Origin of the sequence: Aminobacter sp. HY435 (assembly GCF_027568395.1) — a bacterium.
Classification (GTDB): domain Bacteria; phylum Pseudomonadota; class Alphaproteobacteria; order Rhizobiales; family Rhizobiaceae; genus Aminobacter.
Genome location: NZ_JANKZL010000009.1, coordinates 1 through 54,907 on the forward strand (window position 1 = coordinate 1; position 54,907 = coordinate 54,907).

Annotated in this window: 56 protein-coding genes (1 of these 56 cut by a window edge); 38 read left to right on the plus strand and 18 right to left on the minus strand. The window is 64.6% G+C overall.

Annotated elements, in window-relative coordinates; translation table 11 throughout:
• Positions 1-128 precede the first annotated feature (128 nt).
• Entirely contained in the window at positions 129-518 is a 390-nt protein-coding gene (locus PCJ21_RS14120) for a hypothetical protein (RefSeq protein ID WP_269932055.1), read from the minus strand.
• 24 nt (positions 519-542) lie between these two features.
• Positions 543-713, minus strand: coding sequence for a hypothetical protein (locus PCJ21_RS14125; RefSeq protein ID WP_269932056.1), 171 nt, complete (start codon positions 711-713; stop codon positions 543-545).
• A gap of 213 nt (positions 714-926) precedes the next feature.
• Between PCJ21_RS14125 and hisS the strand changes: the two genes are divergently transcribed.
• The 6 genes from hisS (at position 927) to PCJ21_RS14155 (ending at position 7,320) form a co-directional block, all read left to right on the plus strand.
• On the plus strand, positions 927-2,444 hold the full coding sequence (gene hisS / locus PCJ21_RS14130) for a histidine--tRNA ligase (RefSeq protein ID WP_269932057.1): 1,518 nt from the start codon (positions 927-929) through the stop codon (positions 2,442-2,444).
• Positions 2,445-2,612: 168 nt separating this feature from the next.
• Positions 2,613-3,731 (plus strand): ATP phosphoribosyltransferase regulatory subunit, encoded by a 1,119-nt coding sequence (locus PCJ21_RS14135; RefSeq protein ID WP_269932058.1) that lies wholly within the window; start codon positions 2,613-2,615, stop codon positions 3,729-3,731.
• The gene (gene hisG, locus PCJ21_RS14140; protein ID WP_269932059.1) at positions 3,731-4,435 is read left to right on the plus strand and encodes an ATP phosphoribosyltransferase; all 705 of its coding nucleotides are present in this window, start codon (positions 3,731-3,733) and stop codon (positions 4,433-4,435) included. The genes PCJ21_RS14135 and hisG overlap by 1 nt, the downstream gene beginning before the upstream one ends.
• Before the next feature lie 211 nt (positions 4,436-4,646).
• The gene (locus PCJ21_RS14145) at positions 4,647-5,933 is read left to right on the plus strand and encodes an RsmB/NOP family class I SAM-dependent RNA methyltransferase (protein ID WP_269932060.1); all 1,287 of its coding nucleotides are present in this window, start codon (positions 4,647-4,649) and stop codon (positions 5,931-5,933) included.
• Between the two features lie 286 nt (positions 5,934-6,219).
• Entirely contained in the window at positions 6,220-6,678 is a 459-nt protein-coding gene (locus PCJ21_RS14150; protein WP_269932061.1) for a PaaI family thioesterase, read from the plus strand.
• 6 nt (positions 6,679-6,684) lie between these two features.
• Positions 6,685-7,320 carry a 5'-methylthioadenosine/S-adenosylhomocysteine nucleosidase gene (locus PCJ21_RS14155; protein WP_269932062.1) on the plus strand — a complete coding sequence of 212 codons (636 nt, stop codon included), beginning with the start codon at positions 6,685-6,687 and terminating at the stop codon, positions 7,318-7,320.
• On the opposite strand, the gene PCJ21_RS14160 is transcribed toward PCJ21_RS14155, so the two are convergent.
• On the minus strand, positions 7,317-7,643 hold the full coding sequence (locus PCJ21_RS14160) for a hypothetical protein (protein ID WP_269932063.1): 327 nt from the start codon (positions 7,641-7,643) through the stop codon (positions 7,317-7,319). The two genes, PCJ21_RS14155 and PCJ21_RS14160, sit on opposite strands and share 4 nt — an antisense overlap.
• A gap of 60 nt (positions 7,644-7,703) precedes the next feature.
• Between PCJ21_RS14160 and PCJ21_RS14165 the strand changes: the two genes are divergently transcribed.
• On the plus strand, positions 7,704-8,162 hold the full coding sequence (locus PCJ21_RS14165) for a MarR family winged helix-turn-helix transcriptional regulator (RefSeq protein ID WP_269932064.1): 459 nt from the start codon (positions 7,704-7,706) through the stop codon (positions 8,160-8,162).
• Between the two features lie 88 nt (positions 8,163-8,250).
• Complete coding sequence (gene guaA, locus PCJ21_RS14170; protein WP_269932065.1) at positions 8,251-9,813, plus strand: glutamine-hydrolyzing GMP synthase; 1,563 nt, start codon at positions 8,251-8,253, stop codon at positions 9,811-9,813.
• A gap of 72 nt (positions 9,814-9,885) precedes the next feature.
• On the opposite strand, the gene PCJ21_RS14175 is transcribed toward guaA, so the two are convergent.
• Positions 9,886-10,323 (minus strand): Lrp/AsnC family transcriptional regulator, encoded by a 438-nt coding sequence (locus PCJ21_RS14175; RefSeq protein WP_269932066.1) that lies wholly within the window; start codon positions 10,321-10,323, stop codon positions 9,886-9,888.
• A 128-nt stretch (positions 10,324-10,451) separates the two neighbouring features.
• On the opposite strand from PCJ21_RS14175, the gene PCJ21_RS14180 reads away from it, so the two are divergent.
• The 11 genes from PCJ21_RS14180 to sbmA all read left to right on the plus strand — a co-directional run bounded on the left by PCJ21_RS14180 (position 10,452) and on the right by sbmA (position 23,289).
• The gene (locus PCJ21_RS14180) at positions 10,452-13,505 is read left to right on the plus strand and encodes an aminotransferase class III-fold pyridoxal phosphate-dependent enzyme (RefSeq protein WP_269932067.1); all 3,054 of its coding nucleotides are present in this window, start codon (positions 10,452-10,454) and stop codon (positions 13,503-13,505) included.
• Between the two features lie 104 nt (positions 13,506-13,609).
• Positions 13,610-14,620 carry an amino acid ABC transporter substrate-binding protein gene (locus tag PCJ21_RS14185; RefSeq protein ID WP_269932068.1) on the plus strand — a complete coding sequence of 337 codons (1,011 nt, stop codon included), beginning with the start codon at positions 13,610-13,612 and terminating at the stop codon, positions 14,618-14,620.
• A 90-nt stretch (positions 14,621-14,710) separates the two neighbouring features.
• On the plus strand, positions 14,711-15,295 hold the full coding sequence (locus PCJ21_RS14190) for an NUDIX domain-containing protein (protein ID WP_269932069.1): 585 nt from the start codon (positions 14,711-14,713) through the stop codon (positions 15,293-15,295).
• A 6-nt stretch (positions 15,296-15,301) separates the two neighbouring features.
• Positions 15,302-16,336: a DmpA family aminopeptidase gene (locus PCJ21_RS14195; protein WP_269932070.1), complete on the plus strand. Its 1,035-nt coding sequence runs from the start codon at positions 15,302-15,304 to the stop codon at positions 16,334-16,336.
• Between the two features lie 141 nt (positions 16,337-16,477).
• A complete protein-coding gene (locus PCJ21_RS14200; RefSeq protein ID WP_269932071.1) occupies positions 16,478-17,416 on the plus strand; it encodes a LysR family transcriptional regulator in 939 nt (312 codons plus the stop codon).
• 126 nt (positions 17,417-17,542) lie between these two features.
• Positions 17,543-18,814, plus strand: a complete 1,272-nt coding sequence (locus tag PCJ21_RS14205) for a Coenzyme F420 hydrogenase/dehydrogenase, beta subunit C-terminal domain (RefSeq protein ID WP_269932072.1) — start codon at positions 17,543-17,545, stop codon at positions 18,812-18,814.
• Between the two features lie 23 nt (positions 18,815-18,837).
• Positions 18,838-20,058: an aminotransferase-like domain-containing protein gene (locus tag PCJ21_RS14210; RefSeq protein ID WP_269932073.1), complete on the plus strand. Its 1,221-nt coding sequence runs from the start codon at positions 18,838-18,840 to the stop codon at positions 20,056-20,058.
• The gene (locus tag PCJ21_RS14215) at positions 20,055-20,906 is read left to right on the plus strand and encodes an SMP-30/gluconolactonase/LRE family protein (protein WP_269932074.1); all 852 of its coding nucleotides are present in this window, start codon (positions 20,055-20,057) and stop codon (positions 20,904-20,906) included. The genes PCJ21_RS14210 and PCJ21_RS14215 overlap by 4 nt, the downstream gene beginning before the upstream one ends.
• Complete coding sequence (locus PCJ21_RS14220; protein ID WP_269932075.1) at positions 20,903-21,304, plus strand: RidA family protein; 402 nt, start codon at positions 20,903-20,905, stop codon at positions 21,302-21,304. The genes PCJ21_RS14215 and PCJ21_RS14220 overlap by 4 nt, the downstream gene beginning before the upstream one ends.
• Before the next feature lie 69 nt (positions 21,305-21,373).
• The gene (locus PCJ21_RS14225) at positions 21,374-21,724 is read left to right on the plus strand and encodes an ArsC family reductase (RefSeq protein ID WP_269932076.1); all 351 of its coding nucleotides are present in this window, start codon (positions 21,374-21,376) and stop codon (positions 21,722-21,724) included.
• 287 nt (positions 21,725-22,011) lie between these two features.
• Entirely contained in the window at positions 22,012-23,289 is a 1,278-nt protein-coding gene (gene sbmA, locus PCJ21_RS14230) for a peptide antibiotic transporter SbmA (RefSeq protein ID WP_269932077.1), read from the plus strand.
• 91 nt (positions 23,290-23,380) lie between these two features.
• Here the strand turns inward: sbmA and PCJ21_RS14235 are convergent, their stop codons facing one another.
• Complete coding sequence (locus tag PCJ21_RS14235; RefSeq protein ID WP_269932078.1) at positions 23,381-24,379, minus strand: polysaccharide deacetylase family protein; 999 nt, start codon at positions 24,377-24,379, stop codon at positions 23,381-23,383.
• 222 nt (positions 24,380-24,601) lie between these two features.
• On the opposite strand from PCJ21_RS14235, the gene PCJ21_RS14240 reads away from it, so the two are divergent.
• The 8 genes from PCJ21_RS14240 to PCJ21_RS14275 all read left to right on the plus strand — a co-directional run bounded on the left by PCJ21_RS14240 (position 24,602) and on the right by PCJ21_RS14275 (position 30,900).
• Positions 24,602-25,267, plus strand: a complete 666-nt coding sequence (locus tag PCJ21_RS14240) for a tetratricopeptide repeat protein (RefSeq protein ID WP_269932079.1) — start codon at positions 24,602-24,604, stop codon at positions 25,265-25,267.
• Positions 25,268-25,277: 10 nt separating this feature from the next.
• Positions 25,278-26,714 (plus strand): ribosome biogenesis GTPase Der, encoded by a 1,437-nt coding sequence (gene der, locus PCJ21_RS14245; RefSeq protein ID WP_269932080.1) that lies wholly within the window; start codon positions 25,278-25,280, stop codon positions 26,712-26,714.
• Between the two features lie 123 nt (positions 26,715-26,837).
• Positions 26,838-28,025 (plus strand): cell wall hydrolase, encoded by a 1,188-nt coding sequence (locus PCJ21_RS14250; protein WP_269932081.1) that lies wholly within the window; start codon positions 26,838-26,840, stop codon positions 28,023-28,025.
• 241 nt (positions 28,026-28,266) lie between these two features.
• Complete coding sequence (locus tag PCJ21_RS14255) at positions 28,267-28,677, plus strand: AtpZ/AtpI family protein (RefSeq protein WP_269932082.1); 411 nt, start codon at positions 28,267-28,269, stop codon at positions 28,675-28,677.
• A 40-nt stretch (positions 28,678-28,717) separates the two neighbouring features.
• Positions 28,718-29,467 carry a F0F1 ATP synthase subunit A gene (locus PCJ21_RS14260; RefSeq protein WP_269932083.1) on the plus strand — a complete coding sequence of 250 codons (750 nt, stop codon included), beginning with the start codon at positions 28,718-28,720 and terminating at the stop codon, positions 29,465-29,467.
• Positions 29,468-29,529: 62 nt separating this feature from the next.
• A complete protein-coding gene (locus PCJ21_RS14265) occupies positions 29,530-29,754 on the plus strand; it encodes a F0F1 ATP synthase subunit C (protein WP_269932084.1) in 225 nt (74 codons plus the stop codon).
• Positions 29,755-29,816: 62 nt separating this feature from the next.
• Positions 29,817-30,410, plus strand: a complete 594-nt coding sequence (locus PCJ21_RS14270) for a F0F1 ATP synthase subunit B (RefSeq protein WP_269932085.1) — start codon at positions 29,817-29,819, stop codon at positions 30,408-30,410.
• A gap of 10 nt (positions 30,411-30,420) precedes the next feature.
• Positions 30,421-30,900, plus strand: coding sequence for a F0F1 ATP synthase subunit B (locus tag PCJ21_RS14275; protein ID WP_269932086.1), 480 nt, complete (start codon positions 30,421-30,423; stop codon positions 30,898-30,900).
• 174 nt (positions 30,901-31,074) lie between these two features.
• Here PCJ21_RS14275 and PCJ21_RS14280 read toward each other — a convergent pair whose 3' ends face one another.
• Together PCJ21_RS14280 and PCJ21_RS14285 are read right to left on the minus strand one after the other, a co-directional pair.
• Positions 31,075-31,725 carry a ribonuclease HII gene (locus tag PCJ21_RS14280; RefSeq protein WP_269932087.1) on the minus strand — a complete coding sequence of 217 codons (651 nt, stop codon included), beginning with the start codon at positions 31,723-31,725 and terminating at the stop codon, positions 31,075-31,077.
• 136 nt (positions 31,726-31,861) lie between these two features.
• A complete protein-coding gene (locus PCJ21_RS14285) occupies positions 31,862-33,016 on the minus strand; it encodes a PA0069 family radical SAM protein (RefSeq protein ID WP_269932088.1) in 1,155 nt (384 codons plus the stop codon).
• A gap of 146 nt (positions 33,017-33,162) precedes the next feature.
• On the opposite strand from PCJ21_RS14285, the gene PCJ21_RS14290 reads away from it, so the two are divergent.
• Positions 33,163-33,672, plus strand: a complete 510-nt coding sequence (locus PCJ21_RS14290; RefSeq protein WP_269932089.1) for a glycosyltransferase — start codon at positions 33,163-33,165, stop codon at positions 33,670-33,672.
• A 1-nt stretch (position 33,673) separates the two neighbouring features.
• Here PCJ21_RS14290 and moaB read toward each other — a convergent pair whose 3' ends face one another.
• From moaB to PCJ21_RS14320, 6 genes are all read right to left on the minus strand, one after another.
• A complete protein-coding gene (gene moaB / locus PCJ21_RS14295) occupies positions 33,674-34,222 on the minus strand; it encodes a molybdenum cofactor biosynthesis protein B (protein ID WP_269932090.1) in 549 nt (182 codons plus the stop codon).
• A 2-nt stretch (positions 34,223-34,224) separates the two neighbouring features.
• The gene (locus tag PCJ21_RS14300; RefSeq protein WP_269932091.1) at positions 34,225-35,091 is read right to left on the minus strand and encodes a 4-(cytidine 5'-diphospho)-2-C-methyl-D-erythritol kinase; all 867 of its coding nucleotides are present in this window, start codon (positions 35,089-35,091) and stop codon (positions 34,225-34,227) included.
• Positions 35,092-35,101: 10 nt separating this feature from the next.
• Complete coding sequence (locus tag PCJ21_RS14305) at positions 35,102-35,287, minus strand: hypothetical protein (protein ID WP_269932092.1); 186 nt, start codon at positions 35,285-35,287, stop codon at positions 35,102-35,104.
• An 81-nt stretch (positions 35,288-35,368) separates the two neighbouring features.
• Complete coding sequence (locus tag PCJ21_RS14310) at positions 35,369-36,238, minus strand: S49 family peptidase (RefSeq protein WP_269932093.1); 870 nt, start codon at positions 36,236-36,238, stop codon at positions 35,369-35,371.
• A 72-nt stretch (positions 36,239-36,310) separates the two neighbouring features.
• The gene (locus tag PCJ21_RS14315; protein WP_269932297.1) at positions 36,311-37,084 is read right to left on the minus strand and encodes a tRNA1(Val) (adenine(37)-N6)-methyltransferase; all 774 of its coding nucleotides are present in this window, start codon (positions 37,082-37,084) and stop codon (positions 36,311-36,313) included.
• A 23-nt stretch (positions 37,085-37,107) separates the two neighbouring features.
• Positions 37,108-37,332 (minus strand): putative signal transducing protein, encoded by a 225-nt coding sequence (locus PCJ21_RS14320; RefSeq protein WP_269932094.1) that lies wholly within the window; start codon positions 37,330-37,332, stop codon positions 37,108-37,110.
• 164 nt (positions 37,333-37,496) lie between these two features.
• Between PCJ21_RS14320 and PCJ21_RS14325 the strand changes: the two genes are divergently transcribed.
• The 4 genes from PCJ21_RS14325 (at position 37,497) to PCJ21_RS14340 (ending at position 42,196) form a co-directional block, all read left to right on the plus strand.
• Positions 37,497-38,513, plus strand: coding sequence for a polyprenyl synthetase family protein (locus PCJ21_RS14325; RefSeq protein ID WP_269932095.1), 1,017 nt, complete (start codon positions 37,497-37,499; stop codon positions 38,511-38,513).
• A 165-nt stretch (positions 38,514-38,678) separates the two neighbouring features.
• Entirely contained in the window at positions 38,679-40,679 is a 2,001-nt protein-coding gene (locus PCJ21_RS14330; protein WP_269932096.1) for a tetratricopeptide repeat protein, read from the plus strand.
• A gap of 116 nt (positions 40,680-40,795) precedes the next feature.
• Positions 40,796-41,740, plus strand: coding sequence for a glycine--tRNA ligase subunit alpha (locus tag PCJ21_RS14335; protein ID WP_269932097.1), 945 nt, complete (start codon positions 40,796-40,798; stop codon positions 41,738-41,740).
• Between the two features lie 72 nt (positions 41,741-41,812).
• Positions 41,813-42,196 (plus strand): endonuclease domain-containing protein, encoded by a 384-nt coding sequence (locus tag PCJ21_RS14340; protein ID WP_269932098.1) that lies wholly within the window; start codon positions 41,813-41,815, stop codon positions 42,194-42,196.
• A gap of 117 nt (positions 42,197-42,313) precedes the next feature.
• Here the strand turns inward: PCJ21_RS14340 and PCJ21_RS14345 are convergent, their stop codons facing one another.
• Positions 42,314-42,487 (minus strand): hypothetical protein, encoded by a 174-nt coding sequence (locus PCJ21_RS14345; protein WP_269932099.1) that lies wholly within the window; start codon positions 42,485-42,487, stop codon positions 42,314-42,316.
• Positions 42,488-42,690: 203 nt separating this feature from the next.
• On the opposite strand from PCJ21_RS14345, the gene glyS reads away from it, so the two are divergent.
• Positions 42,691-44,982 (plus strand): glycine--tRNA ligase subunit beta, encoded by a 2,292-nt coding sequence (gene glyS / locus PCJ21_RS14350; protein WP_269932100.1) that lies wholly within the window; start codon positions 42,691-42,693, stop codon positions 44,980-44,982.
• A gap of 33 nt (positions 44,983-45,015) precedes the next feature.
• On the opposite strand, the gene PCJ21_RS14355 is transcribed toward glyS, so the two are convergent.
• Together PCJ21_RS14355 and PCJ21_RS14360 are read right to left on the minus strand one after the other, a co-directional pair.
• Positions 45,016-45,399 carry a hypothetical protein gene (locus tag PCJ21_RS14355; RefSeq protein WP_269932101.1) on the minus strand — a complete coding sequence of 128 codons (384 nt, stop codon included), beginning with the start codon at positions 45,397-45,399 and terminating at the stop codon, positions 45,016-45,018.
• Between the two features lie 64 nt (positions 45,400-45,463).
• Positions 45,464-45,814: a hypothetical protein gene (locus PCJ21_RS14360; protein ID WP_269932102.1), complete on the minus strand. Its 351-nt coding sequence runs from the start codon at positions 45,812-45,814 to the stop codon at positions 45,464-45,466.
• Between the two features lie 166 nt (positions 45,815-45,980).
• On the opposite strand from PCJ21_RS14360, the gene PCJ21_RS14365 reads away from it, so the two are divergent.
• The 3 genes from PCJ21_RS14365 (at position 45,981) to PCJ21_RS14375 (ending at position 49,131) form a co-directional block, all read left to right on the plus strand.
• Positions 45,981-46,949, plus strand: a complete 969-nt coding sequence (locus PCJ21_RS14365; protein ID WP_269932103.1) for an L-threonylcarbamoyladenylate synthase — start codon at positions 45,981-45,983, stop codon at positions 46,947-46,949.
• A gap of 15 nt (positions 46,950-46,964) precedes the next feature.
• Complete coding sequence (locus PCJ21_RS14370; protein WP_269932104.1) at positions 46,965-48,395, plus strand: FAD-binding oxidoreductase; 1,431 nt, start codon at positions 46,965-46,967, stop codon at positions 48,393-48,395.
• A 169-nt stretch (positions 48,396-48,564) separates the two neighbouring features.
• Positions 48,565-49,131 (plus strand): DUF6101 family protein, encoded by a 567-nt coding sequence (locus tag PCJ21_RS14375; protein WP_269932105.1) that lies wholly within the window; start codon positions 48,565-48,567, stop codon positions 49,129-49,131.
• Between the two features lie 12 nt (positions 49,132-49,143).
• Here PCJ21_RS14375 and ubiA read toward each other — a convergent pair whose 3' ends face one another.
• On the minus strand, positions 49,144-50,127 hold the full coding sequence (ubiA, locus tag PCJ21_RS14380) for a 4-hydroxybenzoate octaprenyltransferase (protein WP_269932298.1): 984 nt from the start codon (positions 50,125-50,127) through the stop codon (positions 49,144-49,146).
• A 207-nt stretch (positions 50,128-50,334) separates the two neighbouring features.
• Here ubiA and purD point away from each other — a divergent pair, with 207 nt between their 5' ends.
• Positions 50,335-51,609: a phosphoribosylamine--glycine ligase gene (purD, locus tag PCJ21_RS14385; protein ID WP_269932106.1), complete on the plus strand. Its 1,275-nt coding sequence runs from the start codon at positions 50,335-50,337 to the stop codon at positions 51,607-51,609.
• A 2-nt stretch (positions 51,610-51,611) separates the two neighbouring features.
• Here purD and PCJ21_RS14390 read toward each other — a convergent pair whose 3' ends face one another.
• Entirely contained in the window at positions 51,612-52,706 is a 1,095-nt protein-coding gene (locus PCJ21_RS14390; RefSeq protein WP_269932107.1) for a glycoside hydrolase family 25 protein, read from the minus strand.
• 550 nt (positions 52,707-53,256) lie between these two features.
• Between PCJ21_RS14390 and PCJ21_RS14395 the strand changes: the two genes are divergently transcribed.
• Positions 53,257-54,907 carry the 5' portion of an acyl-CoA dehydrogenase gene (locus PCJ21_RS14395; RefSeq protein WP_269932108.1) on the plus strand. Its footprint extends 128 nt past the window's final position, so 1,651 of the gene's 1,779 nt are visible here — the first part of the coding sequence; the start codon lies at positions 53,257-53,259; its stop codon lies off the right edge, out of view.

The window sequence follows — 54,907 nt, forward strand, 5'->3', positions numbered from 1 at the left end:
TCTCGACGCAGCGGCGTGAGGCGGGCATTCTTGTGGATGTTCATTCGGACCCTCCGGAGAGTGCTGTAGCTTGGTAACTCCAGTCTCCTCGGTCCGGTCCGAATGGACAACCTCCTGAAAGCTCACATCTAGCGCTCATACCGACCCTTGTGCCCGCTGCCGCCGATGTCCCACACCAGGCTCCGGCCCGACACCGTCAGCACCAGTCCGCCGAAGCCGCGGTCGTCAGGCGTGTGCCTACGCGAGGCCGCACGCCGCCCGGCCGGGATCACCTCGACGGTCGAGCCGCGTTTGACCCAACAGCCTTTGCCGTACTGGTCGTTGGCGCCATAGGCGAGCATGAATTCGAAGCTGCCGTCGGGTCTGAGCAGGAGTTCGGAGCCGACCTCCATGACGCCGTTGAGATAGTAGTGGCCGGCGAGGCGCTTGTCGCCGGGTGAACAGGCGTTGGCGACGCCGCTCAGGCAGACAAGGATCGTCGCGCCAAGGGCCGCAAGCAGCAATCGTTTGGTTGGCATGGCAGTGCCTATCTGGCGGCGTTGTCAGACGCCGGCGTTGGCGAACATCAGTCCGGCGGCAATGACGCCGACGGCACCGAGGGCGGGATAAAGCACGAGCAGGACGGTCAGCAGCGTGTCGCGCAGGGGCAGGGCGTTGCGCCGCGCAGCGGCATCGTTCGTCTGGTGCGCTTCAGGTTCATCGACCGTGGTCATGGTGCCTTTTCCGAAGGGATCAGTTGGTCAGGCGCGGCTTTTCTGCCTGTCGCGTATCGGCACGATGCCGTGCAGACGGTACATTTGTTTCCGCAAACTGGCGCTGCCACTGATCCATGGGCGTCAAACGCTTGCCGCTCCACCCCATTTCGGTTACGACACGCCGCGCCGTGATCGCGGCCAAAACATCTGGAAAAAGTGCGGAATTCGACCATGGCCGACAAATCGGAAAAGATGAAAGCGCGACTGCCGCGCGGCTTCGTCGACCGCAGCGCGGACGACATCCGGATCGTCGAGAAGATGATGGCGAAGATCCGTGAGGTCTACGAACTCTACGGTTTCGAACCCGTCGACCAGCCACTGATCGAATACACCGACGCGCTGGGAAAATTCCTGCCCGACCAGGACCGTCCCAACGAGGGCGTCTTCTCCTTCCAGGATGACGACGAGCAGTGGCTGTCGCTGCGCTATGACCTGACCGCGCCGATGGCGCGCTTCGTTGCCGAAAACTACGAGAAGCTGCCCAAGCCCTACCGCAGCTACCGTTCCGGCTGGGTGTTCCGCAACGAGAAGCCTGGCCCCGGCCGCTTCCGACAGTTCATGCAGTTCGACGCCGACACAGTCGGCACGCCCGGTGTCGCGGCCGATGCCGAGATGACCATGATGATGGCCGACGTGATGGAAGCTCTCGGCATCAAGCGCGGCGACTATGTCATCCGCGTCAACAACCGCAAGGTGCTCGACGGCGTCCTCGAGGCCATCGGCCTCGGCGGCGACGAGAACGCCAATCGCCGGCTGATCGTGCTGCGCGCCATCGACAAGCTCGACAAGTTCGGTGTCGAGGGCGTCAGGCTGTTGCTCGGCAAGGGGCGCTGGGACGGTGGTGCGGAAGGCGAGGGCGACTTCACCAAGGGTGCGGGGCTCGACGCTGCGGCGATCGATACCGTAATTGCCTTCACCGAAGCTGGCGCAGCCGAGACGAGCAAGACGGCGGAAATCCTCAAGGCGATCGTCGCCGGCAATGTCAGGGGTAGCGAGGGTGTCGACGAACTGGCACAGATCGGCTCGCTGGTTGCCGCTGCCGGCTACGATGACGGCCGCGTCAAGATCGACCCATCGGTCGTGCGTGGTCTTGAATACTATACCGGCCCGGTCTTCGAAGCTGAGTTGTTGGCCGAGATCCCCAACGAGGACGGCCAGATCGTCCGCTTCGGCTCGGTCGGCGGCGGCGGCCGCTACGATGGCCTCGTCTCGCGCTTCCGCGGCGAGCCGGTGCCGGCGACCGGCTTCTCCATCGGCGTGTCGCGCTTGATGACGGCGCTCAAGAACCTCGGCAAGCTCGACACCTCCGATGTTGTCGCACCCGTCGTCGTGCTGGTCATGGACAAGGACACGGAAAGCCTCGGCCGCTACCAGAAGATGGTCGCCGAGCTGCGCGCGGCAAAAATCCGCGCCGAAATGTATCTCGGTGGCGCCGGCATGAAGGCGCAGATCAAATATGCCGACCGTCGCGGCTCCGGCGTCGTCATCATCCAGGGAGGCGATGAGCGCGCCCGTGGCGAAATCCAGATCAAGGACCTGATCGAGGGTGCGCGTTTGTCGGCCGAGATCACCGACAACGCCGAGTGGCGCGCCGCCCGTCCGGCACAGATCACGGTGCCTGAGGCCGATCTCGTCGCCGAGGTGAAGAAGGTCCTGGCCGCACAGGCGGAAGATCGCAGCCGTGGCTAGCCAATGCATGCAGCTGTTTGCGCTGCCCCTCATGCCCCTGCCGGGACCTTCTCCCCGTGGAACGGGAAGAAGGAGGATGGCCGCAACGCTGACGCCCTCCTCGCCCCGTTTGCGGGGAGAGGGTAAGGGTGAAGGGCAGCGCCTCGCTTGCGTGGAGGTGTGCAGGCAATGAATACGCGCTACCCCGCCATTGCGTCCGATATCCTGAAGCTGTTCGCCGCGCGCGGCGCCGATGCCGTCGACGTGCCGGTGCTGCAGCCGGCCGACCCGTTCCTCGACATGGCTGGCGAGGACTTGCGTCGCCGCATCTTCCTGACCGAGAGCGAGACCGGTGCTGCGCTGTGCCTGCGCCCGGAGTTCACCATTCCGGTCTGCCTCGACCACATCCACACGCAATCCGGCACACCGCGCCGCTATTCTTATCTCGGCGAGGTGTTTCGCCAGCGCCGCGAAGGCGGCAATGAATTCTTCCAGGCCGGCGTCGAGGATCTTGGCGATCCCGACATCGCGGCCGCCGATGCGCGCTCGGTTGCCGATGCGCATGCCTTGCTGTCGCTGTGCCTGCCGGGCCGCGACCTGGCGGTCACGCTCGGCGACCAGGCCATCTTCGAGGCGGTGCTCGCGGCGCTTGGCTTGCCGCGTGGCTGGCGCATGCGTCTTGCCCGCGCCTTCGGTTCGGCGGAACTGCTGGCTGCGGCCCTTGAAGACCTGGCTGCGCCGACGCGCAGTTCGGCCTTGGCCGAGCCCGTCGCCTCGCTTGTTGCCGATGGTGACGTCGAGGCGCTCTCAGCCCATATCGCCGCCGGCATGGAGCAGGCCGGGCTGTCGGCGTCCGCCGGGCGCACGCCCACCGGCATCGCGCGCCGGCTCATCGAAAAGGCCGAACTGCGCAGCGTTCGCCTGTCCAGCGATGCCTTCGAGGCGCTGGAGCGGTTTTTGGCTATCCACGTGCCGCTCGATCAAGCGCCTGAGGCGCTCAGGGATTTCGCTGCGGGAGCGGGGCTTTCGCTTGGCGCCGCGCTCGACAATTTTGCCGCCCGCGCTACAGCCATAGCCGGCCATGGCCTGGCCGTCGGCACGGTGCGCTACGATGCCGCCTTCGGTCGTCCGCTCGACTATTACACCGGGCTGGTCTTCGAGATTTCCGGACCTGACGGCGAGCGCCCCTTGGCCGGTGGCGGTCGTTACGACCGGCTGCTAACCCTGCTCGGCGCCGGCAAGCCGATTCCCGGGGTGGGCTTTTCCGTCTGGCTCGACCGTATCGAAGCCCTGAGGGAGGCGCGCTGATGACCATCTCGATCGCGCTCCCGTCGAAGGGCCGCTTGAAGGAGCAGGCGCTTGAGGTGCTGGCCAAGGCCGGCTTCACCGTCAACCTGCCCGAGGACGAGCGCCGCTACCGCGCCACAATCGAGGGGCGGCCGGATATCGAGATCGCCTTCCTTTCGGCTTCCGAAATCTCCGGCGAGATCGGCCAGGGCAATGTCGATCTGGGCATCACCGGCGAAGACCTGGTCCGCGAAAACCTTGCCGACTGGGAGAGCAAGGCCGAGATCGTCGCGCGCCTGGGCTTCGGCTATGCCGATGTCGTCGTCGCAGTTCCCGAAATCTGGCTCGACGTCGACACCATGGCCGACCTCGACGACGTCGCCGCCGATTTCCGCCAACGCCACGGCCGTCGCCTGCGCATCGCCACCAAATACTGGCGGCTGACGCAGCAGTTCTTCTCCCAGATGCACGGCATCCAGGTCTACCGCATCGTCGAGAGCCTGGGCGCCACAGAAGGCGCGCCGGCGGCAGGTTCGGCCGACGTCATCGTCGACATCACCTCGACCGGTTCGACGCTGCGCGCCAACCACCTGAAAATCCTGTCCGATGGTGTGATCCTGCGCTCGCAGGCTTGCCTTGTTCAGTCACGCAAGACCCGCACGCCAGCTGACGAAGCGGTGCTTGCGCAGTTCAACACCGCAATAGCGGCGGCCGTCGCCGGATAGGCTTGTAGTTGGCGTTGCCAACGCGGTCGCGTCGTTGCTTGGCAAGTCGGCTGGCCGCAGGACAGGCGTGGAACGATCCGCGCCTGTTTCGTCTTCCGGGGTGCTGTTGTCAGGGAAATATTTGCTGCGCTGTCGCCCGGCGGCGCTTGTGCATTCCGGTGCCGCTGTTTAGCTAGACCTGAAACGGGTCAACCGAAAACGGATCACCGATATGCGACTTGGCGGAAGACTGGCTGCGGCCATTGAAGTTCTCGACGATATGGAGCGCCGTCACCGGCCTGCTGCCGATGCGCTCAAGGACTGGGGATTGTCCCATCGTTTTGCCGGCGCTGGCGACCGCGCCGCGATCGGCAACATCGTCTACGACGCGCTGCGCCGCAAGCGCTCCGCCGGGTGGTTGCTCGGCAGTGAAAATTCCCGCGCGCTGGGCTTCGGCGCACTTCTTCTCGAATGGAACCAGTCGGCCGCGGCACTCAATCAGAGCCTCGACGGCGACAAGTTCGCGCCGGAGCCGCTCAGCGAAGCCGAATTGAAGGCAATCGCCGAGCGCAGCCTTGCCGAGGCGCCCGATGTCATCCGCGCCGACAGCCCCGACTGGTGCGCACCCCTGTTGCAGCGTGCTTTTGGTGCAGACTGGGTGGACGAGGGCGCTGCCCTGGCCGCCCGTCCTCCGCTCGACATCAGGGTCAATACGCTGAAAGCCGACCGCATTCGCGTCATTGCCGAGCTCGAAGGCACCCAGGCCACTGCCACCGCGCTTGCGCCGCATGGCGTGCGCATTCCGCCCATCGACGGCAGCGGCCGTCACCCCAATGTCCAGGCCGAACCGGCCTTCCAGAAGGGCTGGTTCGAAATCCAGGACGAAGGCTCGCAGCTTGCGGCCGAACTCTCCGGCGCTCTGCCCGGAATGCAGGTTCTGGACTATTGCGCAGGCGCCGGCGGCAAGACCCTGGCGCTGTCGGCGGCAATGGAAAACCGCGGCCAGATTTTCGCCCACGATTCGGAAAAATCGCGCCTCGCGCCGATGTTCGATCGCCTGCGCCGTTCCGACAACCGCAATGTGCAGGTCGTCGCCAAGCCCGCGGAACTGGCCGGCCTGACAGGCGGCATGGACCTTGTGCTGATTGACGCGCCTTGCACCGGCAGCGGCACCTGGCGGCGCAGGCCGGACGCCAAATGGCGTCTGACCGAGCGCCAGCTCGACGTGCGCAAGGCCGAGCAGTCGGCGATCCTCGATGCCGCCAAAGCCTACGTCAAGCCGGGCGGGCTGATGGTCTACATCACCTGTTCGGTCTTCGAGGAGGAAAACGCCGATCAGGTCGCGGCCTTCCTCGGTCGCGACAAATCGTTCTCGGCGCTCGACCATCAGGCGCTTTGGACAAGCCGTTTCCCTGGCAAGGAGGATGCCGTTCGCCACAGCCGCCAGGGACTGTCGCTCACCCCCGCGAGAAGCGGCACTGACGGCTTCTATTTCGCTGCGATGCGCCGCGCCGGCTGACAGCAAGATATTCGGTCCGCTTGCCCAGGGATGAAGCGGACATGCAACCAGTCGTCACCAGTGCCGTTTCGGTTCGGGTTGGAAGATCCTCGCCTTCATCGCCGCCGCCCGACCGATGGACCGGGTCGCTGCCTGGCTGTTGCGCCCTATGCCGCCTTGGTCGGCTTCGCCACCTTGCTCAATTTTTCGACCCGGTGGCTCAATTGAAGGCGTGCTGCATCGCACCATTTTTGGTTGCCTGCGTTTGCCGGCTTTGTCATAAGCAGGCTGCATCAGGACATTGGAAATGGCCGCGAAGATTGTACCTGCCCCGGATTTCGAAGAGCGTGTAAGGTCTTCCTTCGCGCGCCAAAGCGTCATGCGCACCATTGGAGCCGAATTGACGTTCGTCGCCCCCGGCACGGTCGAGATCGAGATGCCTTATTCGGAAGCGCTGACCCAGCAACACGGGTTCCTCCACGCCGGCGTTATTTCGACCGCGCTCGATTCCGCTTGCGGCTATGCGGCCTATTCCCTGATGCCGGAAAACTCCGGTGTCCTGTCGATCGAGTTCAAGGTCAACCTGCTGGCCCCGGGCAGGGGCGAGCGCTTCGTCTTCCGCGGCTCGGTCACGAAACCCGGCCGGACCATCGTCGTGGCCGATGGCCAGGCCTATGCCTTTGCCGCCGATGGCGAGGCCAAGCTGATCGCGACCATGACCGGCACCATGATGGTGGTGGTCGGGCGCGAAGGCATCGAGGGCTGACGCGCGATGGTCGCGATCACGCAGATCCATGGCCGCAACGTCTTGTTTGTCATGGCGGCGGACGCTGAGTATGGCCCGCATCTGCAAAAGCTTTTCGTGCCGCTGATGACCGGGATAGGGCCTGTCGAGTCCGGCGTGGTGGTGGGCGCAGAGCTTGCCCGCTGTGCCGTTGCCAACGCTCTGCCCGACCTCTTGGTCTGCCTCGGCTCCGCCGGAAGTCGCCGCCTGGAGCAGACGGAAGTCTATCAGGCGGTGTCGGTGTGTTTCCGCGACATGGACGCTTCGGCGCTCGGCTTCGAGAAGGGCAGGACGCCGTTCCTCGATCTTCCTGCCACGCTGCCACTGCCGCTGCGCATTCCCGGCGTTCCGGAGGCGCGCCTGTCGACGGGCAGCACCATCATATCTGGCAAGGCCTATGACGCCATTCCCGAAGACATGGTCGACATGGAAACCTTCGCCGTGCTGCGCGCCTGCCAGATGTTCGGCGTGCCGCTGATCGGCCTGCGCGGCATATCGGACGGTGCTTCCGACATCAGCCATGTCGATGACTGGACTGAATACCTGCACGTCGTCGACGAAAAGCTGGCCCACGCCGTGCAGCTTCTGGCGCAGGCGATCGGCAACGGCGCAATCCGGCTCTAGGCGGCCGCCCGCGGCAGGCTCTTGGCGTTGCCGAACAAAACCCCGAGCAGCCTCACCCTGACGTCGCGGTCGAGGTTGACATAGGTTATCGCTCCGGCCTGGTGGTCGAGAGTCCAGCGTCCAACGGAGCCGTTGTCCCAGTCGACGCTGTAGCCGCCGTCGACGAGTTTCCAGGCGCCTTTGCGTACTTCGCCGTCTTCGAGCAGCATGTGGGCGGCATCGCCGGTTTCGAAATAGACGTAGGCCTCCTTGCCGTTGCGGTCGAGCACGTGGGTGGTGCCGGGAATAAGCACCGACAAAACAGACTGGTCGAGACTTGCCATCTTCAGTTCCTTTCGCAAACCTTGTAGTCAAGAAGCTTGACGTTATATCCGGGAATGAAGATGGTCAAGAGACTTGACGAAAATGCAGGGGCAGCGCTTCCGGACCACGTCGGCTGGCGGCTGTGGCAGGCGAGCCGCGCCTGGCAGGCGGAATTTGCCGAGGCGATGCGAAGGGCTGGGCATGTCTGGTTCAGCGAAAGCCGCGCCGGGCTGCTGGGCCATATTCCCCGGCGAGGCCTGCGCCAGGGAGCGTTGATCGACCGCGCGGGCATTTCCAAACAGGCGGTGCAACAGCTGCTCGATGGGCTCGAAGCCGAAGGCGTTATCGAGCGGGCAGCCGATCCGGATGACAAGCGCGGCAAGCTGGTGCGCTACACAGAGCGCGGGCTGGCAGCCCTGGGCGATGCCGACCGGATCAAGCTCGACATCGAGCGCGGCTACCGTGAACGTTTGGGCGAGGCGGGTTTCGACGCCTTGATGACGGCGCTTCGCCTGCTGGCAGCTGCGCCAAGGGATTAGGCGCATGCCTGCGGCTTTGCGTCTGCCGAGGGCCAGCCATGCAATCCAGCCCATTGCACAGAACTGATTCTTTCTTTAAACGCCCGCCATGAAGAACTCCGAGCACCCCGAAACCGTCCTCATCATCGACTTCGGCAGCCAGGTGACGCAGCTTATCGCGCGTCGCGTTCGCGAAGCCGGGGTCTATTCCGAAATCGTTCCTTTCCAGTCGGCCGACGAAGCCTTCAAGCGGATCAGCCCCAAGGCGGTGATCCTCTCGGGCAGCCCGCACTCGACTGTCGACATTGGCAGCCCGCGCGCTCCGGAGGCCATTTTCGCGGCCGGCATCCCGGTGCTCGGCATCTGCTACGGCGAGCAGACCATGTGTGCCCAGCTTGGCGGCAAGGTCGAGGCCGGCCATCACCGCGAGTTCGGCCGCGCCTATCTCGATATCCAGGACGACAGCCCGCTGTTCGAGGGCGTCTGGGCCAAGGGCACCCGCCATCAGGTGTGGATGAGCCATGGCGACCGCGTCACCGAAATCCCTGCCGGCTTCCGCGTCATCGGCACCTCCACCGGCGCGCCGTTCGCGGCCATCGCCGACGAGAGCCGCAATTTCTACGCTGTGCAGTTCCACCCCGAGGTGGTTCACACGCCCGATGGCGCCAAGCTCCTGCGCAATTTCGTCCACAAGATCGCCGGCATCGAGAGCGACTGGACCATGCGCGCCTATCGCGAGCATGCCGTCGAGGCGATCCGCAAGCAGGTCGGCGACAAGAAGGTCATCTGCGCGCTTTCGGGCGGCGTCGACTCTTCGGTCGCAGCGCTTCTGATCCACGAAGCCGTCGGCGACCAGCTGACCTGCATCCTCGTCGACCACGGACTGATGCGCAAGAACGAGGCGGCCGACGTGGTCGCCATGTTCCGCGAGCACTACAACCTGCCGCTGATCCTCGTCGACGCCTCCGACCGCTTCATCTCGGCGCTCGAAGGCGAGTCCGACCCGGAGAAGAAGCGCAAGACCATCGGCCGGCTGTTCATCGAGGTGTTCGAGGAAGAGGCCAAGAAGCTCGGCGGCGCAGACTTCCTCGCCCAGGGCACGCTCTATCCCGACGTCATCGAAAGCGTCTCCTTCACTGGGGGGCCCTCGGTCACCATCAAGTCGCACCACAATGTCGGCGGTCTTCCCGACCGCATGAACATGAAGCTGGTCGAGCCGCTGCGCGAATTGTTCAAGGACGAGGTCCGCGTGCTCGGCAAGGAACTGGGCCTGCCCGACAGCTTCATCGGCCGCCATCCGTTCCCCGGACCCGGCCTCGCCATCCGCTGCCCGGGCGGCATCACCCGTGAGAAGCTCGAGATCCTGCGCGAGGCCGATGCGATCTACCTCGACGAGATCCGCAAGGCAGGCCTCTACGACGCCATCTGGCAGGCTTTCGCCGTGCTTCTGCCGGTCCAGACCGTCGGCGTCATGGGCGACGGCCGCACCTACGAATTCGTCTGCGCCCTGCGTGCGGTGACCTCGGTCGACGGCATGACCGCCGACTTCTACCACTACGACATGAACTTCCTCGGCCAGGCCGCCACCCGCATCATTAACGAGGTGCGCGGCATCAACCGTGTCGTCTATGACGTCACCTCGAAGCCGCCTGGCACCATCGAGTGGGAATGATCTGACAAAGGCCCCCGGTGAACCCCGGGGGTCTTTTTTTTGGGAGGCGTCGCCGGGCCAGCCTGACAGCGCCTAGCCGGTCCGTTCGATGTCGTGACGCAAGACGATCAGCGTCGTCAGGTCCTCGACGCTCGGGTGGCTGGCGATCAGGTCGCGAAGCGTGTTCAGCCTGTCTATCGATGGCACTTCGATCTCGACGACGAGGTCGAGCTGGCCGCTGACCGATGACACCCGCCGGATCTCGGCATGGCGCGCCAGCTGGTCGAGCACGCCGATCGATGGCGTGCGGGTCAGCGTCACCATCAGGAAGGCTGAAACCAGCCCCTTGTCCATCTGGCCGATATCGGCGCGATAGCCGCGGATGACGCCGCTCTTTTCCAGCATCGCGACGCGCTCGGTGGTCGCGCTTCGCGATAGTCCGATGCGCGCCGCCAGCGTCTTCATCGGGATGCGTGCCTCCTTCGACAGGATGCCGAGAATGTCCCTGTCCTTGGCGTCGAGTTCCTTCATTGTCCGCTTCCGTCGCCCGCCGTGAATGTGCCGGTCAATGCACGCGAAGTGCCGGTGTAACCGTCACATTGCCGGATGCCCGATTTTTGCGCCCGTGCCAAGCTTCGGCATCAGAAAATGGAATGGCGATGACCGACGTAACCCACCCCGCGCCGCAGTTTTCCCGTGAAGAGGCGGCAGCTCTCGCCGCCAGCCATTTCGGGGTTGGCGGCATAGCAAGCCCGCTCGACAGCGAGCGCGACCAGAATTTCAAGCTGATGTCGGCCGACGGTGACTGGATTTTCAAGATCGTCAACGCCTCCGAACCGCGTCCCGAAAGCGAATTCCAGGCGGCGCTGCTCGATCATCTCGCCCGCGCTGGCGCCGGTGTCGCGGTCCCCGGCCTGAGAAAGACGCCCCGAGGCGCGGTGCTCGCCCATGCGCCGTCGGCGGATGGCGGTGAGCATGCGCTGCGGCTCGTCTCCTGGCTGCCCGGCCTGCCGCTGGCCGAGGTTGCCCGCACGCCTCAGGTGTTCGCCGGCCTCGGTGCAGCGCTCGGCCGGCTCGACCGCGCCCTCCAGGGCTTCATCCATCCCGGCGCGCTCAGGAGCTTCGACTGGGACATCCGCCAGGCCGGCGCCGCCCGCAGCCGCCTTGGCCATGTCACGGACGATGCCGACCGCGCCCTGCTCGGGCGCTTCCTCGACCGGTTTGACGCGGAGGTGGCGCCGAAGCTTCCGTCGCTGCGCGCCCAGGTCATCCACAACGACGCCAACGACTGGAACGTGCTGGTCGACGACAACGACCACGACCGCATCGCCGGCATCATCGATTTCGGCGATGCTCTCTACTCGCCCCTCATTGCCGAGGTGGCCGTCGCCTGCGCCTATTCGATCCTCGATGTCGAGGATCCCATCGGTGCTGCCGCGACGCTCGCCGCCGGCTTTCACGCCGAATATCGGCTGCGCGAGGAAGAGGTCGACCTGCTGTTCGACCTCATTGTCGCGCGGCTGGTCATCTCGGTTTCGCTGTCGGCGGTGCGCAAGGCACAGCTCGGCGACAATCCGTATCTCGCCATCTCCGAAGCGCCGGCCTGGCGATTGCTCCGCCGCCTTGACGCCATGAACCGGCGTTTCGCCACCGCGATCCTGCGTCATGCCTGCGGCTTCGACGCAGCGCCCGGCGCCAAGGCCGTCACGACCTGGATCGAGGCCAACAGGAAGAGTTTCGCGCCGGTCCTCGACCGCCATCCGGCGACGCTTGCCAAGGCGGTGGTGCCGTATGGCGATCCGGCCCATCCGATGACCGTCACCTCGGCGGGCCAAAGGCCCGAAGAGGCTACGGCCTGGTGGGATGCATTTTGCGCCGAACAGGGCATCGCGCTGGGCATCGGCCCATGGGGCGAGAAGCGCACCATCTACACGTCCGACATCTTCTGGTCGCGCTTCGTCGAAGGCGCGCGCCGCATCCACCATCTCGGCCTAGACCTGTTCATGCCGGCGGGCACACGTGTCTACACCCCGCTCGCCGCAACGGTCAAAAGCGTCGAGATCGAGGAGGATCCGCTTGGCTACGGCTGCCTGGTGGCCCTCGAACACGCACCGGAGGGCTGTCCGCCTTTCGTTACGCTGTGGGGCCACATGGCGCATGAGGCCATGGCGCGCCTCAAGCCCGGCCAGCGGCTTGCCGCCGGCGCGCTTGTCGGCGAGATGGGTGGGCCTGCCGAGAACGGTGGCTGGGCGCCGCACTTGCATTTTCAGATCTCGACCGATCCCGATCTCGCCGCACGCGACATCCTCGGCGTCGGCGAGGTGCAGTACCTGCCGGTCTGGGCCGAGCTGTTCCCCGATGCCGCAACCCTTGCCGGCATTCCGCCCGAGACCTTCCATCAATCCGGCCGCACCCGTCCCGAGATCGTGGCCGCGCGCAAAACTTCGCTGCTGCCCAACCTGTCGATCTCCTACGCGCAGCCGATCAAGTTCGTGCGCGGCGAAGGCGCCTGGCTGATCGATGATCGCGGCCGCACCTATCTCGACTGCTTCAACAATGTCTGCCACCTGGGCCACGCCCATCCCGATGTCGTCGAGGCGATCGCCACCCAGGCGGCCAAGCTCAACACCAACACGCGCTACCTGCACGACGCCATCGTCACCTATGCCGAGCGGCTGACCGCGACCCTGCCCGAGGGGCTGTCGGTCGCCTCCTTCGCCTGCTCCGGCAGCGAGGCCAATTCGCTTGCGCTACGGATGTCGCGCACTGTGACCGGCAGCAATGACGCGCTGGTGCTCGACTGGGCCTATCACGGCACCACCCAGGAGCTGATCGATCTCAGCCCCTACAAATACAAGCGCAAGGGTGGCAAGGGCCGGCCGGCGCATGTCTTCGAGGCAACGATCCCCGACAGCTACCGCGCGCCCGCTGACTGGCCCGTGGAGGAACATGCCCGGCGTTTTGCTGAAAGTATCGCCGAGCAGATCGAGGCGATGCGCAAGCAAGGCCGCGCGCCGGCCTTCTTCATCGCCGAGTCCATCCCCAGCGTTGCCGGCCAGGTTTTTCTCCCGGATGGCTATCTGAAGCAAGTCTACGCCATGGTCCGCGCCGCCGGCGGATTCTGCATCGCCGACGAGGTGCAGGTCGGCTTCGGCCGCGTCGGCAGCCACTGGTGGGCTTTCGAGGCGCAAGGCGTGGTCCCTGATATCGTCACCATGGGCAAGCCCATCGGCAACGGCCACCCGATGTCGGCACTGGTCACCACGCGCGAGATCGCCGACCGCTTCAACAACGGCATGGAGTATTTCAACACCTTCGGCGGCAACCCGGTGTCGTGCGCGGCGGGCCTCGCCGTGCTCGATGTCATCGAGCGCGACCGCCTGCGGGATAACGCGACCGATGTCGGCGCCTATCTCGTTTCGCGCTTCAGGCACATGCAGAAGCGCTACGAGGTCATCGGCGACGTCAGGGGCATGGGCCTGTTCCTCGGCATCGAGCTGGTTGCCGACCGCAGGACGAAGGAGCCGGCCACTGCATTTGCCCGCAAGGTCAATGACGGCGCGCGTGCGCGCGGCGTGCTCATCGGCACCGAGGGTCCACACGACAATGTGCTCAAGATGCGCCCGCCGATGATCTTCACTCGGCGCGACGCTGACCATCTGGTCGGCGTGCTTGAGGAGACCTTCGCCGCTGTGGAGGCCGGCGGCGAATAAACAGTAGCCGCGCGGCGGCATTCGACAGCCAGACATTGAGCGACTTCCGGCGCGCTGCGCCGGCGGCACGAAGAGGCTTTGCCTCGAACCAGGGAGGAGAAACCATGAAACATCTGATCTCAGCATTGCTGCTCGGCACGGCGGCTCTCGCCAACCCCGCCAACGCCGACACGCTCGACATCGTCAAGCAGCGCGGCACCGTCACCTGCGGCGTCAGCCAGGGCGTCGCCGGCTTCTCGGCGCCTGACGATGCCGGCAAGTGGTCGGGCTTCGACATCGACATCTGCCGTGCGGTTGCTGCCGCGGTGCTCGGCGACGCCGACAAGGTCAGCTATGTGCCGTTGTCGACCAAGGAGCGGTTCACCGCGGTCCAGTCGGGCTCCGTCGATCTGCTCTCGCGCCAGACCACCTGGACCCTGTCGCGTGACTCGAGCCTTGGACTGCGTTTTGTCGGCACCGCCTATCATGACGGCCAGGGCTTCATGATCCGCAAGGACCTCGGCGTCGACAGCGCGCTGAAACTCGATGGCGCCACCGTCTGCACCGAGCAGGGCACGACCACGGAGCAGAATGTCGCCGACTACTTCAGCGCCAACAAGCTGAAATACGAGCCTGTCGTCATCGATTCCGCCGACGGCATCATCAAGGCGTTCGACGGCGGCCGCTGCGACGTCTACACCACCGACGCCTCCGCGCTTTACGCGCAGCGCCTGAAGCTCAGCGATCCGGCCGCCTATGTCGTGCTGCCCGAGATCATCTCCAAGGAGCCGCTAGGACCGGCCGTGCGCCAGGGCGACGACAGGTGGTTCAGCATCGTTCGCTGGACGCTGTTCGCCCTGATCGAGGCGGAGGAGCTCGGCATCACCAGGGACAACGCCGAAGCCGGCCTGACGTCGGCCAACCCGGCCATCAAGCGCTTCCTCGGCGCCGAGGGCGACAGCGGCCAGCAGCTCGGCCTCGATCCGCGCTGGGCCTACAACGTCGTTTCCAAGGTTGGTAACTACGGCGAGATATTCGAGCGCAATCTCGGCCAGTCGAGCGAACTCAAGATCGACCGCGGCATCAACGCCCAGTGGAACGCCGGCGGCCTGATGTACGCCCCGCCGGTCCGCTGACATCTGTTGCGCGGGGTCGCGCTCCGGCGCGGCCTTGCCTATGCTGGCGCCTCGAATCTCCGGCTCGGCCGGGTCGTATCAAGGTGTCAGATGAGCATTGCCGACCGCATCCGCGTCCAGGACGTCAAAACCCTTTCCGACGACTGGTATGTCCTGAAGAAGACGACTTTCGCCTATCGTCGCGGCGACGGTGAGTGGCAGGTCCAGAGCCGCGAGACCTATGATCGCGGCAACGGCGCCACCATCCTGCTCTACGATCCCGCGCGCCGCACTGTCGTGCTGGTCAAGCAGTTCCGCTACCCGGCTTTCGTCAACGGCTACGACGACATGCTGATCGAAACGCCTGCCGGGCTGCTCGACGACGCAGCGCCCGAAGAGCGCATCCGTGCCGAGGTCGAGGAGGAGACGGGCTTCCGCATCCATCATGTTCGCCGCGTCTTTGAGGCCTTCATGAGCCCGGGTGCCGTGACCGAGAAGATCTATTTCTTCGTCGGTGAATACGAGCCGTCGGATCGCGTCTCGGAGGGCGGCGGCCATGCCGGCGAGGGCGAGGATATCGAGGTCATGGAAATCGGCATCGACGAGGCGCTCGCCATGGTCGCCGACGGCCGTATCTGCGACGCCAAGACCATCATGCTGCTGCAATACGCAGCCCTTCACCTGCGCGGAGCCTAAGCCACCATGTCGGACATCGCCCGCCAGCTCGGCATCTCTTTCGGTGCATCGCGGACGGGTGCGCTCAACGCCATCACCGACGTGCCGGGCGTGGATGTCGGCCATAGCACCATCCGGGAGGGCGACCTCAACACCGGCGTCACCGCGATCCTGCCCCACGGCGGCAATCTCTACCGCAACAAGGTGCTGGCCGCCTGCGATGTCATCAACGGCTTCGGCAAGAGCGCGGGCCTGATGCAGGTCGAAGAATTGGGCACGCTCGAGACGCCCGTCCTGCTCACCAACACTTTCGGCGTCGGCACCTGCTCCAATGCGCTGATCCACTCGGCGATTGCGGAAAATCCCGACATCGGCCGCGAGACGGCGACAGTCAATCCCGTGGTCATGGAATGCAACGACGGCTACCTCAGCGACATCCAGTCGCTTGCCGTCAGCGAGGACGATGCCCGCGCCGCCTTGGCCGCTGCCGCATCAGGACCGGTGGCGGAAGGCAATGTCGGCGCCGGTACCGGCATGAGCTGTTTTGGCTTCAAGGGCGGCATCGGCACCGCCTCGCGCCGCATCGAACTGGCCGGCCGCGACCATCATCTCGGCGTGCTGGTGCTCACCAATTTCGGCCGCGCCGGCGACCTCATCCTTCCGGATGGCCGCCGCCCCGATCCGCGTTCCAAGGTGGAGGCGGAGAAAGGCTCTGTCATCGTCATCCTCGCCACCGATATCGCGCTGGAGCATCGCCAGCTCAAGCGCGTGGTGCGTCGTTGCGGTGCCGGTCTCGCCAGGCTCGGCGCCTACTGGGGCCACGGCAGCGGCGACATCGCGCTCGGCTTCTCGACAGCGCGGACCTTCGACCACGACGAGCGCGCCGATTTCGTCGCCATGACCGCCCTCAACGAAAACCGCATCGATCGCCTGTTCCGCGCCGCTGCCGAAGCAACCGAGGAAGCGGTTGTGAATTCGATGTGCGCTGCCGAGGCGATGCACGGCAGGGCCGGGCATTCGCGGCCGTCGCTGGCCGACTGGCTACGCGCCAACAGGATCTAGTCTTTTTAGACGAGGTCAATCCTGTCCTTGCGGCACGTAATGCCCTGAACAGATCGAACCGTTCCGCGGGGGCGTCGGTCGTCTGCGAGGGAGGTGCCTGCTTTGCCCACGGTCTCAAGCCCGGTGCCGGGGGCCTAAGCGATGGTCCTGCGCAATCTGGCCAAGCTTGATCTCAACCTGCTGCATGTCTTCGAAGCCGTCTACAGCGAGGCGAGCATCACCCGCGCCGCCGAGACGCTCAGCGTCACCCAGCCGGCGGTGTCGAACAGCCTGGCACGCTTGCGCGATATCTTCGGCGACCAGCTCTTTGTCCGTGCCAGGCAGGGCATCGCGCCGACGCCGCTCGCCGAAACGCTGATCGGCCCGGTTCGCGAAGCGCTGACCGCGCTCGACCGCACGCTTGCCCGGCACGAGCGCTTCGATCCGCTGGCCTCCGAGCGCATTGTCTCGTTCAGCATGAGCGACTACGCCGAGGCGGTGGTGCTTGGGCCATTCGTCGGCGAGTTGAACCGGCTGGGCTCGAAACTGACGGTCCGCAATCGTTTCCTGGCCGAGCGCGACCTGTTTCCCGGATTGGCCTCCGGAGAGATCGATTTCGCCGTCGAGTCGCATCCGCTGGCCGACGACGGGTTCGGGCAGAGGCTGCTGTTCAGCGACGAGTTCGTCTGCGTCATGCGCCGTGGGCATCCGGCGGCCACCGAGCCGTTCACCATCGAACGCTACATGGCGCTCAGCCACCTGCACATCTCCAATCGCCCGCGCTTTGCCAATCTGGTCGACGGCGCGCTCGCCCGGATGAAGCTGAAGCGGCAGGTGGCCGTGCATCTCGAACATTGCCTGGCGGCGGCCGCCATCCTGTCGCGCAGCGACCTCTGCCTCACCATCCCCACTTCCTTCGTCCGCCATTTCTTGTCCGACGACAGTTTCGTGTCGCTGCCGCGCCCGTTCCGCATGCTGCCGCTGCAGACCTGGCTCTACTGGCACCCGGCCTCCGAAGGCAGCCCGGCGCATGACTGGGTTCGCAGCGTGCTCGACGATTGTTTCCCGCTGCCAGAGGCAAGTCAGGATCACTCAGGCTGATGTCGGTCATTCGGAATGGCAATTTGCCCTGCCTCGATCCGCCGACCTATAACTGGCACCTACACCTGAGACTGAAGACCTGTCGCTGGGGCGATGGCCGGTAGGCTATCGCCGGGAGGATGGCGCATGCGTGTTGCCGCGAGCCTTGAGGAGATCGTCGAGCGCGGGCTATGCACCGGATGCGGTGCTTGCGCGAGCCTGCTCGGACCAGACGTGCTGCGCATGGACCTGTCGCCGGAAGGGTTCATGCGGCCGCGCGGCCAGCGTCCCCTCGATAAGGCCGAGCAGCAGACCGTGCTTGAGGTTTGCGCCGGGCACACACAAAAGGGGGGAGCGCCCGTCAAGGCCGCGCCGCATCGCATCTTTGGCGCCATGCTGCATCTCGCCAAGGGGCACGCGACCGACAGGGATATCCGTTTCAAGAGCGCCACCGGTGGCGTGCTCACGGCACTCGCGGTCTATCTGGTCGAAAGCGGCGAGGTCGATGGAATCCTGCAGGTCTCTGTCTCCGGTGACAATCCGCTGCTCAACGAAGCCAGATTCAACACCACCCGCGAGCAGATAGTCGCATCATCGGGCTCGCGCTACGGGCCGTCGGCGCCGCTCAAGGACATCGTGGCGTTGCTCGACAGTGGCCGCCGCTTCGCCTTTATCGGCAAGCCCTGCGACATTGCTACATTGCGCAACCTGTCTCGGGTCGATCCGCGCGTCGAATTGCAGATCCCCTACATGCTGGCGATGGTCTGCGGCGGCAATCCCAGCATCGCCGCCACCTACAACATCGTCAGGCGCTTCGGCGAGGACCACCGCGATGTCGAGGAATTACGCTATCGCGGCCATGGCTGGCCGGGGCCGACCTATGTCCGCACGCGACAGGGCAGGGAACATCGCCAGACCTATGACGAGACCTGGTTCTCCAATCTCACCTACGAGCTGATGTTCCGCTGCAAGATCTGCGCCGACGGTGTCGGCGAGCACGCCGATGTCGTCGCTGGCGATTGCTGGGCCATGGAGGGCGGCAAGCCGAGCCATCGCGAGGCCGGCGACGGCTGGAACATGCACATCGCCCGAACCGAGCGCGGCAGGCAGCTGATCGAGGATGCAGTCGTTGCCGGCTACCTCCACGAGGAGCCGTTTTCGGTCACGGAGCTCGAGGCCATGCACGACGACCACGGCACCAAGAAGCGCTCCGTGCTGTGGCGGCTGGCGGGCCTGGCGCTTACCGCGCAGCCGTTTCCCGATCACGGCGCGCTGCGGGTGGTGCAGGCCGGCCTTGCCGCCAGCTGGCGCGAACGCTGGACAGCCTTCCGCGGCACGCTCGCCCGCTCGCTCAAGCGCCGCAACCGCGAGAGCCCGATCACCTCGGGCACGTATGCGCCCGACACCACGACACGCTGAGAACAATCACCAAGGAGGAAACCATGTCCGTCGATCATCTGCGCGCCAAGCTCTCCGGTTCCGGACCGGCCCTGTTCTTCCCGGATCCCGAGGTTCCGGCGATCTTCAATTTCGATCAGGGCCTTGCCGCGCCCGAGACTTTCCCGACTGAGGATCTGGTCCGTCTCGCCCGCAAGTCGCTCGACGAGCATGGCGCCAAGGTGCTCGACTATTTCGACCCGGCCACCGGATATGAAGAGCTCGTCTTCGGCTTCAAGGGCCTGCGCAAGGAGATATCGGACCGCATCGAGCGCACCCAGGGCAAGCAGCTCGGTACGCTCGGCGTCATCCTGACCTCGGGCTCCGTGCAGGGCATTGCGCTCGCCGCCAACGGCTACATCAATCCGGGCGATGTCGTCGTCGCGGAAGCCGCCTCTTTCCCTTATGCGCTGCGTTTCATGGAGATGGCCGGCGGTGATCTGCGCACCGTGCCGGTCGATGACCACGGCATGGACATCGACGCGCTCGAGACCTTGCTGAGCAAGGTCGAGGCCGAGGGCAAGAAGGTCAAGGTCGTCTACACCATCCCGACCTTCCAGACGCCGACCTGCACCGAGATGTCGGTGCCGCGCCGCAAGCAGTTGCTTCAGCTCGCCAGGGAACACGACTTCCTCATCATCGAGGACAATGTCTATGGCGACCTGCGCTTTGCCGGCGAGGAACTGCCGACCTTGCTCAGCCTCGACACCGACGACCGCGTCATCCAGTGCGGCAGCTTCTCCAAGATCGTCGCCCCGGCGCTGCGCCTCGGCTGGATCGCCGGCCCGGCCGCGGCCATCGAGCCGATCGCAGCCGTCCGCCAGGACCTTGGTGTCAGCCAATGGTACTCCCGCGTCATGGCCTCCTACATGGCCGACGGCCTGCTCGAAGACCACATCGCCGAGGTCAACAAGGTCTACAAGAGCAAGGCCGAGACGGCGGCGCGCGCCGTGCGCGATTATTGCGGCAACTACGTCACCTTCCGCATGCCGCAGGGCTCCTTCTACCTCTGGCTGGAGATCGACGAGCGTGTCGACTGGCAGCGGGCGGCCGAACTGTCGGCCAAGGAGGGCATCTTCTTTCGCCCTGGCGAGCGCTTCATGGGTGAGAGCGACGGCCGCCAGTTCCTGCGCCTCGCATACAGCCATGTCAGCGAAGACATCATCGAGCGCGGCATCAAGAAGCTCGGCGACATCCTCAGCGCCTGCGCCCGAGTTCCGGCATGACGCATTCGGTTCGCACGATCGCGGGGGGATTCGTCTATCCCGAATGCCCCCGCTGGCATGACGGTCAGCTGTGGTTCGCCGACCAGCACGATGGCCTCGTCCATGTGCTGGATGGCGACGGCATGCGACATGACAGCTTCGCCGTTCCGGGCGGCCCGTCCGGCATGGGCTGGCTATCAGATGGCGACCTGCTGGTCGTGTCGATGAATGACCGCAAGCTGTTGCGACGCAGCCGCGACGGCAAGCTTGTGCTCCATGCCGACCTTTCCGGCGTCCATCCGTTCCACTCGAACGACATGGTCGTCGATAGCGAGGGCCGCGCCTATGTCGGCAACATCGGCTTTGACTTCTACGCCGGCGAGGCACCAGTGCCGACCGTGCTGGCCGTGGTTACGCCGGATGGCAAGGTCGGCATCGCCGCCGACGGCTTGATGTGCCCCAACGGCGCTGTCATTTCGCCGGATGGCCGCACGTTCATCATCGCCGAGTCGATGGCAGGGCGTCTCACAGCCTATGACATCGGAGCAGATGGTGGTCTGACCAACCGGCGGCTGTTCGCGGCGGTCGACGGCCACGTGCCCGACGGCATATGCCTCGACGCCGAGGGGCACGTCTGGGCGGCATCACCCTATGAAAAGATGGTGCTGCGTGTCAGTCCGGCCGGCGAGATCGTCGACCGGGTCGTCATCCTTGATGCCAACCCCTATGCCTGCATGCTCGGCGGCGATGACGGCCGCGACCTGTTCATCTGCGTTGCCCCGCACCACGACCCCGAGATGACGGTGAAGCTGAGGGGAGGGCGCATCGACGTGGTCCGCGCGCCCGCTGCGGGAGCCGGACGGCCATGAGCATCGAAAGGCTCAACCCATCAGGCATGGCTTTCCCCGGCATGAGCCAGGGGGTCGGCTGCGGCGACTTCGTGCTGGTTTCCGGGCAGGTGGCTCTGAAGGACCGGCAGATCGTCTGCGCGGGCGACCCTGCCGGGCAGACCGAGCAGGTGTTCCGCAACATCGAGGCGGTTCTGGCCGAAGCGGGTCTTGCGCTTGGTCATGTCGTGTCCTTGCGCAGCTATCTGACCAGCGCTGACCACTATCAGGCCTATGCCTCGGTCAAGAACCGCATCTTCGCCGACAACCCGCCGGCCGCCACCGCCATGGTCGTGACGGCACTCGTCCTGCCCGAGATCATGGTCGAGGTCGAGGCGGTCGCCTGGCGTCATGCGCTTGCCAAAGCGCCGACGGTGTAGAACCTAGCCGTAACCTGAAACTGGCCGAGTCGGGTCCGCCCGGCCGGCCGCACTTGCGGAGGCCCGGTCTTGTCGATCACCATGTACGGCATCAAGAACTGCGACACGATCAAGAAGGCCCGCACCTGGCTCGAAGGCCATGGCGTCGGCTACGATTTCCACGACTACAAGGCGTCCGGCATCGACCGCCAAAGCCTGGAGGCATGGGTCAGGGAATTCGGCTGGGAGACCGTTCTCAACCGCGCCGGCACCACCTTCAAGAAGCTGCCCGACGCCGACAGGCAAGGCCTCGACACTGAGAAGGCGATCGCGCTGATGCTGGCCCAGCCCTCGATGATCAAGCGACCGATGCTCGACCTTGGCAGCCGCCGCATCGTCGGCTTCAAGCCCGAGGCTTACGAGGCCGCGTTCCCGGGCTGATATTGCCCGGGCTGACAATGCCCGGGCTGCGAATGCCGGGACTGCCCGCCCCAGCCTTAGCCGGTCCGCGACCCGAACCGCGCCATGCTCGCCGCTTCTTCGCGCAGCCAGGTTCAGCCGCCCCCCGAATTGCTCACCTAACCAAACTGTAATCCGCGCGGGCTGAAAATCGCCACGATCCGGCACGCATTGCAACAGCCGGCCGCCACAGGGGATTCCCTTGTGCCACGAAGTGTGACTTCATGCGGCCAACTGGCAATGCCGCCGCTCCGAAAGGACCCGGAATCGTGTTTGTATCGTTTTTCCCGCAGCCGAAGCTGTTTTTCACCTCGGCGGCTCTGTGGAGCCTCGCGCTGGTGCTTTTCTGGTTCTACGGCGGCGCGCAATTGGGGGCCATGATCGGCCTGCCGCCAGCGGCTGAGGGGACGCCGCCGATTATCGGTATTTCGGTGTTCTGGTCCCAGCCCTTCTTGTGGTTTTACGTCTACTTTGCAGCGGGCGTACTGCTCTTTTACGCTTTCTGGCGCTGGTATTCGCCACATCCGTGGCAGCAATGGTCGATCCTCGTCACATCTGTCGTCCTGTTCATGATCTACTTCAATGTTCAGGTCAGCGTGGCGGTGAACAATTGGTACGGGCCGTTCTTCGACTACGTCCAGGGGCTGATGGCCGGAACGACCAACTCGACCAATGCCGAGTTCTATCGTGGTGCCGCCAGCTTCGCCTGGCTGGCGCTGATCGGCATGAATGTTTCAGTCATCAACGCATACATCGTCCAGCATTGGATCTTCCGCTGGCGCACCGCCATGAACAATTACTTCATGGAAAACTGGGGCCAGCTTCGCCACATCGAAGGCGCCTCGCAGCGTATCCAGGAAGACACGATGCGTTTTGCCCAGATCATGGAAGACCTGGGGTCAAGTTTCGTCGCCTCGATCATGACGCTGATTGCCTTCCTGCCGGTCTTGATAGAGTTGGAAAAGCACATCACCGAGCTGCCGATCATCGGCGCGGTTCCGCACCCGCTCCTCGTTGCGGCAATTGGTTGGTGCTTGCTTGGCACGCTGTCCGTCATGCTCGCCGGCGTCAAGCTGCCCGGCCTGCAGTTCCGTAACCAGCGCGTCGAGGCCGCCTACCGTAAGGAACTGGTCTATGGCGAAGACCATGCCGACCGGGCGCAGCCTGCGACCACCACCGAACTGTTCGGGAATGTGCGCAGGAATTACTTCCGCCTTTATGCCCACTACGTCTATTTCAACGTCGTCCGCTACACCTACCTGCAGGCCGACAACATCTTCTCCTTCATCATCCTCGGACCGTCGTTCGTCGCGCACAAGATCACGCTTGGCCCGATGAACCAGATCTCGAATGCCTTCGGCCGCGTGACCGGGTCGCTGCAGTTCTTGCTCAGTTCCTGGTCGACGATCGTCGAGTTGCAGTCCGTGCATAAACGTCTGCGCGCCTTCGAGGCGACGCTGTCAGGTGAGCCGCTGCCCGATATCGACCAGCGCTACATCGAGCGTGAAAAGGCAGGTTTCAAACCTGAAGATCAGCCGGTGGCATGATCCCGGCATGAGGTCCGCAGCGCGGTGGCGCTGACGACGATCGCGGCGCGGCTGGAGGAGAAGTTGCCTGCCTGGCTGGAGCCAGCCTCTCTCACCCGCCGGTTTGTACCGGCGTGGCCTCGTTGCGCTGTTTGACATAGTCGGCGTAGCTGACGCAGGCGACATCGGTCTTCGTGCAGACCTCCCCGGCAAAGCGTTCGAGCGCCCGCCAGTAGGCGCCGCCATTCATCAGGCTGAAATGGAAGCCGAATTGCAGCGGGATGCGGTCGCCCGCGTATTGCTTGTCGAAGACTGCGCGGAACGCGTCATAGGCGCGGTCGGAGAAACGGTCGGCGTCCCCGAGCTTCTCTTCGCCGCCCGAATGGCGGACATAAAGATTGTAGTCCATGGCGATGACGCGCCGCTCCGAGGGTCCTTCGGGAATCTCGGGCAGGGAGAATTCCATCATCCCGTCGTCGAGCTTGGGCAGTTCGGGACCGCGCGAGACGCCGCTGGCATTGTAGGCGAAGCCCTTGTCGTGCAGCGCGCCCGTCAGCCCCTTGCTGTCAGACAGGTAAGGAGCGCGAAAACCCTTCACCGAGGCAGCGACCTGCGCCCAGCCTGCTGGTTCGGGCGAAATGCCGTTGATCTTGTAGGCGTCGCGCATGATCGTCGAGAACGCGTCGAACTCCTTCGTCCAGTCAGCCTTGCTCCACTTGCCGCCGTCAAAGTGCCCGCAGGCGTGGCTGGCGATGTCGTGACCCTCGGCCGCCGCAAGGTTGATCTGTTCGAGCCTGTCTACAACCTCCTGCTTCGACTGGGCGAAGCCGACATTGGAGCGGCCCGCGGACTTGCCGGGCGCGCGGTACTCGCCCTTGGTCTGGCGCGACAGAAGGAAGACGCAGGACAGGAAATAGGTGAAGCGGGCGCCGGTGCGAGCAGCGAGATTCCGGCTGCGCTGCCATTGCGCGAGGTCGTGAGCGCCGTCGAACGATATCAGAACGACCTGCGGCTTCTTCACATCCTCGACATTGAGGACAGGGCTGGCCGCCGCCGCAAGCGACGTGGTTGAGGCTATGCAAAGGGAGCTGAGGCGGAGAAGTTTGGACATTTGAACCGGATGTGACTGCAATATGAAGTGCTTGCGCAACTGTGGCCCGGTAGGCCGCAAATGTGGCATGGTTGCGTTCGCCGGGGAATGTCGGGCGACTGCGGGCATGGCAAGGCGGGTTTCCCCAGCCGAATTTCCACCCCGCCCCCTTCCATGACGACGAAATTCCGCTAAAACGCAGGCTCACAATAGGCCCCCAGAGGGCAAAGGCGGTTGGATAGCATGTCGGACGACAGTTTCTTTCGTGAGGTGAACGAGGAAATTCGCCAGGAAAAGGCGAAGGCCCTGTGGGACCGGTTTGGCCCTGCGGCCATCGTTGTCGCTGTGCTCGTCGTCATCGGCACCGGGCTGTTCGTCGCCTGGGAATATTGGGTCGAGACCCGCGCCAACCGGTCCGGCGATGAATTCTCGCATGCCCTGTCTCTGGCCAATTCCGGCAAGGCGGACGAAGCGCTTGCTGCGTTCGAAGCGCTCGAAAAGGATGGTTACGGCGCCTATCCGCTGCTCGCCCGCATGCGCGCAGCGACGGTCCAGGCCGACAAGGGCGACTTCAAGGCCGCAGTCGCCGGCTTCGACGAAGTTGCCGCCGACACCTCCATTCCGTCGGCAATTCGCGACATCGCCCGTTTGCGCGCCGCCCTGCTATTGGTCGACCACGGCACCTATGCCGACGTGTCGGGCCGCGTCGAGGCGCTGACCAACGACACCAATCCGCTGCGCCACTCGGCTCGTGAGGCGCTCGGCCTCGCTGCCTGGAAAGACGGCAAATCCACCGACGCTCTGAAGCTGTTCGAGCAGATCTCCACCGACGATGGTGCTCCGCGCAACGCGCGACAGCGCGCCAATGTCATGGCTGAACTGATCCGCGGTTCGGGCAACGCTTCGTAACGCGGGCCAGATGGCATTCAAGATAGCAATCATCGGCCGGCCTAACGTCGGCAAATCCACGCTTTTCAACCGTCTGGTCGGAAAGAAGATCGCGCTTGTCGACGACACGCCCGGCGTGACGCGTGACCGGCGCGTCCATGCCGCCAAGCTGTACGATCTCGCTTTCGACGTCATCGACACCGCCGGGTTCGAGGACGCGGCGGCTGCCACGCTGCAAGGCCGCATGCGCCAGCAGACCGAAATCGCCATCCGGGAAGCCGATCTGATCTTCTTCATGGTCGACGCCAAGGCTGGCCTTACCCCTGACGACCGCACCTTCGTTGAGATCGTCCGCCGCTCGGGCAAGCCCGTCGTGTTGGTCGCCAACAAGTCCGAGGCGCGCGGCGCCCAGGGCGGAGCGCTCGAAGCGTGGGAACTCGGCATCGGCGAGCCGGTGCAGATCTCGGCTGAACATGGCCTGGGCATGCCCGACCTGCGCGACGCCGTGGTCGAGGCACTCGGCAAGGAACGCGTCTTCGCCGATGACGAGGACGAGGCCGATGACATCGCCGAAAGCGACGTGCTGATTGGCGAAGACATTGCTGATCCCGACGCCGAAGACGCCCATGCCTATGACGAAACCAAACCCCTGCGCATTGCTGTCGTCGGCCGCCCGAACGCCGGCAAATCGACGCTGATCAATGCGCTGATCGGCGAAGAGCGGCTGCTGACCGGCCCCGAGGCCGGCATCACCCGCGATTCGATTTCGGTCGATTGGGACTGGCACGGACGCAGCATCAAGCTGTTCGACACGGCCGGCATGCGCCGCAAGGCCAAGGTGCAGGAAAAGCTCGAGAAGCTGTCGGTGCAGGACGGCCTGCGCGCCATCCGCTTCGCCGAGATCGTCATCATCGTGCTCGATGCGACGATCCCGTTCGAAAAGCAGGACCTGCAGATCGCAGATCTCATCATCCGCGAGGGCCGGGCGCCGGTCATCGCCTTCAACAAGTGGGACCTGATCGACAACCCGCAGGAAGCGCTCGCCGAACTGCGCGAGAAGACCGAGCGGCTTTTGCCGCAGGCGCGGGGCCTGCAGGCCGTGCCGATGTCGGCTGAAACCGGTCGCGGGCTGGAAAAGCTGATGGACGCGGTCATCCGCACCCATCGCGTCTGGAACAGCCGCGTGTCGACCGGCAAGCTCAACCGCTGGCTGGAGGGCATCCTGGCCCATCATCCGCCGCCCGCCGTCGCCGGCCGCCGGCTCAAGATCAAGTACATCACCCAGGCAAAAACGCGGCCGCCCGGCTTCGTGCTGTCCTGCTCGCGTCCTGATGCGATGCCGCAATCCTACGTGCGCTATCTCGTCAACAATCTGCGCGAGGCCTTCGACATGCCCGGTGTGCCGATCCGCATGGCGTTGCGTGCCTCCGACAACCCGTTCGCGGGCCGCGCCAAAAAGAAGAAATGATCCGAAGGGCCCGCATTTGCGGGCCTTTTGCATTTTGGACACCTTGTAGCCGTTAACCCTACATCAAGGTTAATGCATCATTTTTCTCTCCAGTAGCGGTGAGTTGCATCCTGGAGAGTTTCCGTGCATCGACGAGTTGTGAAGCGGCGGTTTGCTGCTGCCCGCGAGGGAAGACGTTCGTTTCTGGCACCCGCCATCGTCGGGCTGGGCATCTGGCTCGGCTTTCCCAGCGCGACCGCCTATCAGGACATGACCAGCCTGGTCTCCGGCCTTGGAGCGCCGAGCACGCGCTGGCACTCCTATGTCGAAAAGGCTGCCGCCGGTTCGGTCCACGCCGCCGAGATGCCGTTTGTCGACGCCATCGTCACCGGGCCGATGTCCGGTTCGGGGGTCAAGATCGCCGGTGTCGGCACCGTCACCTTCCGTGGCAAGGGCAATGCCTCGTCGAGTGTGCCGGACGAGGACCGCATCGTTCGTGTCGACAAGAGGGGCCGCATCGTCAACGTTTCGCCGGTTGCCCCGCCGAGAAACTTTACCGCCGGTTCGGTGTTCGAACGCACCAGTTCGCTTTTGCGCCCCGCACTCGACAGCGGCCTCAAGCTGACCTTCGCCAAGCCCGACATCAAGGGCAAGGAGATCGAGATCGCGGCGGCCTTCCACGTCAAGGAAGCCAAGCATCCGACCGCGGCCGGCGTGCCGGCGATGCTTGCCTCCCTGGTGACCAATGAGAAGGCCGACATCCTAGCCACCGCCTATGCCCCGGCTGCGCCCGACTACGCCAAGGCCTCGCCCTTCGAGGCGCTGTTGCGCAACGAGGACGAGACTGGCGGCCGCTTCATCCCGCCGATGGGCAAGGGCGATCATGGCTGGCTGCAGAATCCGCTGCCGGCGAGCGTCTTTTCCAAGGCGGAGCAGACCTGCCTTGCCAACGGCATCTATTTCGAGGCCCGCGGCGAGTCGCTGCGCGGGCAGGCGGCGGTTGCCCAGGTTATCCTCAACCGCGTCCGCAACCCTGCCTATCCGGGCAGCATCTGCGGCGTCGTCTACCAGAACGATGGCTGGTTCAACCGTTGCCAGTTCTCCTTCGCCTGCGACGGTATCAAGGACCGCGTGACTAGCCCTTCGCACTACAAGACCGCCAAGGACATCGCCATGGCGGTGACGGCTGGCAAGATCTTCATCCCGGAAGTGGGGTCGTCGACGCACTATTACGCCAACTACGTCAATCCGGGCTGGGCGCGTGGCATGAAGAAGATGACCAAGATCGGCCTCCACATCTTCTACCGGACCTATGGCGGCGGCTGGAGCTGATCGCCCTGTAACAAAGACCGCCGGAGTCGCTCATCGGGCGGATTGTCGGCGGATTCGGCCAGCGATTGCCGACGGAAGCCGCGGGCAGGATGTCGCACTTCGCCAAGCTGTTGATTTTCCAGAATAAAATACTTCGTTAGATGGGTGTCTGCGTGGCTTGACGGGCAGGTGCCCTCTAACTATGTTGCCGGCGACTTTGAAGCGGACGGACGGAGACGGTCGGACCGGACGGGAGTTTGCAATGGCCAAGCCATCAAGGCCGGGCGAAACTGGAAACACCCGGCCTGAAAACCGAGCCGAAAACGACCTTCGCGACGACGATCTCGAGCGCCGCCGGCGCGATCTCGAAGCCACATTGGCCGCGAGGCGCCCGCAACGTGACGAGGCTGTCGAAGGCGCTGAGTCGAATGGCAAGGCCGGCTATGGTCAGGCACTCAAGATGTCGAGCGAATTCATCGCCGGTATCGCAGTTGGTGTCGGTCTGGGCTGGTTCGTCGATCGGTTTGCAGGCACGTCGCCCTGGGGGCTCATCGTGTTCCTGCTGCTCGGCTTTGGCGCCGGTGTGCTGAATGTCCTGCGCTCCGCAGGGGTTGTCGCAGATGCTGGCATCAGGCCGCCCGAAGGGCGCCCGGATGGTCCGGACAAGAAGTAAGTAGCGCTGCAAGGCGCAATCTAGGCGAAGGGGGGCCAGCGTGGCCAACGATCCAATTCATCAGTTTCAGATCTCGAAATTGATCCCGATCGAGATCGGCGGCCTCGATTTCTCCTTCACCAATTCGGCCGCCTTCATGGTCGCCACCGTCGTGACCGCCAGCGCCTTCCTGTTCCTGACGACCTCCAGTCGCGGTCTCGTTCCGAGCCGCATGCAGTCGGTCTCGGAAATGGCTTACGAATTCGTGGCGTCGATGTTGAGAGATGCCGCAGGCTCGCAGGGCATGCGCTTCTTCCCGTTCGTCTTCTCGCTGTTCATGTTCGTGCTCGTCGCCAACCTGCTCGGCCTGTTCCCTTACTTCTTCACCGTCACCAGCCAGATCATCGTCACCTTCGCGTTGGCGCTGCTGGTTATCGGCACCGTCATCGTCTACGGCTTCGCCAAGCACGGATTCGGCTTCCTCAAGCTGTTCGTGCCAAGCGGTATTCCGGGCCTGCTGGTGCCGCTGGTCGTGATCATCGAAGTGATCTCGTTCCTGTCGCGTCCGGTCAGCCTCTCGGTTCGTCTGTTCGCCAACATGCTGGCCGGCCACATTACGCTGAAGGTCTTTGCCGGTTTCGTCACCTCGCTGAGCGCCATGGGCGCCGTGGGTGTCGCCGGTTCGATCCTGCCGCTGTTCATGACGGTTGCGATCACCGGTCTCGAAGTGCTGGTCGCCTTCCTGCAGGCATATGTCTTCGCAGTCCTGACCTGCATGTACCTCAACGACGCTGTCCATCCCGGGCACTGATCAGATACGGCGGGTCTACCCGTCGCATAACGAAATCAACCGTTCCACCAAGGAGTTTGAAAATGGAAGCAGAAGCAGCAAAGTATCTCGGCGCCGGTCTGGCTTGTTTCGGCATGGCCGGTACGGCTCTCGGCCTCGGCAACATCTTCGGCAGCTACCTCTCGGGCGCTCTGCGCAACCCGTCGGCTGCTGACGGCCAGTTCGGCCGCCTGGTGTTCGGCTTCGCCGTGACCGAAGCTCTGGGCATCTTCTCGCTGCTCATCGCCCTGCTGCTGCTCTTCGCATAAGAGCAGGCTGACGATTGTGCCGGTCGCCACAGGCGGCCGGTCGGGTTGGACAGGGGAATGAGATGTTTGTGACACCGGGTTACGCCGAGGAAGTAGCGCCTGCGGCGGGAGATGCTCACACCACTGATGCCGGTGCGCAAGCGCACACGGAAGCAGCGGGCGGCGGCGGCGTGTTTCCGCCATTCGATTCTACGACCTATCCGTCGCAGGTCCTTTGGCTCGCCATCACTTTCGGCCTGTTCTACCTCTTCCTGAAGAATGTCGTTCTGCCGCGTGTCGGCGGTACGCTCGAAGTTCGTCGCGATCGCATCGCCGGCGACCTTGATCAGGCCGCTCGGATGAAGTCCGAAGCGGATGCGGCTGTTGCCGCTTACGAGCAGGAACTCGCCCAGGCCAAGGGCAAGGCCAACGCCATCGGCCAGGACGCGCGCGACGGCGCCAAGGCTGAGGCCGAAGGCAAGCGCAAGGAAATCGAGGCCGGTCTCGAGCAGAAGCTCGCGGCAGCCGAGGCGCGCATCGCCACGATCAAGGCGAATGCCATGAAGGAAGTCGGCAACATCGCCGAGGACACCGCGCACGCGATTGTCCAGGCACTTGGCGCCGGCAAGGTCGAAAAGGCCGACATCGCCGCTGCCGTCAAGGCTGCAGGCAAGTAGGAGACAAGCGATGGACGCTACATTCTGGGCTACAGTCGCGCTCCTTCTGTTCGTTGCGCTCGTCCTGTACCTGAAGGTGCCGGGCATGGTGGCGAAGTCTCTCGACGGCCGTGCGGATCGCATCCGGGCTGAACTCGAGGACGCTCGCAAACTGCGCGAAGAGGCGCAGCAGCTGCTGGCCGAATTCCAGCGCAAGCGCAAGGAAGCGGAAAAGGAAGCTGCCGAGATCATCGAGGTTGCCAAGCGCGAAGCTGGCCTGCTCGCTGCAGAGGCGCACGCCAAGACCGAGGAATATGTCGCGCGCCGCACGGCGCTCGCCGAACAGAAGATCGGCCAGGCCGAGCAGGAAGCGATCCATGAAGTTCGCTCCAGCGCAGTCGAGCTCGCCGTTGAAGCTGCCCGTCATATTCTGGGCAGCAAGGTCGACGCCAAGACCAGTGCCGATCTCTTCAAGAGCTCGGTTCAGGAAGTGAAGGCCAAGCTCAACTGATCCGAGCTGGTCAACGAGTTAGAAGAAGCCGCTGGAATTTCCGGCGGCTTTTTTGTTTTGGGGCGAGCCACGTCAGCCATCTGTGGCGCGAGCCCCCGGTTGTCACTGAAATGTGTGTGACACCGTCGCTGGGCGAGCCTCGAGCGCACGTAGTAACAACCCCGGTCTGCGGGTTCAGTCCCTGAATGGTGCGAAGGAGACGCGGTGGATGCGGATGGCGGCGCCGTGTTCGACGATGGCGGCGCGGTGACGCACCGTGGCATAGCCCATGTGCACTTCGAAGCCGTAGCGATTGTCGTTGGCGCCGCAGACCGACATCATCCTGTCGCGGGTCACCTTGGCGACGATTGAGGCCGCGGCGATCGACTGGGAGCGTTGGTCGCCCTTGACCAGCGCCTTGCAGGTGCAGGCCAGACCCGGAGGGACGTCCCGGCCGTCGGCGAGGGCCGACTTGGCCTCGACGGGCAGCCCGGCGAGCGCCCGTCGCATCGCCTCGAGCGAGGCCTTGCGGATGTCGCTGCGGTCGATGCTGTCGGCCGACACCGAGGCGACGGCCACGCCCAGTGCCTTACGCAGGATGTCGTCGAACAGGGCGTCGCGCTGCAGCGCGGAAAGGCGCTTTGAATCGTCGAGGCCAGCCGGAATGTTGTCGGGATCGAGAACCACTGCTGCTGCCACCACCGGTCCCGCCAGCGGGCCGCGCCCGGCCTCGTCGAGACCCGCGCATGGCCACAGGCCACCAGAAATCGCCTTCGTCTCGAAGGAGAAATCCGGTTTGTCCAGAAATTCGAAGAGGGGCGGAGAATCGGAACGTGGGCGAGCCATAGCGGCGATGCTCGCACCGGCTCCGATTCTCCGCAAGACCTTCCGACCTAGTGGGGCGCGGTCCGGAAGGCACCGTCAACAGGCCACGGGGGAGGCCGGACGGGATTGGTGATAGGCGAACCTTTGTTCGGCCGCCTCAGAGCAGCATCAGCTGCTGCTGGTCCTTGGGTGCCGGGTTGAACAGGTCGGTCCGGAGCGGCGTCCGTTCGGCGTTGAGGCCGAGCCGTTTGGCGGCGATTTCGAAGCGGCGGCCGATCTGCCAGGCATAAGGCCCCTTGCCGCGCATCCGCTTGCCCCATTCGGCGTCGTAGTCCTTGCCGTCGCGCATCGAGCGGATCAGGGACAGCACGTGACGATAGCTGTCGGGATAGTGGCGCAGCAGCCAGTCCTTGAAGATCGGGCTCACTTCGAGAGGAAGCCGCAGCAGCACGTAACCGGCACTGGTTGCGCCGGCAGCAGCGCCCGAATCGAGGATGCGTTCGATCTCCTGGTCGGTGAGGCCCGGTACGATTGGCGCGACCATCACCGAGACCGGGATGCCGGCGTCGGAAAGCTGCCTTATCGCCTCAAGCCGCCTGGTCGGCGTCGCCGCCCGCGGCTCCATGGTGCGGGCAAGGATCCGGTCGAGAGTTGTCACCGACAGCGCCACCTTGGCCAGGCCCTTCTCGGCCATGCGCGAGAGGATATCGATGTCCCTGACCACCAGCGCCGACTTGGTTACGATGCCCACCGGGTGGTTGCGCGCTTCCATCACCTCAAGCACCTCGCGCATGATGCGCCAGTTCTTTTCGATCGGCTGATACGGGTCGGTGTTGGTGCCGATTGCGATGGTGCGTGGCTGATAGCCGTCCTTGGACAACTCGCGGTCGAGCAGCTTGGCGGCGTCGGGCTTGGCGAACAGCCTGGACTCGAAATCCAGGCCGGCCGACAGTCCCATGTAGCTGTGCGTCGGCCGGGCGAAGCAATAGACGCAGCCATGCTCGCAGCCGCGATAGGGATTGATCGAGCGGTCGAACGAGATGTCGGGCGAGTCGTTGCGCGTGATGATGGTGCGCGGCTTCTCGACCTGCACCTCGGTCTTGAACGGCGGCAGTTCCTCGATGGTGCTCCAGCCGTCGTCGAAGACGTGCCGCGTCGTCGGTTCGTAGCGGCCCGACGGGTTGACGCCGGCGCCACGGCCGCGCCGACGCTCATGGTTGATGCGCAGGCCGCTTTCCTCGACAATGGCATTGGCCATTCCAGCTCCGCCGCCCTTGAAGGCGGCAATGTCGGCCTGTGCAATGGATTCCATGACGCTGTCTCCCGAAGGAAAGTGGCCGGCCGCCGATTCGTCCGACATGAAACTATTCCTATTTCGAGAATGAGAACAAAGCAAGAACTTTGTCGCTGGTGCACGGCCGCTGGCGCTTTCGTCGGGTTTCGGCTAATCGGCTAGACATGCTGAGCGTTCTGATCGAAACGATGAACGATGAGGAAGGGCTGGCGCGTAGCCTGGCCTCGCTGGTGAGCGGCGCCGTCGAGGGCGTGGTGCGCGAGGTGATCGTTTGCGATCGCGGCTCAAGCGACCAGACCCATTACGTCGCCGAGCATGCGGGGTGCACCTACATCGCCAGCGGCGGCGTCAAGGCCGGCATTGCCCGGGCCAAGGGCGATTGGCTTCTGCTGCTCGAACCGGGCGCAAGGCTGGGCGAGGGCTGGACCGACGACGTGATGCGCCACACCGCGCGACTGACGATGGCGGCGCGCTTTTCTCGCGCCAAGGTGTCCGGCAGGTCGCTGTGGGCGCGCGTCACGTCACGGCCAAGGGCGCTTGAGCAGGGTCTGATCATCACCAGGAAGCAGGCTTCTGTTCAGGCCCGCAATGGCGCCGACGCCGAGGGCATCGCGCGCGGGCTGGCCATGAAGACCCTGGAAGCGGAAATCGTCGTCGCGCCGGAGCGGAAATAGCTTAGGCCTGCTTGGCGCCGCCGCGCCTGAGATGCTCGTTCAGTCGCGGCATGATTTCCACGAAATTGCACGGCATGTGGCGGTAGTCGAGCTGGGCCTTGAGGATGCCGTCCCAGGCGTCGCGGCACGCACCTGGCGACCCCGGCAGCACGAAGACGAAGGTGGCGTTGACCACCCCGCCAGTGGCGCGCGACTGGATCGTCGAGGTGCCGATCTTGTCGTAGGAGATGCGGTGGAAGACCTCCGAGAAGCCGTCCATGCGCTTTTCGAAGATCGGCTCCAGCGCCTCCGGGGTCACGTCGCGGCCGGTGAAGCCGGTGCCGCCGGTGGTGATGATAACGTCGATCTCGGCATCCCGCGACCAGCTTTCGACGCGGTTGCGAATCTCGTCCTTGTCGTCGGTCACGATATCGCGCGCCTTCAGCACATGACCCGCCTCGGCGATGCGGTCGGCAAGCGTCTGTCCGGACTTGTCGTCGGCGTGCGTGCGCGTGTCCGAGACGGTGAGCACAGCGATGCGGACGGGAACGAAGGATCGGTCGGTTGCCATTGTCAGCTCCGGGTGGTGGTCGCGGCGGTGAACCATCCCGGATGGTCGCCGGCGAGGTGAGCGGCAGCGCGGCTGGCGGTAGCCGCGTCGTCATAGATGCCGAAGCAGGTCGCGCCGGAGCCGGACATGCGGGCGAAGGTTGCGCCCGAACGGCGCAATTCATCGAGCACGTCCGCGATCGAAGGCTCGATAGACATCGCAGGCGCCTCGAGGTCGTTGCGTGTGCCGGACAGCCAGCTGCGCACGGCGAGGCCATCGCACAACCTTGCCAGAGGCGGGTTGTCGCGCGAGGCGAGGGCGCCGAAGACCTTTGGCGTCTCGACCGCGATGCCGGGGTTGACCAGAACCATGTTCAGAACGGGCATCTGGCCGACCGGTTCGAGCCGTTCACCGATGCCGCGGGCGATCAGCGGCCGCGCCGCAAGGCACATCGGCAGATCGGCGCCGAGCGGCAGCCCAAGGCGCGCGAGTTCGGCAGCAGCCACGGGCAGCCGCCAGAAGCGGGCCAGCGCCCGCATTGTCGCCGCCGCATCGCTCGATCCGCCGCCGATGCCCGAGGCAACCGGAAGGTTCTTCTCCAGCGCGATCGACACGGGGGGTGCGCTGGCGGCGCCAAATGCTGTCCGCAGCGCGTCGCGGGCGCGCAGGACCAGGTTGCCGCCATCGAGCGGCACATTGTCGGCGAAAGGACCATCGACCAAGAAGCGGTCCTCGCCCGCCGGCGAGACCGTAATGCGATCGCCCAGCTCTGCGAATACGACGAGGCTTTCAAGCAGGTGGTAGCCGTCCGCGCGACGACCGGTCACGTGCAGGGCGAGATTGATCTTTGCCGGGGCTAGTTCGGCATACGAAACGGCGCTCACTGTCACGGGCTGACCGTCAGTCCTTTTCGAGACGGTATTCGCCGGTCTCGGGATCCTTGACCAGCGTGCCGTTGGCTCCGGTCTGCCGCTGCTTTTCATTGCGGCGTACCTTGGCGGTAACGCGCTCGGCCTCCTTGATGAAGGAGCGATAGCCGAAATAGGCCACCACCACGATGAGCGCGAAGAAGATCAGCTGAGGCATTGCCATTTTCCTCCCGTACCGGCGCGTCCTTGCTTCCGGCAAGTCAGGGTCGAGGGAATGATAATCCGCCGACCGCTCAAATCAAAGACCGAACCGGCCCCACAGCGCGCGTTCTTCCGCCGCATCGATAAGGCCTGAGGCTGCGGCCGAGGCGATCTCGGGGCCGAACCCCGTGCCCGACGAGCTGAACAGCCCTATCCGGCGTCCGAACAGTCCGCGCGGCGGCGTGATGAGCCGGAGCTCGGCCTTGGCGCCGTAGCGATCCTTGAGCACGGTGCGCATGTCGCCGAGCTGGTCGACCAGCCCGAGTTCCAGGCCACGCTTGCCGGACCAGAACAGCCCGGTGAACAGGTCCGGATCGTTGGCCAGCTTGCCGCCGCGGCGCTGCTTGACCATGTCGATGAAGGTCTCGTGCACTTCGAGTTGCAGCTTCTTGAGCCGCTCGATGTCTTCCTGCTTCTCCGGCTTGAACGGGTCGAGCGTCGCCTTGTTTTCGCCGGCGGTGTAGACGCGCCGCTCGACGCCGATCTTCTTGATCAGTTCGGTGAAGCCGAAGGAGGACGACACCACGCCGATCGATCCAACGATAGAGGACGGATCGGCGATGATCTCGTCGCCGGCGATGGCGATCATGTAGCCGCCAGAGGCAGCGACGTCCTCGACGAAGACCAGCACCTTCTTGTTCTTTTCCGCGGCAAGGTCGCGAATGCGCTTGAAGATGAGCCGCGACTGAACCGGAGAGCCGCCGGGCGAGTTGATCGAGATGGCGACTGCCGGCGCGTTGGCGATCGAAAACGCCTTCTCCAGCAGCCCTGCGGTGGTCGCCAGCGACAGGGCGGGGCGAAACTGGCTGCCGCCCGACATGATGGCGCCCTGCAGCCTGATGACGGGAATTGTCACGTCGCCGGAACGCATCGACTTCGGCAGCAGGCGGCGGAACAGTTTCTTCACGTCTTGGCGTCTCCGGTCTCGGTTACCTGGGATGTATGTTCTGTTCCGCCAATCGCAACCCTGGGGGGATGTTCAGTCGCCGAAAAGCGAACGGCGGCCGTTGCTTATGTCGTCTGCGCGTTGCGTCGGCCTGTCGCCGTCGTCGTGCAGCACCAGCGGCGGGCAGATGCGCATCGCTGCGCGCGAGGGCCGCTTGGCGCGCACCACCACGCGGATCGCCGCGGCGTCGGCACGGGGATGCACCGCCATCACCTCGGCATGGCCGAAGCGGCCTTCCATGGCCTGCAGTATCGCCACCAGCTGTTCCGGGCGGGCGATGACGGCGATGCCGCCGCGCGGCCGGACCACTGCCGCCGCGCTTCTGACCCAGTTTTCGAACAGGTCGTGGTCCATCACATGCGCCTGTCGCTTCAGCGCGTCCGGCGTCGGCCGGTGATGCGGCGGGTTGAACGGCGGGTTCATGATGACGAAATCGGCCGACCCATCGGTCAGCCCCGCCGATATTCTGGCTTTCCCCGAGAGCGATACATCGGCGACCAGCGCCGAGACCCGCCCGGCGAGGTGGGCGTTCTCCGGCAGAGCTATGGATGCCCAGGCGAACGCCGCCATCTCCTGCGTCAGTTCCACGAGCTGGACGCGCGCGTCCTTGCAGCGCGATGCGACCGCAAGTCCGGCGCAGCCTGCGCCTGCGCCGAAATCGGCGAGACGTCCGGCAAACGACCCCGGCACCGCCGCTGCCAGCATCAGGGCATCCATGCCGGCGCGATGGCCGCCCTTTTTCGGCTGAACCAGCCAGAAATCACCGCGATGGAAGGCGTCCACGCTGTGAGGCGGCAAATGCTGCATCTCGCGCGGCAGCGGTTCGGCTGTCACTTTTGCCGGATTTCGTGTTCGATGCCGGCATCTGTCAGCAGTTGCCGCGCTTCCGCTGCGTCGTCCTCGTCGATCATGATCCGGCGCGGCAGGATGCCGAGCGATCCGTCGAGCACGCTCATGTTCTGGTCGGCGATGAAGCAGCCGATGCCGGCATCGCGCAGCAGCGATTCGACGAAAGATATGATGACGGCGTCGTTGGTGCGAATGAGTTCGATCATCAGGCGAAATTCGCAGTTTGGTGCGGCGAAGTAAACGACGTGTGTTGCACCGCGCCAATTCGCCACTTGCCGGTGTGGTGCATACCGCCCTAGAATCGCCTAAAAGCTGCGCGCGCGATATCGCGCCTGTTTGACTGGGCGCCTGTGTAACTGGAGTGTTGGCCTTGGGTGTGGTTCTCAACATCGAGAAGGGGAAGCGGGACGCGGCGTCGATCAAGGATCTGATCGACCTGACTTCGGCCGACATGGCCAGGGTCAACGAACTGATTCTGTCCAAGGCCGGGTCCGACGTCGAGATGATCCCCGAGGTGGCGAACCACCTCATTTCGTCCGGAGGCAAGCGCCTGCGGCCGATGCTGACCTTGGCGGCCGCCCAGATGTTCGGCTATGCCGGCGAAAATCACGTCAAGCTGGCGACATCGGTCGAATTCATGCACACGGCGACGCTGCTGCATGACGACGTCGTCGACGAAAGCGACCTGCGCCGCGGCAAGAAGACCGCCCGCACCATCTGGGGCAACCAGGCGAGCGTGCTCGTCGGCGATTTCCTGCTCGGCCAGGCCTTCCGCATGATGGTCGAGGTCGGTTCGCTCGAAGCGCTCGACATCCTGTCTTCGGCGGCATCGATCATCGCCGAGGGCGAGGTAATGCAACTCGCCGCCGCCAAGAACCTCGAAACGACCGAAGACGAACATTTCGCAGTCATCAAGGCCAAGACCGCGGCGCTGTTTTCGGCTGCCGCCGAAGTCGGCCCCGTCATCGCCGGCGCTTCGAAGAACGACAAGGCCGCGCTCCGCTCCTACGGCATGAACCTCGGCCTCGCCTTCCAGCTGATCGACGACGCGCTCGACTATGGTGGTTCGAGCAAGGACCTCGGCAAGAACGTCGGCGACGACTTCCGTGAGGGCAAGGTCACGCTGCCGGTCATCCTGAGCTACCGCCGTGGCAGTGCCGCCGAGCGCGCCTTCTGGAAGAGCGCCATCGAAGACGGAGCCACCGACGAGGCGGCGCTGGAAAAGGCGATCGGATTGATGACGCGCCACGGCGCGATCGCCGATACCATTGGCCGGGCCAGCCATTTCGGCGAAATCGCCCGCGACGCCTTGGCGCCGCTGGAGAACACGCCGCAGAAGTCGGCGCTGATCGACGTCATCGATTTCTGCATCAGTCGGGTCGTCTGAGGTCGCGAGGCGGCGCCAAGGCGGTGTCATGCCGGATTGTGACGCCGGACCGGATTGAAGCGCGACCCCAAAAAGGCCATGCTTGCCGCTGACAAACGGTTTGCGACCGTTGACCCGTCTCGCGGGACGGCTGATGACTGCAATGCCTGACTAGGAAGGACTTTCATGCGGCAGCGACGCGCAATCTGGCTACTTGGCCTGGCGGCCCTGACAGGCTTCACCGCCCTGACGCAGCCCGGCTATGCCAAACAGGTCAACGAACCGGTCGAAATCAGTTCGTTTTCAGGCGCTTATCTCGCCGCGCGCATTGCTGAAGCCGATGACGACCTGGATGGCGCTATCGCTTACTACAAGCAGGCGCTTGCATTCGATCCCGAAGATACCTCTCTCCAGCAGAGCCTGATGCTGGCGCTGATCTCCGAAGGCCGCTTCGACGAATCGCTGCCCTACGCGGAGATGCTGAAGACGGTGCCGGACGTCGAGCGCTTTTCGCGCCTGGCGCTCGCCGTCGATGGTTTTCGCAAGAAGGATTACGACGGGGCCCAGAAATGGCTGAAGCTGGCGCTCGAGTCGGATCTCGACCGTTTAATCACCGGCATCATGACCGGCTGGGCCATGCAGGGCGAAGGCAAGACTGCCGAAGGCCAGCAGGTACTGGAAAAGCTCGAGGGTCCCGAGTGGTATGACCTGTTCAAATCCTATCACAGCGCACTGATCGCCGAAGCTGGCGGCCAGGGCGAAAAGGCCGGCAAGATATTCCGCGCCACGATTGAAAATCTGAGCGCTGGCAGTGCCGCGCCCGAGACCTGGATGCGCGCTGCCGAGGCCTATGCCGGTTTCCTGGCGCGTAGCGGCAAGAAGGCCGAGGCAATTGCCGTTCTCGACAAGGCCGAAGAGTTCGCGCCCGGCAAGCTGCCGATTGCGGTGCTGCGCGAGAAGGTCATCAAGGGCGAGAAGGTCGTGCCGCTGGTCGGCGACGCAAGTGCTGGCGCCGCCGAAATCCTGCTCAACCTGTCGACCGCGCTCAATCGCGGCGGCGGCGAGCCGTTTGTCCGGCTGTATCTGCAATACGCGCTGGCGCTGGAGCCCGATAACGACGAGCTTCTGGTTCAACTGGCGGCGATCGCCGAGCAGCAGCAGGATGGCGAGGAAGCGATTGCGCTGTACCGCCGCGTACCGGCGACGTCGCCGCTCAAGCGGCTGTCGGAGCTGCAACTGGCGCTCAATCTTGCCGACCTCAAGCGTCACGACGAAGCGATTGCCCACCTCAAGGGATTGGTCGCCGACAATCCCGATGACATGCGCGGCTATCTGGCGCTCGGCGGCGTTTACGCCGCGACCGAGAATTATCGCGCTGCGGCCGACATCTACGACAAGGCTGTCGCGGTGCTTAAGACGCCGACCAACGCCAACTGGAACGTCTACTACCAGCGCGGCATTGCCTATGAGCGGCTGAAGGAATGGCCCAAGGCCGAGCCGAATTTCCGCGAGGCGCTGAAGCTGTTCCCCAACCAGCCGCAGGTGCTCAACTATCTCGGCTATTCGTGGGTCGACATGAACACCAATCTCGAGGAGGGCCTCGGGATGATCAAGCAGGCCGCCGACCTGCGTCCGAGCGATGGCTACATCATCGATTCGCTTGGCTGGGCGTATTATCGCCTTGGGCGCTTTGACGATGCGGTGCGCGAGCTTGAGCGCGCGGTGTCGCTGAAGCCCGACGACCCCGTCCTGAACGACCATCTGGGCGATGCCTACTGGCGCGCCGGGCGGAAGCTCGAAGCGACGTTCCAGTGGAGCCATGCGCGCGACATGAAGCCGGAACCGAACGTTCTGGCCGACGTCGAAAAGAAGCTCGCGAGCGGCCTGCCGCCGCTGCCGGAAAAGCCGACGGCACTTGAGGCGCCGGTGAAGGCGCCTGTCGTGCCCGCAACGCCTGCGCCCGACAGCCAGAAGAAGAGCGAGGCCGAGACGCCTGCCGTTGAGCCGGTCGCCCAGGCCATTCCGGCCGCCTACAAGGTGCAGCGCGGCCAGTCCTTGTGGTCTATCGCCAACGAGGTGCTCGGCGACGGTGATCGTTATCGCGAGATCCTCGACATCAACCCGCAGTTGCGCGGCGATCCGGGACGCCTTGCGCCCGGCCAGGAGCTGCGCCTGCCCGGCAACTGAACCGGCCGCAACGGCTGTCTTTGCGCCGCTGCTTGACCCTTACATGCGCTCGGAATAGGACGGGGCCTCTCTGGCCCCGTTTCCTTGCGGGGCGCGCCAATGATCGAGCTTCGCCCGTGACCGACCAAATGCCCGCCCACATGCACCCCAGCCGCTCGTTTCAGGGCCTGATCCTGACGTTGCACAACTACTGGGCCGCACATGGTTGCGTCATCCTGCAGCCCTACGACATGGAAGTCGGCGCCGGCACGTTCCATCCGGCGACCACGCTGCGCGCGCTCGGGCCCAAGCGCTGGAATGCGGCCTACGTGCAGCCGTCGCGCCGCCCCAAGGACGGCCGCTACGGCGAAAACCCGAACCGCCTGCAGCACTACTATCAGTACCAGGTCATCCTGAAGCCCAATCCGTCGAACCTGCAGGAACTGTATCTCGGCTCGCTGAAGGCGATCGGCCTCGATCCGCTGGTGCATGACATCCGCTTCGTCGAGGACGACTGGGAAAGCCCGACGCTCGGCGCCTGGGGCCTTGGCTGGGAATGCTGGTGCGACGGCATGGAAGTGTCGCAGTTCACCTATTTCCAGCAGGTCTGCGGCATCGAATGCGCGCCCGTCGCCGGCGAGCTGACCTACGGACTGGAGCGCCTGGCGATGTATGTCCAGGGCGTCGACAACGTGTATGACCTCAACTTCAACGGCCTCGAAGGCGACGACAAGGTCACCTATGGCGAGGTCTTCCTGCAGGCCGAGCAGGAATATTCACGCCACAATTTCGAGCACGCCAACACCGCCATGCTGCTCAGGCATTTCGAGGACGCCGAAGCCGAGTGCAACGCGCTTCTCGCTGCCGGCGCGCCCGTGGCGGGCGGCAACGTGGCCCAGCACAAGGTGGTTTTCCCCGCCTATGACCAGTGCATCAAGGCGAGTCACGTCTTCAACCTCCTCGACGCGCGCGGCGTGATCTCTGTCACCGAGCGGCAGAGCTACATCCTGCGCGTCCGCAACCTGTCCAAGGCCTGCGGCGAGGCCTTCCTGTTGACGGAAGCGGGCGGCTTGGCGGTCTGAAGGCTTTACCTCCCCCTTGATGGGGGAGGTCGCCGCGAAGCGGCGGGTGGGGGTGATGAGGAGGAGGGCTCGGTGCCCAAACTCGATCGTTTCCGACTGGAGTCAGCGCGCCGCCTTCGCTCGGCAATGACCGACGAAGAGCGGATCTTGTGGAAGCATATTTGGCGAATTGCCGTTGAAGGAACGCATTTCCGCAAGCAAGCTTCACTAGGCATCTATTTTCCCGACTTCGTCTCGCATCGGCTGAAGTTAATCATTGAGGTCGACGGCGCTCATCATGGTTTTGATGATCAGAGACGGCATGATCAAACGCGGACCCTATGGCTCGAGAGCCAAGGATATCGGGTCCTTCGCTTTTGGAATCATGAAGTGAAACAGGAATTGGAAGCAGTTTTGGACACCATCTTTGCGGTCGTTGACGAGCGTCGCAGAGATCTGGCTGACGACGCTTCCTGACTGGAAGACACCCCACCCCGGCGCTACGCGCCGACCCTCCCCATCGAGGGGAGGGTAAGGCCGCGCGGCCTCCGCTCCTTCGCTGGATGTGGGCAACACCGAAATTCGAAGCAAACGCTATGCAGCAGCGAGCTCCAGGCCTTCCGGAAGGCGTGGCTGCAGGGTTTCGCCATTGATCGTCTGCAGCGCCTTGCGCACGCCCGGCATCCGTAGTTCCGCTGGCGCCGCCACATGCATTGTGAACAGGGCGGCGAGGGCGAAAGCTTGTAGGAGGGCGGAAGCGGTTTTCATTGTTTTCGAGCCAAAAGGTGTCTGCCTGAGCGTTGGTCGCTTCAGCGCGGCATTCGGTTCATGGAAATCCTCGCCCCAAGGACGAATTCGCAGGGCAGGTCCCGACAGCCCAATGGGGATTTCCGCCGATCGCGCGCGGGAAGGTGACAGCGGGCGGCTGAGTTGCTATGCCGCGCGGACCATTTCCCGCGTGAGCCCGTCCGATGCCCGATCTGCTACTTGAGTTGCGTTCCGAAGAAATCCCCGCCCGCATGCAGCGCAAGGCGGCGGGTGACCTCAGGAAGATGCTGACCGACGGTCTGGTCGAAGCAGGTCTTACCTACGAGGCAGCGCGCGAATATTGGACGCCGCGCCGGCTCACCCTCGACGTCAGAGGGCTGACCGCCCGCTCGAAGGACATCCACGAGGATCGCAAAGGCCCTAGCACCAAGGCGCCGGAAGCGGCGATCCAGGGCTTCCTGCGCAGCGCCGGCCTGGCTTCGATCGCAGAGGCGCACGTCCACAGCGATCCCAAGAAGGGTGATTTTTATGTCGCCCATATTTCCAAGCCGGGCCGCTCGGCCGAGGAGATCATCGCCGAGCTGGTGCCCGCGATCATCAGGACGTTTCCCTGGCCCAAGTCGATGCGCTGGGGCCCGGCTTCGGCAAGGCCCGGCAGCCTGCGCTGGGTGCGCCCGCTGCAGTCCATCGTCTGCACCTTCGGGCCGGAAACCGAAGAGCCCGTCGTCGTCGATTTCGAAGTCGACGGCATCCGCTCGGGCAACATCACCTACGGCCATCGCTTCCATGCGCCCGAGGCTATCAAGGTCCGCCGTTTCGAGGACTATGCCGCCAAGCTCGAAGCGGCCAAGGTCGTCATCGACGCCGAGCGCCGCAAGGAGATGATCGCTGCCGATGCGCGCAACCTGGCATTCGCCAGCGGGCTTGAACTGGTCGAGGACGAGGGCCTGCTCGAGGAGGTCTCCGGCCTCGTCGAATGGCCGGTCGTGCTGATGGGCTCGTTCGAGGATGCGTTCCTGCAAATTCCGGCCGAGGTCATCCGCCTGACCATCCGCGCCAACCAGAAGTGCTTTGTCACGCGGCCGCAGGGGAGCGAGGACGCGCTTTCCAGCCACTTCATCCTGACCTCGAACATCGAGGCCAAGGACGGCGGCAAGGAAATCGCGCATGGCAATGGCAAGGTGGTGCGCGCGCGCCTGTCGGATGCGCTCTATTTCTGGAACACCGACCAGGGCGACCTGCCGGATATCGACACGCTGAAGGGCGCGGCTTCCGCTTTCGCGCTCGACCTCGCCAAGCCGCTCGACCAGCGGATGGCGCGGCTCGACCATTTGGGCGTGACCTTCCACGCCAAGCTTGGCACCCAAGGGCAGCGCGTCCAGCGCATCCGGTCGCTTGCCCGCGAGATCGCGCCGCTGGTCAACGCCGAGCCGAAGCTTGCCGAGCGCGCAGCCGTGCTCGCCAAGGCCGACCTGCAGACCGAAGTGGTCGGCGAGTTCCCCGAACTGCAGGGCGCGATGGGCCGCAAATATGCGTTGCTGCAGGGCGAAAGCCCTTCCGTGGCCGCGGCGATCGAGGAGCATTACCGGCCGCAGGGCCCGTCTGATCGCGTTCCGGCCGATCCGGTTTCGGTTTCGGTGGCGCTCGCCGACAAGCTCGACACGCTGGTCGGATTCTGGACGATCGATGAGAAGCCCACGGGCTCGAAGGACCCTTATGCGCTGCGCCGTGCCGCGCTCGGCGTCGTCCGCATCATCCTGTCGGCGCGCGGCCCGCTGCCGCTGACCAGGCTGTTCGATGCCGCGCTGGCCCAACTCGCCGAAACCTCGATCACCAAGAGCCTCGCCGCATTCGAGGCGAAGCAGGATGCTATCGACAGCGGCGACGTCGATGGCGAGCAGGATGTCGACAACGCGCTCGCTTCTTACGAGGCCGAGTTGCGCCGCGACGCCATTGCCCGCGCGGCTCCGCTGAAGGCGGACCTGCTGGCCTTCTTCCATGACCGCCTCAAGGTCTATCTGCGCGAGCTCGGCGCTCGCCACGACCTCATCGATGCGGTGATCACATCCGAAGCCGACGATCTCCTGGCGGTCACCCGCCGCGTCGAGGCGCTCGGCCACTTCCTCGAGAGCGAGGACGGCAAGAACCTGCTTGCCGGCACCAAGCGCGCCGCCAACATTCTCGCCGCCGAGGAGAAGAAGGGCACCGCTGTCGCTGCCCATGTCGATCCGGCGCTGTTCCGCGAAGACGCGGAAAAGGCGCTGTATGCAGCGGTCGACCAGGCTGTCGACAGCGCCGGCAAGGAAATCCATCGCGAAGACTTCGCCGCCGCCATGCGGGCGCTGAGTGTCCTGCGCGCGCCGGTCGACGCGTTCTTCGACAAGGTTCTGGTCAACGACGAGGACCAGGCCGTTCGCGCCAATCGCCTGGCGTTGCTGGCGCGCATCCGCGCGGCGACCGACCAGGTCGCGGATTTCTCGAAGATCGCGGGATAGGCCAGGGTCGGCGCTGAAGCGCCGCTCGACGTCTCAGTCGAGGATGCGGACCCTGACGCTCTGGCGATAGACCTCGACCTCGATCAGCGGCTCGCCGTTGAGGATTGCGTTGCGCGTCGCGCTGTTCATTGCGCCGGACCTGTTCAGCAATTGTTCGAAGCGGGCGCGCTTGGCGTTGGTGGTGAACCAGTCGTCGATATCGTCTTCTTCGTCCGTCTGGATGTGGCGATGGACATTGGCGCGATCCTGCCGAACCACCTGCGCTGCGCTGTCGAGCACGTAGCCGTCGCTTGCCAGGTGATCCTTCCCCGAAATCCTGGCGACATAGGTGCCCAGCAACTGGTCGGCATGGGCCAAGCCGGTGCCGAAGACGATGGAAGCGACAAGGCTCGCGGCGACAATGCCCTTGGTCGTCATGGCGTTCCCCAAACACACAACCCTCGTGACACGGTGCGCAATGGCCGGTTGACAGTCAAGCGCGCTATTCGGTGGCGACCGGTGCCTGCTCGCCTTGCGTGTCGGCAGCCTCCGGAGTGGCAGGCGAGCCCGGCGCGGGCGGTGTTGCGACAACGGGATCTGCCGCAGCATGCCCGATCTCGCCGCCGCGCATGACCATCGGCTCCGGTCCCATTTTCGCGCCTACCGCTGCGACCTTGCCACTGTCGATGGCTGGGGCGCCCAGTTCAATGATCGAGGTGGGGTCCCACTGCCCCGCACCTGCGATGATCGCGGACGGGCTTGCAGCACTGTCTCCGAGTTCGACGATGGAAGATGCATGCGTGGCGCCCGAACCGGCAATGCCGGCAACAACAACTGCAACAACAAGGCGCATCTGGTCCCCCGAGCTAAGATATCGCTCAGCGCAGGATAGACGGGCAGCGGTTTTGGCCCGATTGCCAAGAAAGCACGCATTTTAGCCAATGGCGGATTCTTGGCGCGCCCGCCTTGTCGCGCCACGCATTTGCGAGTTAGGACCTGATGACAAAGGATAGCGGAACGTGACGGATCTGATCGCAGCCAACGATGCCATCGAGCGCGCACTTGCCTTGCTTCAAGCGGGCGAGGTTGTCGCCATTCCCACCGAGACCGTCTACGGCCTGGCCGGCGATGCCACCAATGGAGCCGCGGTGGCTCGCATATTCGAGGCCAAGGGCCGGCCGCGCTTCAATCCGCTCATCGCCCATGTCGCCGATATGCGGATGGCCGAGCGCATCGGTGTCTTCGATGCCTTGTCGCGCAAACTCGCCGACGCATTCTGGCCGGGGCCACTGACACTGGTCGTGCCGCTGCGGCCGGAGTTCGGCATTCACCCGCTGGTGACGGCAGGGCTGGACACCATCGCGTTGCGCATGCCGAAAGGCTTTGGCGGTCAGCTGATCGCAAGGCTCGGCCGTCCGCTAGCAGCACCCAGCGCCAACACCTCGGGCAAGATCAGCTCGACCAGCGGCCAAGCCGTGGCACGCGACCTTGGCGGTCGCATCCCGCTGGTGGTCGATGGAGGCCCGACCTCGGTCGGACTGGAATCGACGATCGTCAAGGTCGAGGATGGACGCGCGCGACTTCTGCGGCCGGGCGGCATCGCGGCGGGGGAGATCGAGGCAGTTGCCGGTTCGGCGCTGCTGCGCGGCGTCACTGCCGGTATCGAGGCGCCGGGCATGCTGGCCTCGCACTATGCGCCGGGTGCGCAAATGCGGCTAAATGCCGAAAGCATTGAGGCCGGCGAAGCCCTGCTTGGCTTTGGCAGCAAGCGCGCCGAGGGTTGGCTGCACGCGCGCGCCTATATGAACCTGTCGGAGAGCGGCAACCTGCGGGAGGCGGCAACAAATCTCTTCGCCCACCTGCAAGCGCTCGACCGCAGCGGCGCCGACCTCATCGCCGTCGAGCCGATCCCGTTCGACGAACTCGGCGAGGCAATCAACGACAGGCTCGCCCGCGCCGCCGCCCCCCGTGACAATCCGCGCGTCTGAACATAGTTTTTGCACATGAACCAGAATCTGACCGGCCTCGACCCTGCGCTTGCCGAGCGCTTCGCCGCGATCGTCGGCGAACGCTACGCGGTTCGCGAGGGCTCCGACATCGATCCCTACGTGCACGAGCCGCGCGGACTATTCACCGGCGTGGCATCGCTGGTCCTTCGGCCGGGTAGCGTAGGCGAAGTCAGCGCGATCATGCGGCTGGCGTCGGAGACCGGCACGCCCATCGTGCCTCAAGGCGGCAACACCGGCCTCGTCGGCGGCCAGGTGCCAGACCGCTCCGGCGGCCAGGTCGTGCTGTCGCTGTCGCGCCTCAACCGTATTCGCGAGATCGACCCGGTCTCCAACAGTGTCATTGCCGAAGCCGGCGTCGTGCTTGATGTCCTGCACAAGGCGGCGGACGAGGTGGATCGGCTCTATCCGCTGTCGCTAGCCTCGCAGGGATCGTGCCAGGTCGGCGGCAACCTGTCGTCCAACGCCGGTGGCACGGGTGTCGTCGCCTATGGCAACGCGCGCGAGCTCTGCCTCGGCGTCGAGGTCGTGCTTCCGACCGGCGAGGTCTTCGACGACCTGCGCAAGCTCAAGAAGGACAACACAGGCTATGACCTCAAGGACCTGTTCGTCGGCGCCGAAGGTACGCTTGGCGTCATCACAGCGGCGGTGCTGAAACTCTATCCCAAGCCGAAGGGCCGCGAAGTGGCTTGGGTCGGACTCGAGACAGCCGAGGCGGCGCTTTCGCTGTTCAACACGGCGCAGGATCTCGGCGGTGGTGCGTTGACGGCCTTCGAGCTGATCGGCGCCCAGCCGATGCAGTTTGCCATGCGCCACATTCCTGATGCGCGCCCTCCGCTGCACGGCGAATGGGCGTGGCAGGTATTGATGGAGATTTCCTCCGGGCGTTCGGCCGCGGATGCGCGCACCCTCATGGAGCAGATTCTCTCGGCCGGTTTCGAGGCGGACAAGGTCGGCGACGCCGTCATTGCCGCCAGCATCACCCAGGCCAACGAGTTCTGGCGCCTGCGCGAAATGCTGCCGGAGACGCAGAAGGCCGAGGGCTCGTCGATCAAGCACGACATCTCGGTGCCGGTGGCGAGCATTCCGGTCTTCATCGAGCAGGCGGGCAGGGCGGTGGCGAGCGTCAGCCCCGACGCCCGCGTGGTCTGCTTCGGCCACATGGGCGACGGCAACCTGCACTACAACGTATCGCAGCCTGTGGGCGCGGATGCCGGGCAATTCCTCGGCCTGTACCGCAAGATGAACGACGCGGTGCATGCCGTGGTGCGCAGCTTCAACGGTTCGATCTCGGCCGAGCATGGCATCGGCCAGCTGAAACGCGATGAGCTGATTGCAACCGCCCCTGTTGTCGCCACCGACCTGATGCGCCGCATCAAGGCGGCTTTCGACCCTGCCGGGATCATGAATCCTGGCAAGGTGATTTGACCCATCTTGGTGGCATTCCGATAACCATCGCCGAGATCAGCAAAATTTAACCGACTTTTTTAAGCGGGGCGGTAAGGACCCCCCGCTAGTGTCCTTCCCAACGAGACCGGGAAAACTGGTCCGGAGAGATCGGAAAACCGGCTCTCAGGAGATAACAGGAAGGCACGATATGAACACCGGACTGAAGCCAGTCTGGGCGGGACGCAACATGCGCCTCGACCCATTCCGCTTGCCGCAGATGGTCAGCTACGCAACCCGCGATGATCTTGGCGATGTGAACTTCACCATCGATCACCGTGGCGCGGTCATTCGCCGCCTGCTGGAACTCAGTGGCCTTCCCATCACCATCGCACTGCCGGCGCGCGCCTTTCGTGGCGTGGCGGCACGTGCCCTGGAAGATGAGACCGGCGAGGTGACTGTTACGCTGGAACTGCTGCACAACGACCCGATGCTGTCGGTGCCGCTGCTGGTTGCCCACGACCTGGATGATGTCGCCGCCGACTGGCGCGCCTGGGCCGAGTTCTACAATCTGCCGATGCTGTTGATCGAGGCTGATGGCGTTGCCCGAACGCTCGAGGAGTCGCTGGGCGCTGCCATCAAGACCCAGCCGCCCCGGGATCGCCGCAAGGGTCGCGCGTCCCGCATGCGCCGTCCGCGATTCCTGGCGCGCCGCAAGTCCGGCAATCTCGGCGTGCGCCTCGTCATCGACGGCGAGGAGATCATCGCCCGGGCATGATCGCCATATCGGTCAGATCATCGGTTTCAGCGCCACCCAGGCGCCGCCGAAGACAAGGCCCAGGAAGATGATCCAGCCGACCTGGCCGTTCGACTTGAACAGCCTCAGGCACTGGTCTGGATCGTCGATGTCGAGCACGGCGATCTGGCGTGCCATATGGACGCCGGCCGCGGCAAGCCCGGCCAGTGCTGGCATAGGCACCTGCGCCATGGCGAAGGCCGCGGCGAACAGGATCAGCGCCCCGCTGTACAGTCCGATGAGCCAGGATTTGGTGCTTTCGCCAAAGAAGCGAGCCGTCGAGCGCACGCCGACAAGCGCGTCGTCCTCCCGGTCCTGGTGGGCGTAGATCGTGTCGTAGCCGATCACCCACATGATCGAGCCGAAATAGAGCAGCAGGGCCGGTCCGTCGATGTCGCCGAATTCGGCCGCCCAGCCCATCAGCGCGCCCCACGAGAAGGCGAGGCCGAGCACGAATTGCGGCCAGTTGCTGAAGCGCTTCATGAACGGATAGATGGCAACGATCGCCAGCGATGAGATGCCGAGCAGGATCGCAAAATTGTTGAACTGCAACAGCACGACAAGTCCGGCGAGCGCCTGCAGGACCAGGAAAACCCAGGCCTGGCGGCGACTGACCTGGCCCGCAGGCAGGGGCCGCGACCGCGTACGCTCGACCTGTGCGTCGATGTCTTCGTCGACGATGTCGTTGTAGGTGCAGCCGGCGCCGCGCATGGCGATGGCGCCGATCAGGAACAACAACAGATACCAGGGCGAGGGCAGCAGCGACATCAGGCTGTCTTCGGGTCGGGCAAAGGCGCTCGCCGCCATCGCCACCGACCACCAGCATGGCCACAGCAGCAGCACCCAGCCGATCGGTCGGTCCCAGCGTGCAAGCTGGGCGTAGGGCCACAGGCCGCGCGGCAGGACGCGGTAAACCCAGTGCCCGCTCGGCGCGTCGGCGACCCGGCCCTGGCCGGCTTTTGACTGAATTGTTTCCATCGCCGTTGAGTGACAGGCGCCCCAGGCGTCGTCAAGTCGGGAGACCTTGATGATGGAAATCTGTCGCGCCGCATCGCGCTTACCCAACCGGCTGGTCTATCGGTGAACGCGCCCGATCGGTGGATGCGGGCGCGTTCTTTCCTTGACCTTGCCGCTTGTGGCCACTAGCGGGTGCATCACATCCAGCATCGGCAAGAGGTCAAGCGCATGAATGTTCTCCTCATCGGCTCTGGTGGCCGCGAACACGCACTCGCCTGGAAGCTGGCGGCCTCGCCGATGCTGACCAGGCTTTACGCCGCGCCCGGCAATCCCGGTGTTGCGCAGGAAGCCGAGCTGGTGTCGCTTGATATCGCCGATCATGCCGCCGTCGCCGCCTTCTGCAAGGACAAGGCGATCGATCTCGTGGTCGTCGGTCCCGAGGGACCGCTGGTCGCCGGCATCGGCAACGATCTGCGCCAGGCCGGCATCCGCGTCTTCGGCCCGTCCAGGGTCGCGGCGCAGCTAGAGGGCTCCAAGGGCTTCACCAAGGACCTGTGCGCCCGCTACGGCATTCCAACCGCCGCCTATGGCCGCTTCGACACGGCCGCCGCCGCCCGCGCCTATGTCGAGAAGATGGGTGCACCGATCGTCATCAAGGCTGACGGCCTCGCCGCCGGCAAGGGCGTGACGGTGGCGATGACGCTCGGCGAGGCACTGGAAGCGGTCGACGCCTGCTTCGAAGGCGCTTTCGGCGGTGCCGGCGCTTCGGTGGTGGTCGAGGAATTCATGACCGGCGAGGAGGCCAGCTTCTTCTGCCTCTGCGACGGCAAGACGGCGCTGCCGTTCGGCACAGCGCAGGATCACAAGCGCGTCGGCGACGGCGACGTCGGCCCCAACACTGGCGGCATGGGCGCCTATTCGCCAGCGCCTGTCATGACGCCGGAACTGATCGCGCAGACGATGCGCGAGATAGTCGAGCCGACGATGCACGGCATGGCCGAGATGGGCGCGCCGTTTTCCGGCGTGCTGTTCGCCGGCCTGATGCTGACCGACAAGGGGCCGAGGCTGATCGAATACAACACGCGCTTCGGCGACCCCGAATGCCAGGTGCTGATGATGCGGCTGAAGGAGGACCTTTTGGTCCTGCTCAATGCCGCCGCCGACGGACAGCTTGGCCATGTTTCGGCGCGTTGGCGCGACGAGGCGGCGCTGACCGCGGTGATGGCGGCCAAGGGCTATCCCGGCACGCCGGAAAAGGGTTCGGTGATCGAAGGCATCGACAAGGCAGAGGCTTCCGGCGCCAAGGTCTTCCATGCCGGCACGGCCCTCGTGGATGGCAAGATCGTTGCGAATGGCGGTCGCGTGCTCAACGTGACGGCGACCGGAAAGAGTGTCAGCGAGGCGCAGGCGGGGGCCTATGCGGCCGTCGACCTCATCGATTGGCCGGAAGGGTTTTGCCGCCGCGACATCGGCTGGCGCGCCGTCGAGCGCGAGCAGGCCTAAATCTAGCGCTCGGCGCGGTCCAGTTCGGTCGAAGCAGTCGCCACCGGATCGAGTTCCGCCCGGCGCCCCGCGCTTTTCCGTTCGTCGAGTTTTGCCGCGACATATTCCGCCATGCCATGGGCGTAGCGGCCGGGAGACGGCTCTATGGCCGGCACCGTGCCGAGGACGGCTTTCCTCCAGCTCGATTTCAGCGCCTCGGCGAGCAGGTCGAGGCGTACCGGGTAGGCGACCGACGCGTATTTGATGCGACTTTCGCCCTTGAGGCCAGCGTCGCGCGCAATGGGAACCGGCACCGAGGCGATGAACTGGTCGGTCGCCTCAAGCAATTCCCCGAACGGCCACGCCTTGCGCAGGCTTTGCGCATCCATCGGCGCGACATTGACGTCGATGTCGTTGGACGTTCCGGCTACGCGGTAGGGGCAGCGGCGTGCGCCGCAATTGGCCTGGGCCGAGAATTGCCACAATGCGTAGCGCTGCCAGTTTCCTTTCGGAAAATGCATGCCGATCTCGGGCTTGTAGCGGGCGTACCACAGCGGCATCCGCGACAGCAGGCGGTAGCGATAACGACTGTCGGCGATGTGCTTGGCCGTGACGCCGTTGGTGTAGAGAATCGGGTAGCGGCCGGTGCGCAGGAAGATGTGCCGGACGAAAATCTCGGCGTCTTCCAGCGACATCCACTTTTCGGGGTCGTTCTCCTCGATATCCAGCGCCATCAGGTCGTCGGGACCGGGCTCGGCGAATTCCAGGAAGTTCTCCGCCTGCTCGATCGGGTTGCCTGGCCGAGCGAGGTGATAGGCGCCCCATTCGAGGCCGAGCGCCTTGGCGACGACCTTTCGCGTGTGGAACAGCTCGCGCGCTACGGCGTGGCGTTTCCACAGCGCCTTGCACAGCCTGTAGGCGGTTTCGTCGCCGGAACAGGAATAGGCGGGCGGCAGTCCATCGGAGGCCTTGTTGATGAAGCCGACGATCCGCTTGTCACCGGCAAGCTTTTGCCAGTCGATGGAGTTGTATTCATAGGCGTCGATGACCAGCGCCCGGTCGGCCTTTTTCCAGGGTTCGGAGAAATCGGAGGCGATGGCGGGCGCGGGGAATTGCATGGCGCACGCTCCGGCGAGCGCAGCGAGCGCGAGGCTACGAAGCTTTGAAGTCAATCCCCTCAAACGACGATCCCCAGTGACCGGTTGCCGATCGTGGACCGCCATGGTTAAGGAAATGCTTCCGTGGCTCCACCGCCCCTAGGTTGAAAATATCGGCAGTGGTGACGCATGGCCCATCATTCGAGCGGATCGGCAGCCGGTTCACTCGGCCTCCGCCGCATGCGAAACTGGCCGAACGAACATTCCGGCGAACAAAAGATGCCACGAATCGCAAACGAGGCGGCGTGGATTTTCGATCCTGCCCCATGGGACCGGAAGCCTTCGAAACGTTAGCGCAGGCCGCACTCGATGCAGCAACAGGCGCCGGGGCGGGCGACCATCGATAATCATCTCGATTTTCCCTTCTGGCAATCTCCGACTTTGGTGCAAAGCGCCGCCTAAAAGTTGACGTTTACGTAAAAAGCTACTTCCCCTCGTTGGGGTAAGATGGCTAGTGTGGCGGACAGGCGGCGAGACAGTGCCGCGATGCCCATCAGCAGGAGGAAGCGTCATGTACCGCGCCCCGGTGGAAGAGATTGCCTTTGCGCTCAAGCATGTGGCTGGCCTCAATAGGGCTTTGGAGGTCGGCGTGTTTGGCGACCTCGGCGAAGATCTCGTCGACGCCATCCTGGCCGAAGCCGGCCGGTTCGCTTCCGAGGAGGTCGCGCCGCTCTATGTTGTCGGCGACCAAAAGGGCGCGCGGCTCAAAGAGGGAGCGGTGACCATGCCACCAGGCTGGAAGGCGCTCTACAAGCATTGGACCGAAGGCGGCTGGAACAGCCTCAATGGCCCCGAGGAGTTTGGCGGGCAGGGCCTGCCAACCATGCTGGGCGTCGCTTCGCTTGAAATGTGGAATTCGGCTTCGATGGCCTTCGGCATTGGTCCGACGCTGTCGATGGGCGCGGTCGAGGCGCTCGAGAAGCACGCCTCCAGGGAGCTGAAGGCCGCTTATCTCGCCAAGCTCGTTTCCGGCGAATGGATGGGCACGATGAACCTGACCGAGCCACAGGCCGGTTCGGATCTTGCGGCCCTCCGCGCACGCGCCGAACGCGCTGGCGACGGCACCTATCGCATCTTCGGCCAGAAGATCTTCATCACCTACGGCGAGCACGACCTCACCGACAACATCGTCCACTTGGTCCTGGCCCGTCTGCCCGACGCGCCCGCCGGAACGCGCGGCATCTCGCTGTTTCTGGTGCCCAAGTTCCTGCTGAACGAGGACGGCACGCCGGGGGCGCGCAACGACGTGTTCTGCGCAGGCTTGGAGGAAAAGCTTGGCATCCATGCCTCGCCGACCTGCACCATGATCTACGGCGACGGTTTCGCTAGGGATCGCGAGCCTGGCGCCATCGGCTGGCTGATCGGTGAGGAAAATCGCGGTCTCGCCTGCATGTTCACGATGATGAACAATGCGCGGCTGCTGGTTGGCATACAGGGCGTAGCCGTTGCCGAGGCCGCGTTCCAGAAGGCGCTGGCCTATGCCAACGACCGCCGCCAGGGACGGGCTTCGTCCTACAAGGGCGAGGGCATGGCCCCGATCGTCCACCACCCCGACGTTCAGCGCAATCTCCTGACCATGAAGGCGTTGACCCAGACCGCGCGCGCCATCGCCTATTCCTGCGCCCATGCGCTCGACATGGCGCGCGTGACCGAGGGCGATGAAAAGGCCAATTGGCAGGATCGCGCGAACCTCTTGACCCCGATCGCCAAGGCCTTTTCGACCGATGTAGGCGTCGACGTCGCCTCGCTTGGCGTGCAGATCCATGGCGGTATGGGCTTCATCGAGGAGACGGGTGCGGCTCGGTTGCTGCGCGACGCGCGCATCGCCCCGATCTACGAAGGCACCAACGGCATCCAGGCAATCGATCTGGTCGTGCGCAAGCTGCCGCTCGGCAATGGCGATCATGTCTTCAGCTACATCGGCGAACTCGATGCCGTCGCCAATGCGGTTGCAGCCCTCAACAGCGAAGACTACGGCCGCACGGCAATCTGCCTCGAACAGGCGCTCGACGATTTGCAGCAGACGACCCGCTTCCTGCAGAAGCTGCTCGGCGACGGCCGAACGGACGATGCCCTTGCCGGGGCCACGCCCTATCTCAGGCTGTTCGCGCTGGCCGCTGGCGGCAGTTACCTGGCGCGGGCGGCATTGGCTGACGGCGACG

What these genes read in the sequence shown, in the direction of transcription:
- PCJ21_RS14120 (WP_269932055.1), bottom strand. Translation starts at nt 518, where the DNA reads ATGCCAACCAAACGATTGCTGCTTGCGGCCCTTGGCGCGACGATCCTT.
- PCJ21_RS14125 (WP_269932056.1), bottom strand. Translation starts at nt 713, where the DNA reads ATGACCACGGTCGATGAACCTGAAGCGCACCAGACGAACGATGCCGCT.
- hisS (WP_269932057.1), top strand. Translation starts at nt 927, where the DNA reads ATGGCCGACAAATCGGAAAAGATGAAAGCGCGACTGCCGCGCGGCTTC.
- PCJ21_RS14135 (WP_269932058.1), top strand. Translation starts at nt 2,613, where the DNA reads ATGAATACGCGCTACCCCGCCATTGCGTCCGATATCCTGAAGCTGTTC.
- hisG (WP_269932059.1), top strand. Translation starts at nt 3,731, where the DNA reads ATGACCATCTCGATCGCGCTCCCGTCGAAGGGCCGCTTGAAGGAGCAG.
- PCJ21_RS14145 (WP_269932060.1), top strand. Translation starts at nt 4,647, where the DNA reads ATGCGACTTGGCGGAAGACTGGCTGCGGCCATTGAAGTTCTCGACGAT.
- PCJ21_RS14150 (WP_269932061.1), top strand. Translation starts at nt 6,220, where the DNA reads ATGGCCGCGAAGATTGTACCTGCCCCGGATTTCGAAGAGCGTGTAAGG.
- PCJ21_RS14155 (WP_269932062.1), top strand. Translation starts at nt 6,685, where the DNA reads ATGGTCGCGATCACGCAGATCCATGGCCGCAACGTCTTGTTTGTCATG.
- PCJ21_RS14160 (WP_269932063.1), bottom strand. Translation starts at nt 7,643, where the DNA reads ATGGCAAGTCTCGACCAGTCTGTTTTGTCGGTGCTTATTCCCGGCACC.
- PCJ21_RS14165 (WP_269932064.1), top strand. Translation starts at nt 7,704, where the DNA reads ATGGTCAAGAGACTTGACGAAAATGCAGGGGCAGCGCTTCCGGACCAC.
- guaA (WP_269932065.1), top strand. Translation starts at nt 8,251, where the DNA reads ATGAAGAACTCCGAGCACCCCGAAACCGTCCTCATCATCGACTTCGGC.
- PCJ21_RS14175 (WP_269932066.1), bottom strand. Translation starts at nt 10,323, where the DNA reads ATGAAGGAACTCGACGCCAAGGACAGGGACATTCTCGGCATCCTGTCG.
- PCJ21_RS14180 (WP_269932067.1), top strand. Translation starts at nt 10,452, where the DNA reads ATGACCGACGTAACCCACCCCGCGCCGCAGTTTTCCCGTGAAGAGGCG.
- PCJ21_RS14185 (WP_269932068.1), top strand. Translation starts at nt 13,610, where the DNA reads ATGAAACATCTGATCTCAGCATTGCTGCTCGGCACGGCGGCTCTCGCC.
- PCJ21_RS14190 (WP_269932069.1), top strand. Translation starts at nt 14,711, where the DNA reads ATGAGCATTGCCGACCGCATCCGCGTCCAGGACGTCAAAACCCTTTCC.
- PCJ21_RS14195 (WP_269932070.1), top strand. Translation starts at nt 15,302, where the DNA reads ATGTCGGACATCGCCCGCCAGCTCGGCATCTCTTTCGGTGCATCGCGG.
- PCJ21_RS14200 (WP_269932071.1), top strand. Translation starts at nt 16,478, where the DNA reads ATGGTCCTGCGCAATCTGGCCAAGCTTGATCTCAACCTGCTGCATGTC.
- PCJ21_RS14205 (WP_269932072.1), top strand. Translation starts at nt 17,543, where the DNA reads ATGCGTGTTGCCGCGAGCCTTGAGGAGATCGTCGAGCGCGGGCTATGC.
- PCJ21_RS14210 (WP_269932073.1), top strand. Translation starts at nt 18,838, where the DNA reads ATGTCCGTCGATCATCTGCGCGCCAAGCTCTCCGGTTCCGGACCGGCC.
- PCJ21_RS14215 (WP_269932074.1), top strand. Translation starts at nt 20,055, where the DNA reads ATGACGCATTCGGTTCGCACGATCGCGGGGGGATTCGTCTATCCCGAA.
- PCJ21_RS14220 (WP_269932075.1), top strand. Translation starts at nt 20,903, where the DNA reads ATGAGCATCGAAAGGCTCAACCCATCAGGCATGGCTTTCCCCGGCATG.
- PCJ21_RS14235 (WP_269932078.1), bottom strand. Translation starts at nt 24,379, where the DNA reads ATGTCCAAACTTCTCCGCCTCAGCTCCCTTTGCATAGCCTCAACCACG.
- PCJ21_RS14240 (WP_269932079.1), top strand. Translation starts at nt 24,602, where the DNA reads ATGTCGGACGACAGTTTCTTTCGTGAGGTGAACGAGGAAATTCGCCAG.
- der (WP_269932080.1), top strand. Translation starts at nt 25,278, where the DNA reads ATGGCATTCAAGATAGCAATCATCGGCCGGCCTAACGTCGGCAAATCC.
- PCJ21_RS14255 (WP_269932082.1), top strand. Translation starts at nt 28,267, where the DNA reads ATGGCCAAGCCATCAAGGCCGGGCGAAACTGGAAACACCCGGCCTGAA.
- PCJ21_RS14265 (WP_269932084.1), top strand. Translation starts at nt 29,530, where the DNA reads ATGGAAGCAGAAGCAGCAAAGTATCTCGGCGCCGGTCTGGCTTGTTTC.
- PCJ21_RS14270 (WP_269932085.1), top strand. Translation starts at nt 29,817, where the DNA reads ATGTTTGTGACACCGGGTTACGCCGAGGAAGTAGCGCCTGCGGCGGGA.
- PCJ21_RS14275 (WP_269932086.1), top strand. Translation starts at nt 30,421, where the DNA reads ATGGACGCTACATTCTGGGCTACAGTCGCGCTCCTTCTGTTCGTTGCG.
- PCJ21_RS14280 (WP_269932087.1), bottom strand. Translation starts at nt 31,725, where the DNA reads ATGGCTCGCCCACGTTCCGATTCTCCGCCCCTCTTCGAATTTCTGGAC.
- PCJ21_RS14285 (WP_269932088.1), bottom strand. Translation starts at nt 33,016, where the DNA reads ATGGAATCCATTGCACAGGCCGACATTGCCGCCTTCAAGGGCGGCGGA.
- PCJ21_RS14290 (WP_269932089.1), top strand. Translation starts at nt 33,163, where the DNA reads ATGCTGAGCGTTCTGATCGAAACGATGAACGATGAGGAAGGGCTGGCG.
- moaB (WP_269932090.1), bottom strand. Translation starts at nt 34,222, where the DNA reads ATGGCAACCGACCGATCCTTCGTTCCCGTCCGCATCGCTGTGCTCACC.
- PCJ21_RS14305 (WP_269932092.1), bottom strand. Translation starts at nt 35,287, where the DNA reads ATGCCTCAGCTGATCTTCTTCGCGCTCATCGTGGTGGTGGCCTATTTC.
- PCJ21_RS14315 (WP_269932297.1), bottom strand. Translation starts at nt 37,084, where the DNA reads ATGCAGCATTTGCCGCCTCACAGCGTGGACGCCTTCCATCGCGGTGAT.
- PCJ21_RS14320 (WP_269932094.1), bottom strand. Translation starts at nt 37,332, where the DNA reads ATGATCGAACTCATTCGCACCAACGACGCCGTCATCATATCTTTCGTC.
- PCJ21_RS14330 (WP_269932096.1), top strand. Translation starts at nt 38,679, where the DNA reads ATGCGGCAGCGACGCGCAATCTGGCTACTTGGCCTGGCGGCCCTGACA.
- PCJ21_RS14345 (WP_269932099.1), bottom strand. Translation starts at nt 42,487, where the DNA reads ATGAAAACCGCTTCCGCCCTCCTACAAGCTTTCGCCCTCGCCGCCCTG.
- glyS (WP_269932100.1), top strand. Translation starts at nt 42,691, where the DNA reads ATGCCCGATCTGCTACTTGAGTTGCGTTCCGAAGAAATCCCCGCCCGC.
- PCJ21_RS14355 (WP_269932101.1), bottom strand. Translation starts at nt 45,399, where the DNA reads ATGACGACCAAGGGCATTGTCGCCGCGAGCCTTGTCGCTTCCATCGTC.
- PCJ21_RS14360 (WP_269932102.1), bottom strand. Translation starts at nt 45,814, where the DNA reads ATGCGCCTTGTTGTTGCAGTTGTTGTTGCCGGCATTGCCGGTTCGGGC.
- PCJ21_RS14370 (WP_269932104.1), top strand. Translation starts at nt 46,965, where the DNA reads ATGAACCAGAATCTGACCGGCCTCGACCCTGCGCTTGCCGAGCGCTTC.
- PCJ21_RS14375 (WP_269932105.1), top strand. Translation starts at nt 48,565, where the DNA reads ATGAACACCGGACTGAAGCCAGTCTGGGCGGGACGCAACATGCGCCTC.
- ubiA (WP_269932298.1), bottom strand. Translation starts at nt 50,127, where the DNA reads ATGGAAACAATTCAGTCAAAAGCCGGCCAGGGCCGGGTCGCCGACGCG.
- purD (WP_269932106.1), top strand. Translation starts at nt 50,335, where the DNA reads ATGAATGTTCTCCTCATCGGCTCTGGTGGCCGCGAACACGCACTCGCC.
- PCJ21_RS14390 (WP_269932107.1), bottom strand. Translation starts at nt 52,706, where the DNA reads ATGCAATTCCCCGCGCCCGCCATCGCCTCCGATTTCTCCGAACCCTGG.